Annotated in this window: 50 protein-coding genes and 1 tRNA gene; 31 read left to right on the top strand and 20 right to left on the bottom strand. The window is 73.2% G+C overall.

Features of this window, described 5'->3' with window-relative positions; translation table 11 throughout:
* The first annotated feature begins 69 nt into the window (after positions 1–69).
* A complete protein-coding gene (gene trpB, locus ACLQ20_RS15055) occupies positions 70–1308 on the top strand; it encodes a tryptophan synthase subunit beta (RefSeq protein ID WP_151454262.1) in 1239 nt (412 codons plus the stop codon).
* Positions 1309–1312: 4 nt separating this feature from the next.
* Complete coding sequence (gene trpA / locus ACLQ20_RS15050) at positions 1313–2116, top strand: tryptophan synthase subunit alpha (RefSeq protein WP_425856061.1); 804 nt, start codon at positions 1313–1315, stop codon at positions 2114–2116.
* Positions 2117–2268: 152 nt separating this feature from the next.
* Here trpA and ACLQ20_RS15045 read toward each other — a convergent pair whose 3' ends face one another.
* Positions 2269–2808, bottom strand: coding sequence for an NUDIX hydrolase (locus ACLQ20_RS15045; protein WP_425856060.1), 540 nt, complete (start codon positions 2806–2808; stop codon positions 2269–2271).
* Positions 2809–2909: 101 nt separating this feature from the next.
* Between ACLQ20_RS15045 and lgt the strand changes: the two genes are divergently transcribed.
* Together lgt and ACLQ20_RS15035 are read left to right on the top strand one after the other, a co-directional pair.
* Positions 2910–4097, top strand: a complete 1188-nt coding sequence (gene lgt, locus ACLQ20_RS15040; protein WP_425856058.1) for a prolipoprotein diacylglyceryl transferase — start codon at positions 2910–2912, stop codon at positions 4095–4097.
* 13 nt (positions 4098–4110) lie between these two features.
* Positions 4111–5298: an FAD-dependent oxidoreductase gene (locus ACLQ20_RS15035; protein ID WP_151456314.1), complete on the top strand. Its 1188-nt coding sequence runs from the start codon at positions 4111–4113 to the stop codon at positions 5296–5298.
* Positions 5299–5331: 33 nt separating this feature from the next.
* Here ACLQ20_RS15035 and ACLQ20_RS15030 read toward each other — a convergent pair whose 3' ends face one another.
* Positions 5332–6177 (bottom strand): GNAT family N-acetyltransferase, encoded by an 846-nt coding sequence (locus ACLQ20_RS15030; RefSeq protein WP_425856056.1) that lies wholly within the window; start codon positions 6175–6177, stop codon positions 5332–5334.
* A gap of 146 nt (positions 6178–6323) precedes the next feature.
* Here ACLQ20_RS15030 and gltB point away from each other — a divergent pair, with 146 nt between their 5' ends.
* Positions 6324–11045, top strand: coding sequence for a glutamate synthase large subunit (gene gltB, locus ACLQ20_RS15025; RefSeq protein WP_425856054.1), 4722 nt, complete (start codon positions 6324–6326; stop codon positions 11043–11045).
* The gene (locus ACLQ20_RS15020) at positions 11038–12546 is read left to right on the top strand and encodes a glutamate synthase subunit beta (protein ID WP_151456317.1); all 1509 of its coding nucleotides are present in this window, start codon (positions 11038–11040) and stop codon (positions 12544–12546) included. Before gltB ends, ACLQ20_RS15020 begins: the two co-directional genes overlap by 8 nt.
* 472 nt (positions 12547–13018) lie before the next feature.
* Here ACLQ20_RS15020 and ACLQ20_RS15015 read toward each other — a convergent pair whose 3' ends face one another.
* On the bottom strand, positions 13019–14551 hold the full coding sequence (locus ACLQ20_RS15015; protein WP_425856052.1) for a M1 family metallopeptidase: 1533 nt from the start codon (positions 14549–14551) through the stop codon (positions 13019–13021).
* A gap of 200 nt (positions 14552–14751) precedes the next feature.
* On the opposite strand from ACLQ20_RS15015, the gene ACLQ20_RS15010 reads away from it, so the two are divergent.
* From ACLQ20_RS15010 to ACLQ20_RS15000, 3 genes are all read left to right on the top strand, one after another.
* Positions 14752–15552 (top strand): SGNH/GDSL hydrolase family protein, encoded by an 801-nt coding sequence (locus tag ACLQ20_RS15010; protein ID WP_358116688.1) that lies wholly within the window; start codon positions 14752–14754, stop codon positions 15550–15552.
* A gap of 197 nt (positions 15553–15749) precedes the next feature.
* Positions 15750–18347: an FtsK/SpoIIIE domain-containing protein gene (locus tag ACLQ20_RS15005; RefSeq protein WP_327029095.1), complete on the top strand. Its 2598-nt coding sequence runs from the start codon at positions 15750–15752 to the stop codon at positions 18345–18347.
* A gap of 4 nt (positions 18348–18351) precedes the next feature.
* Positions 18352–19284: a hypothetical protein gene (locus ACLQ20_RS15000; protein WP_425856050.1), complete on the top strand. Its 933-nt coding sequence runs from the start codon at positions 18352–18354 to the stop codon at positions 19282–19284.
* Positions 19285–19334: 50 nt separating this feature from the next.
* Here ACLQ20_RS15000 and ACLQ20_RS14995 read toward each other — a convergent pair whose 3' ends face one another.
* The 3 genes from ACLQ20_RS14995 to ACLQ20_RS14985 form a co-directional block, all read right to left on the bottom strand.
* Entirely contained in the window at positions 19335–19931 is a 597-nt protein-coding gene (locus tag ACLQ20_RS14995) for a Panacea domain-containing protein (RefSeq protein WP_425856049.1), read from the bottom strand.
* A gap of 132 nt (positions 19932–20063) precedes the next feature.
* A complete protein-coding gene (locus ACLQ20_RS14990; protein ID WP_151457392.1) occupies positions 20064–20321 on the bottom strand; it encodes a flavin reductase in 258 nt (85 codons plus the stop codon).
* Complete coding sequence (locus ACLQ20_RS14985) at positions 20318–20695, bottom strand: hypothetical protein (protein ID WP_225852511.1); 378 nt, start codon at positions 20693–20695, stop codon at positions 20318–20320. Before ACLQ20_RS14985 ends, ACLQ20_RS14990 begins: the two co-directional genes overlap by 4 nt.
* A 222-nt stretch (positions 20696–20917) precedes the next feature.
* Between ACLQ20_RS14985 and ACLQ20_RS14980 the strand changes: the two genes are divergently transcribed.
* Positions 20918–21727 carry a helix-turn-helix domain-containing protein gene (locus ACLQ20_RS14980; protein ID WP_425856048.1) on the top strand — a complete coding sequence of 270 codons (810 nt, stop codon included), beginning with the start codon at positions 20918–20920 and terminating at the stop codon, positions 21725–21727.
* The gene (locus ACLQ20_RS14975) at positions 21715–21909 is read left to right on the top strand and encodes a DUF397 domain-containing protein (RefSeq protein ID WP_151457394.1); all 195 of its coding nucleotides are present in this window, start codon (positions 21715–21717) and stop codon (positions 21907–21909) included. Before ACLQ20_RS14980 ends, ACLQ20_RS14975 begins: the two co-directional genes overlap by 13 nt.
* Positions 21910–21980: 71 nt before the next feature.
* Here ACLQ20_RS14975 and ACLQ20_RS14970 read toward each other — a convergent pair whose 3' ends face one another.
* The 3 genes from ACLQ20_RS14970 to ACLQ20_RS14960 all read right to left on the bottom strand — a co-directional run bounded on the left by ACLQ20_RS14970 (position 21981) and on the right by ACLQ20_RS14960 (position 24396).
* Positions 21981–22472 (bottom strand): hypothetical protein, encoded by a 492-nt coding sequence (locus ACLQ20_RS14970; RefSeq protein WP_425856047.1) that lies wholly within the window; start codon positions 22470–22472, stop codon positions 21981–21983.
* Between the two features lie 90 nt (positions 22473–22562).
* Complete coding sequence (locus tag ACLQ20_RS14965; RefSeq protein WP_425856045.1) at positions 22563–22991, bottom strand: nitroreductase family deazaflavin-dependent oxidoreductase; 429 nt, start codon at positions 22989–22991, stop codon at positions 22563–22565.
* A 52-nt stretch (positions 22992–23043) separates the two neighbouring features.
* A complete protein-coding gene (locus ACLQ20_RS14960) occupies positions 23044–24396 on the bottom strand; it encodes a pentapeptide repeat-containing protein (RefSeq protein ID WP_425856043.1) in 1353 nt (450 codons plus the stop codon).
* A 230-nt stretch (positions 24397–24626) separates the two neighbouring features.
* Between ACLQ20_RS14960 and ACLQ20_RS14955 the strand changes: the two genes are divergently transcribed.
* Entirely contained in the window at positions 24627–25481 is an 855-nt protein-coding gene (locus ACLQ20_RS14955) for an alpha/beta fold hydrolase (protein WP_425856041.1), read from the top strand.
* Positions 25482–25524: 43 nt separating this feature from the next.
* On the opposite strand, the gene ACLQ20_RS14950 is transcribed toward ACLQ20_RS14955, so the two are convergent.
* Entirely contained in the window at positions 25525–26397 is an 873-nt protein-coding gene (locus ACLQ20_RS14950; RefSeq protein ID WP_425856039.1) for an aldo/keto reductase, read from the bottom strand.
* Positions 26398–26743: 346 nt separating this feature from the next.
* Between ACLQ20_RS14950 and ACLQ20_RS14945 the strand changes: the two genes are divergently transcribed.
* From ACLQ20_RS14945 to ACLQ20_RS14925, 5 genes are all read left to right on the top strand, one after another.
* On the top strand, positions 26744–27109 hold the full coding sequence (locus ACLQ20_RS14945) for a YciI family protein (protein WP_151456957.1): 366 nt from the start codon (positions 26744–26746) through the stop codon (positions 27107–27109).
* A gap of 358 nt (positions 27110–27467) precedes the next feature.
* Positions 27468–28916, top strand: coding sequence for a pyruvate kinase (pyk, locus tag ACLQ20_RS14940; protein WP_151456958.1), 1449 nt, complete (start codon positions 27468–27470; stop codon positions 28914–28916).
* Complete coding sequence (locus tag ACLQ20_RS14935; RefSeq protein WP_151456959.1) at positions 28913–29797, top strand: acyl-CoA thioesterase; 885 nt, start codon at positions 28913–28915, stop codon at positions 29795–29797. The genes pyk and ACLQ20_RS14935 overlap by 4 nt, the downstream gene beginning before the upstream one ends.
* A gap of 139 nt (positions 29798–29936) precedes the next feature.
* Positions 29937–30407 carry an RrF2 family transcriptional regulator gene (locus tag ACLQ20_RS14930; protein ID WP_311413602.1) on the top strand — a complete coding sequence of 157 codons (471 nt, stop codon included), beginning with the start codon at positions 29937–29939 and terminating at the stop codon, positions 30405–30407.
* Positions 30408–30562: 155 nt separating this feature from the next.
* A complete protein-coding gene (locus ACLQ20_RS14925; RefSeq protein ID WP_425856035.1) occupies positions 30563–31654 on the top strand; it encodes a sulfite exporter TauE/SafE family protein in 1092 nt (363 codons plus the stop codon).
* Between the two features lie 389 nt (positions 31655–32043).
* Here ACLQ20_RS14925 and ACLQ20_RS14920 read toward each other — a convergent pair whose 3' ends face one another.
* Complete coding sequence (locus ACLQ20_RS14920) at positions 32044–33477, bottom strand: pyridoxal-dependent decarboxylase (protein ID WP_425856033.1); 1434 nt, start codon at positions 33475–33477, stop codon at positions 32044–32046.
* Between the two features lie 351 nt (positions 33478–33828).
* Between ACLQ20_RS14920 and ACLQ20_RS14915 the strand changes: the two genes are divergently transcribed.
* Positions 33829–36105 (top strand): cellulose binding domain-containing protein, encoded by a 2277-nt coding sequence (locus ACLQ20_RS14915; RefSeq protein ID WP_425856031.1) that lies wholly within the window; start codon positions 33829–33831, stop codon positions 36103–36105.
* A 221-nt stretch (positions 36106–36326) separates the two neighbouring features.
* Here ACLQ20_RS14915 and ACLQ20_RS14910 read toward each other — a convergent pair whose 3' ends face one another.
* Both ACLQ20_RS14910 and ACLQ20_RS14905 read right to left on the bottom strand, forming a co-directional pair.
* Positions 36327–37337: an LLM class flavin-dependent oxidoreductase gene (locus ACLQ20_RS14910; RefSeq protein ID WP_192581569.1), complete on the bottom strand. Its 1011-nt coding sequence runs from the start codon at positions 37335–37337 to the stop codon at positions 36327–36329.
* A gap of 81 nt (positions 37338–37418) precedes the next feature.
* Positions 37419–37898, bottom strand: a complete 480-nt coding sequence (locus ACLQ20_RS14905; protein ID WP_132236429.1) for an Lrp/AsnC family transcriptional regulator — start codon at positions 37896–37898, stop codon at positions 37419–37421.
* Positions 37899–37981: 83 nt separating this feature from the next.
* On the opposite strand from ACLQ20_RS14905, the gene ACLQ20_RS14900 reads away from it, so the two are divergent.
* A complete protein-coding gene (locus tag ACLQ20_RS14900) occupies positions 37982–39160 on the top strand; it encodes a trans-sulfuration enzyme family protein (RefSeq protein WP_151457119.1) in 1179 nt (392 codons plus the stop codon).
* A 294-nt stretch (positions 39161–39454) separates the two neighbouring features.
* On the opposite strand, the gene ACLQ20_RS14895 is transcribed toward ACLQ20_RS14900, so the two are convergent.
* Together ACLQ20_RS14895 and ACLQ20_RS14890 are read right to left on the bottom strand one after the other, a co-directional pair.
* Positions 39455–39826, bottom strand: coding sequence for a hypothetical protein (locus ACLQ20_RS14895; RefSeq protein WP_225852475.1), 372 nt, complete (start codon positions 39824–39826; stop codon positions 39455–39457).
* 413 nt (positions 39827–40239) lie between these two features.
* Positions 40240–40312, bottom strand: a tRNA-Leu gene (locus tag ACLQ20_RS14890).
* 104 nt (positions 40313–40416) lie between these two features.
* Between ACLQ20_RS14890 and ACLQ20_RS14885 the strand changes: the two genes are divergently transcribed.
* The 11 genes from ACLQ20_RS14885 (at position 40417) to polA (ending at position 52927) form a co-directional block, all read left to right on the top strand.
* Entirely contained in the window at positions 40417–41037 is a 621-nt protein-coding gene (locus ACLQ20_RS14885) for an ANTAR domain-containing response regulator (RefSeq protein WP_151457121.1), read from the top strand.
* 81 nt (positions 41038–41118) lie between these two features.
* Positions 41119–42285 carry a hypothetical protein gene (locus tag ACLQ20_RS14880; protein ID WP_425856029.1) on the top strand — a complete coding sequence of 389 codons (1167 nt, stop codon included), beginning with the start codon at positions 41119–41121 and terminating at the stop codon, positions 42283–42285.
* A 259-nt stretch (positions 42286–42544) separates the two neighbouring features.
* Positions 42545–43702, top strand: coding sequence for a branched-chain amino acid ABC transporter substrate-binding protein (locus ACLQ20_RS14875; protein WP_151455513.1), 1158 nt, complete (start codon positions 42545–42547; stop codon positions 43700–43702).
* 108 nt (positions 43703–43810) lie between these two features.
* On the top strand, positions 43811–44761 hold the full coding sequence (locus ACLQ20_RS14870; protein WP_132236441.1) for a branched-chain amino acid ABC transporter permease: 951 nt from the start codon (positions 43811–43813) through the stop codon (positions 44759–44761).
* Positions 44758–45867 (top strand): branched-chain amino acid ABC transporter permease, encoded by a 1110-nt coding sequence (locus tag ACLQ20_RS14865; RefSeq protein ID WP_311413593.1) that lies wholly within the window; start codon positions 44758–44760, stop codon positions 45865–45867. The genes ACLQ20_RS14870 and ACLQ20_RS14865 overlap by 4 nt, the downstream gene beginning before the upstream one ends.
* The gene (locus ACLQ20_RS14860; RefSeq protein WP_132236445.1) at positions 45860–46705 is read left to right on the top strand and encodes an ABC transporter ATP-binding protein; all 846 of its coding nucleotides are present in this window, start codon (positions 45860–45862) and stop codon (positions 46703–46705) included. Before ACLQ20_RS14865 ends, ACLQ20_RS14860 begins: the two co-directional genes overlap by 8 nt.
* Complete coding sequence (locus tag ACLQ20_RS14855) at positions 46695–47405, top strand: ABC transporter ATP-binding protein (protein ID WP_088999313.1); 711 nt, start codon at positions 46695–46697, stop codon at positions 47403–47405. Before ACLQ20_RS14860 ends, ACLQ20_RS14855 begins: the two co-directional genes overlap by 11 nt.
* Positions 47406–47438: 33 nt before the next feature.
* Positions 47439–48350: an ABC transporter substrate-binding protein gene (locus ACLQ20_RS14850; protein WP_311413592.1), complete on the top strand. Its 912-nt coding sequence runs from the start codon at positions 47439–47441 to the stop codon at positions 48348–48350.
* 2 nt (positions 48351–48352) lie between these two features.
* Positions 48353–49333 (top strand): amino acid ABC transporter permease, encoded by a 981-nt coding sequence (locus ACLQ20_RS14845; RefSeq protein WP_151455510.1) that lies wholly within the window; start codon positions 48353–48355, stop codon positions 49331–49333.
* Positions 49330–50139: an amino acid ABC transporter ATP-binding protein gene (locus tag ACLQ20_RS14840; RefSeq protein ID WP_151455509.1), complete on the top strand. Its 810-nt coding sequence runs from the start codon at positions 49330–49332 to the stop codon at positions 50137–50139. The genes ACLQ20_RS14845 and ACLQ20_RS14840 overlap by 4 nt, the downstream gene beginning before the upstream one ends.
* 88 nt (positions 50140–50227) lie before the next feature.
* Positions 50228–52927, top strand: a complete 2700-nt coding sequence (polA, locus tag ACLQ20_RS14835; protein WP_425856025.1) for a DNA polymerase I — start codon at positions 50228–50230, stop codon at positions 52925–52927.
* Between the two features lie 122 nt (positions 52928–53049).
* On the opposite strand, the gene ACLQ20_RS14830 is transcribed toward polA, so the two are convergent.
* The 5 genes from ACLQ20_RS14830 to ACLQ20_RS14810 form a co-directional block, all read right to left on the bottom strand.
* Positions 53050–53415: a MerR family transcriptional regulator gene (locus ACLQ20_RS14830; protein WP_425856023.1), complete on the bottom strand. Its 366-nt coding sequence runs from the start codon at positions 53413–53415 to the stop codon at positions 53050–53052.
* Positions 53416–53462: 47 nt separating this feature from the next.
* Entirely contained in the window at positions 53463–54212 is a 750-nt protein-coding gene (locus tag ACLQ20_RS14825) for an SDR family NAD(P)-dependent oxidoreductase (RefSeq protein WP_425856021.1), read from the bottom strand.
* Positions 54213–54262: 50 nt separating this feature from the next.
* Positions 54263–54613 (bottom strand): DUF3140 domain-containing protein, encoded by a 351-nt coding sequence (locus ACLQ20_RS14820; RefSeq protein WP_311413587.1) that lies wholly within the window; start codon positions 54611–54613, stop codon positions 54263–54265.
* A complete protein-coding gene (locus ACLQ20_RS14815) occupies positions 54600–54821 on the bottom strand; it encodes a DUF2945 domain-containing protein (RefSeq protein ID WP_311413586.1) in 222 nt (73 codons plus the stop codon). Before ACLQ20_RS14815 ends, ACLQ20_RS14820 begins: the two co-directional genes overlap by 14 nt.
* Before the next feature lie 76 nt (positions 54822–54897).
* Complete coding sequence (locus ACLQ20_RS14810; RefSeq protein WP_327029076.1) at positions 54898–55704, bottom strand: class I SAM-dependent methyltransferase; 807 nt, start codon at positions 55702–55704, stop codon at positions 54898–54900.
* A 297-nt stretch (positions 55705–56001) separates the two neighbouring features.
* On the opposite strand from ACLQ20_RS14810, the gene rpsA reads away from it, so the two are divergent.
* Positions 56002–57597 (top strand): 30S ribosomal protein S1, encoded by a 1596-nt coding sequence (gene rpsA, locus ACLQ20_RS14805; RefSeq protein ID WP_151455503.1) that lies wholly within the window; start codon positions 56002–56004, stop codon positions 57595–57597.
* Positions 57598–57671: the final 74 nt, after the last annotated feature.

Raw genomic sequence — 57671 nt, 5'->3', positions numbered from 1 at the left:
GAGCGAGCGAATCTTCAGGCTCAGTGCGGAGTTGCCTCATGGCGGCACGGAGCGAAGCGGAGTGCCGGCATGAGCGCCGACGTGACGGCCGCCGCGGCCGGTCCGCTGCCTGACTCCGCCGGTCACTTCGGCCGGTTCGGCGGCCGGTTCGTACCGGAGGCGCTGGTCGCGGCGCTCGACGAGCTGGACGCGGCGCACCGCGCGGCGATGGCCGACGAGTCGTTCCGGGCCGAGTTCGGCGCCCTGCTGCGCGACTACGCCGGCACTCCCTCGCTGCTCTACGCGGCGGAGCGGTTCTCCGCCAAGCTGGGCGCGCGGGTGCTGCTCAAGCGGGAGGACCTCAACCACACGGGGGCGCACAAGGTGCGCAACGTGCTCGGCCAGGCCCTGCTGACCAGGCGGATGGGCAAGCGCCGGGTGATCGCGGAGACCGGGGCCGGCCAGCACGGCGTCGCCACCGCCACCGCCGCTGCCCTGTTCGATCTCGACTGCGTGGTCTACATGGGCGAGGTCGACACCGAGCGGCAGGCGCTCAACGTGGCCCGGATGCGGATGCTCGGTGCCACCGTCGTCCCCGTCACCAACGGCTCGCGCACCCTCAAGGACGCGATGAACGAGGCGATGCGCGACTGGGTCGCCAACGTCGACGACACCCACTACCTGATCGGCACCGCCGCCGGGCCGCACCCCTTCCCGGCGATGGTCCGCGACTTCGTCCGGGGCATCGGTGACGAGGCGCGCCAGCAGTGCCTGGACCTGACTGGCGCGCTGCCGGACGCGGTCACCGCCTGCGTCGGCGGCGGCTCCAACGCGCTGGGCATCTTCCACGCCTTCGTCGGCGACCCTGACGTGCGGCTCTACGGCTTCGAGGCCGGCGGCGACGGGGTGGAGACCGGCCGGCACGCGGCCAGCATCACCGGCGGGTCCGCCGGGGTGCTGCACGGCACCCGGACGTACGTGCTCCAGGACGCCGACGGGCAGACGTGCGAGTCGCACTCGATCTCCGCCGGGCTGGACTACCCGGGCGTCGGGCCGGAGCACGCCTGGCTGCACGACAGCGGCCGGGCGACGTACCTGCCGGTCACCGACGAGGAGGCGATGGCGGCGTTCGAGTTGCTCTGCCGCACCGAGGGCATCATCCCGGCGATCGAGAGCGCGCACGCGCTCGCCGGCACCCTCAAGATCGCGCCGAAGCTCACCGCCGAGCTGGGTCGGGAGCCGACGATCGTGGTCAACCTCTCCGGCCGGGGCGACAAGGACGTGCACACCGCCGGCGACTACTTCGGCATCCTCGACAAGGAGCAGTGAGAACGTGAGCCGGATCGGGGTGGCCTTCGACAAGGCCCGCGCCGACGGGCGGGCCGTGCTGGTCGGCTGCATGCCGGCCGGCTTCCCGACCGTCGAGGGCAGCATCGCCGCGATGACCGCGATGGTCGAGGCCGGCGTCGACGTCATCGAGGTGGAGATCCCGTACTCGGATCCGGTGATGGACGGCCCGGTGATCCAGAAGGCCAGCGACATCGCCCTCGCCGGCGGCGTACGCACCCGCGACACGCTGCGGGTCATCGAGGCCGTCGCGGCCACCGGGGCGCCCGTGGTCACCATGACCTACTGGAACCCGGTCGAGCGCTACGGCGTCGACGCCTTTGCCCGGGACCTCGCCTCGGCCGGGGGCACCGGGCTGGTCACCCCCGACCTGATCCCGGAGGAGGCCGGCGAGTGGCTCGCCGCCTCGGACGCGTACGGGCTGGACCGCACCTTCCTGGTCTCGCCGTCCTCGACCGACGCGCGGCTGGCGATGACCGTCGAGCACTGCCGGGGCTTCGTCTACGCCACCGCGATCATGGGTGTCACCGGCGCCCGGGCGAAGACCTCCGACGCGGCCCCGATCCTGGTTTCCCGCACGCGGGAGGTCACCGACCTGCCGGTCGGCGTCGGGTTGGGCGTCGGCACGGGCGCGCAGGCCGGCACGGTCGCCGGCTACGCCGACGGCGTCATCGTCGGCAGCGCGCTGATCCGCTGCCTGCTCGACGCGCCCGACGAGGCGTCCGGGCTGGCCGCCCTGCGCGCGCTGAGCGGGGAACTCGCCGAGGGCGTCCGCAACCCGACCCGCTGACCGGACCGCCCCCAGCCGCCCTCCCGCCCGCTCGCCCCGGGTCAGCCGTGCGGTGCCCGGCCTCCTGTCCCGCCCGGGTCGGTGGCGCGGTGCCCGGCTTCCCGTGCCGCCCGGGTCAGGGGTGCGGTGCCTGGCTTCCCGTGCCGCCCAGGTCAGGGGTGCGGTGCCCGGTCGGCCGGCGGGGTGCTCCGCTGCCCCGGTGGGTGGCCCGCCGTCGGCGCCGGGGCGCCCGGGACGGTGTCACGCAGCACGCCGGAGCGGCCCGCCAGGGCGTCGGTGAGCGCCGCCCGGGTGGTCGGGGTGAGCGCCTCGGGCAGCGCCGAGGGGTGGTGCCAGGACGGCCGGCAGCCGCCCACCGGTTCGCCGGCCGGCCCCGACCCCCGCGTACGCGCCCGGAAGACGTGCACCAGGACGTCGGGCAGCGGCCCGGCACGCCCGGCCGCCGGGGCCGGACCGGCGAGCACCGCCCCGTACCGCCCGGCGAGGTGGTAGAGGCCGACCAGGTCGACGACCTCGACGTCCCACCCCGTCTCGGCCCGGATGTCGCGCGTGACCGCGTGCACGGGGCTCTCGGCCGGGCGCAGCCGCCCACCGGGCAGGCCGTGGCGCTCACCCCGGCCCTGCCGGCACAGCAGCACCCGGCCGGCGTCGTCGGTGACGACCGCGGCGACCGCCCAGGTGAGCGCGCTCATGGACAAAGAGCCTACGGCGGCGCAAACCAGAAGTCACCGGGACCGGCGGACGGTGGACCGGGGTGCCACCGGAGGGGGCCACGGCGGTAGCGTGTGCATCCGTGACTCTCGCCTCGCTGACTCCCCAGGCGGCCCTGCCGAGCCCCAGCACCGCCGTCTGGCAGCTCGGACCGGTGCCGATCCGGGCGTACGCGCTGTGCATCATCGTCGGCATCGTGGTGGCCTGCTGGGTCACCGAGCGGCGGTTGCGCCAGCGCGGCGTCGCCCCCGGTGCGGTCCTCGACATCGCGGTCTGGGCGGTGCCGGCCGGCATCGTCGGCGCCCGCATCTACCACGTGATCACCTCTCCGGAGAAGTACTTCGGCACCGGCGGCGACCCGATGAAGGCGTTCGCCATCTGGGAGGGCGGTCTCGGCATCTGGGGCGCGGTGGCCGGCGGGGCCGTCGGCGCCTGGTTCGCGGCCCGGCAGCTCGGCATCCCGTTCGGGGTGGTCGCCGACGCGCTGGCCCCCGGCCTGCCGCTGGCCCAGGCGATCGGCCGGCTCGGCAACTGGTTCAACAACGAGCTCTACGGCGGCCGGACCACCCTGCCCTGGGGTCTGGAGATCCACCGGATGGACCCGGACAACCCGGGCCACGCGCTGCGCGACGACGCCGGCAAGCCGATCCTCGAACCGGGCCTCTACCACCCGACGTTCGCCTACGAGCTGCTGTGGAACGTCGGCGTGGCCGCGCTCGTCCTCGTCCTCGACCGCAAGCTGCGCCTCGGCCGGGGACGGGCGTTCGCGCTCTACGTCATGGGCTACACGGCCGGGCGGTTCTGGATCGAGCTGATGCGCACCGACGAGGCGAACACCATCCTCGGCGTACGCCTGAACGTGTGGACCGCCGGCCTGGTCTTCCTCGGCGCCCTCGCCTACTTCGTGCGGGTGCGCGGCCCCCGGGAGTACGTCGTTCCCATCGGCGCCGCCGCGACCGCGGAGCCGGCCGTCGGCTCCGACGTCTCGCAGGTCGACCTGTCCGCGCAGGAGGCCGGCGCGGGGCCGGCCGCCCCAGAGGGCTACCGCGTGGTGAGCGAGGAGCAGTACCGGCACTGGCAGGAGACCGGCGAGACGCCGGCCGAGCCGGACGGGGCGGCCACGCCCGGCTCGGTGGACGCGCCGTCGGACGGGACGGCCGGTGCGGAGGACACCCCGGGATCCGCCGGTGACGGTGCCGCGCCCGCCGGGGAGATCCCGCAGGACCGGGCCGGGGCCACGGGCACCCGGCCCGCCGAGCGCGACAGCTGAGGAGGAGCACCCGATGCGTAGCGCGGTCGTGGTCGGCGCCGGGATCGGCGGCCTCGCGGTCGCCGGCGCGCTGGCCCGCTCCGGCTGGCGGGTCACCCTGCTGGAGCGTGCCGACCGCGTCCGCCCCGAGCCGACCGCCGTGGCGCTCTGGCCCAACGGCGTACGCGCGCTGCGCGCCCTGGGCCTCGGCGCCGGCCTGGAGGCGATCGCCACAGGGCTGCCCGACGGCGGGGTGCGCCGCCCGGACGGGCACTGGCTGGTGCAGCCCCGCCCCACGCCGGCCGACCGGATGCCGGTGGTGGTGCACCGGGAGGACCTGCACGACGCGCTCATCGCCGGCCTGGGCGACGAGGTCGAGCTGCGCACCGGGGTGACCGTGCGGACGGTCCGCGCCGTTTCCGGGGAGCGCCCCTCGGTCGGCGACGGCCGGCACACCATCGAGGCCGACCTGGTCGTCGCCGCCGACGGCACCGACAGCGCGCTGCGCCGGCAACTCGCCCCCGAGTCCGGCGTGGTCAGCTCCGGCTGCGCCGCCTGGCGGGCGGTGATCCCCTGGTACCGGGCCCCGAAGCTGCCCGCCGACCGGCCTGTCGGCGGCGAGGTGCTCGGTGCCGGCTACCGCTTCGTGTCGGCCTCGCTCGGCGAGCGCGGCTCCTCCGGCGGCTCCAGCCGGGGCGGCATCTACTGGGTCGCCACCGCCGTCGGCGCGCCCCGCCCGGAGCCGCCGGAGACCCAGCTCGCCCTGCTCCGCCGCTGGTACGCGGGCTGGCCCGCGCCGATCGCCGACCTGCTCGACGCCACCGACCCGGCGGACCTGGTGCAGCAGGAGATCCGCGAGCTGCGGCCGCTGCCGAGGTCGTACGGCTTCCCGACCGGCCCGGGCGGGGTGGTGCTGCTCGGCGACGCCGCCCACGCCATGCCGCCGCACCTCGGCCAGGGCGCCTGCCTCGCCTTCGAGGACGCCGCCACCCTCGCCTCGCTGCTGCGCGAGTCCCGCCTGCCCGACGCGGTGGTCGCGTACGACCGGGTGCGCCGGCCCCGGGCGGCGACGGTGGTCCGGCAGACCCGCCGGATGTCGGCGGTGCTGAAGGCCCGGGGCCCGCTGGCGCTGCGCGCCCGCGACGTAGCCCTGGGCGCCCTCAGCCCTCGCCTCCTCTCCACGGCCGCCACCACGGCCGCCCAGTGGCGCCCCCCGACCTGACCCGCCGGGCCGATGTGCCGCCCGAGGGCTTGGTCAGGGGGTGACCGGGGTGGGTTCGGCGATGCAGGCGGTGCCGATGCGACGGAAGCCGACGCGCAGGTAGACCCGGGCGATGTCCTCGCTGCCCGCCGAGAGGAATACCAGGTCGGTGCCGGCGGCCAGCAGTTCGCGGGCGAGCGTGGCGGTGACCGCCGCGCCCAGGCCACGGCGGCGGGCGGCCGGCAGGGTGGCCACGCCGGCGATCTCGGCGACGTCGCCGACGCGCATCGCCATCCCGCTGGCCAGCGCGCCCTCGGCGGGCGTCTCCGCCAGCACGGACAGGCGCCGGCCGTCCGCGACGCGGGTCCGCTCCTCGTCGAGCGCGGCCTCGTCCAGCTCGGCCATCGCGGCGTCGCGCTGCGCGGTGCCGGCGTCGCCGGGTTCGGTGCCGGCCGCGGAGAACCCGACGGCGGCGACCGCCCGCCGCGCCGCCACGTCCGCCGCGAAGTCGGGCGTCGCCGCGTCGAGCATCCGCAGCGGTACGTCCGTGAGGGTGCCCGGGTCGGGCAGGGCGGCCGGGTCGAGCACCATCAGCGGCGCCTCCAGCACCGCCAGCCCCGCCGAGCGGGCCACGGCCAGCAGGTCGGGGGTGGTCTCGTGCACCCATTCGAGGGCCTCGGGCAGGCCGAGTTCGCGCTGCCGCTCGCGTACGGCCGTGATGTCGGCCAGCGACGGCGCACCGGTGGCGTCGAGCCGGGGCCGGGCGTAGAACGGCCAGCCGGCGCCTTCCCTGACGAACAGTACGAGCGGGCCGTACTCCTCCGTACGCGCCGCGTCCCGGGGCACCGCGTCGTAGAAGTGCTCCAACCGGCCGAACAGGTCCCTGTCAAGAAAATCCACCGCGCGAGACTACACGTCCCAGAGTCTGGAAGGTGTGATCAATCTGCACTGGCCTTGCGCTCCGGACCCTAACGTAGACTCAATAGACCCTTGAGGGCCGACGTCGTCCCGATCGAGATCCACCCTGAGCGACGACAGGAGGCCCGGTGGCCTTTCCGTACCCTCACAGCAGCCCGAAGCAGGCCCCGCACCTCGGCCCGGGAGCGCCTGCGGCCGGGCTCTACGACCCCGCGCAGGAGCACGACGCCTGCGGTGTGGCCTTCGTGGCGGACCTGCACGGGCGGCGCTCGCACGCGGTCGTGGTCAACGGCCTCGACGCGCTCTGCCGGCTGGACCACCGGGGAGCCCGAGGCGCGGAACCCAACACCGGCGACGGCGCGGGCATCATGATCCAGATTCCGGACGCGTTCCTGCGCGCGGTGGTGGACTTCCCGCTGCCGCCCGCCGGCGAGTACGCCACCGGCCTGGTCTTCCTTCCCGACGACGACGCCGCCGAGGCCCGCGCGCGCCGCGTGGTGGAGAAGTACGCGCTGGTCGAGGGGGCCGACGTGCTCGGCTGGCGGGACGTGCCGGTCGACCCGAGCGGCCTCGGCGAGACCGCCCTCGCGGCGATGCCCCGGGTGCGGCAGCTCTTCCTCGCCGCGCGCCGGCTCACGGGCTCGGCGGCCGGGCCGGCCGGGTCGCCGCTGGGCGGCGTCGAGCTGGAGCGGGTCGCGTTCTGCGTGCGCAAGCAGGCCGAGCGGGAGAGCGCCGAGCGGGGCGTGCCGGCCTACTTCCCGTCGCTGTCCGGGCGGACCATGGTGTTCAAGGGCATGCTCACTCCCGACCAGCTCCCGGCGTTCTATCCGGAGCTGGCCGACGCGCGGGTGGAGAGCGCGATCGCGCTGGTGCACTCCCGGTTCTCCACGAACACGTTCCCGTCCTGGCCGCTGGCGCACCCGTACCGGCTCATCGCGCACAACGGCGAGATCAACACGATCCGGGGCAACCGGAACTGGATGCAGGCCCGCGAGGCGCTGCTCCGCACCCCGAACTTTCCCGGCAACATCCGCCGGGTCTTTCCGGTCTGCACCCCCGCCGCCTCCGACTCGGCGAACTTCGACGAGGTCCTCGAGCTGCTGCACCTGGCCGGGCGGAGCCTGCCGCACGCCGTGCTGATGATGATCCCGGAGGCGTGGGAGAACGACCCCGACATGGCCGTCGACAAGCGCGCCTTCTACCGCTTCCACGCGAGCCTGATGGAGCCGTGGGACGGGCCGGCCTCGGTCGCCTTCACCGACGGCGAGGTCGTCGGCGCCGTGCTGGACCGCAACGGGCTGCGCCCGGGGCGCTGGTGGCGTACGGACGACGGGCTCGTGGTGCTCGGCAGCGAGGCGGGCGTGCTCGACCTCGACCCGGCCCGGGTGGTCGCCAAGGGCCGCCTCCAGCCGGGCAAGATGTTCCTGGTCGACACCGTCGCCGGCCGCATCGTGCACGACGAGGAGATCAAGGCGGAGCTGGCGGCCGAGCAGCCGTACGCCGACTGGCTGCACGCCGGCCTGATCGAGCTGACCGACCTGCCCCCGCGCCGGCACACCGTCTACACCCACGACTCGGTACGCCGCCGCCAGCAGACCTTCGGCTACAGCGAGGAGGAGCTGAAGATCCTGCTCGCGCCGATGGCGCGTACGGGCGCCGAGCCGCTCGGCTCGATGGGCACCGACACCCCGATCGCCCCGCTCTCCACCCGGCCGCGGCTGCTCTACGACTACTTCCACCAGCTCTTCGCGCAGGTCACCAACCCGCCGCTGGACGCCATCCGCGAGGAGTTGGTGACCAGCCTGGCGTCCACCATCGGGCCGGAGGGCAACCTGCTCGACCCGGGCCCGGCGAGCTGCCGGCAGATCGTGCTGCCGTACCCGGTGATCGACAACGACGAGTTGGCGAAGATCCTCTCCATCGACGAGGACGGCGACCTGCCCGGCTTCAAGGCGGTCCGGGTCTCCGGGCTCTACCGGGTCCGGGAGGGCGGCGCCGGCATCAAGGCCCGGCTGACGGAGATCTGCCGGCACGTCTCCGAGGCCATCGAGGACGGCGTACGCATCCTGGTGCTGTCGGACCGGGACTCCAACGCCGACCTCGCCCCCATCCCGTCGCTGCTGCTCACCGCCGCCGTGCACCAGCACCTCGTGCGCGAGCAGACCCGCACCCAGGTGGCGTTGATCGTCGAGTCCGGCGACTGCCGCGAGGTGCACCACGCGGCGGTGCTGATCGGCTACGGCGCGGCGGCGGTGAACCCGTACCTGGCGTTCGAGTCGGTGGAGGACATGATCTCCACCGGGGCGCTGGTCGGCACGGATCCGGCCAAGGCCGTGCGCAACTACGTCAAGGGCCTCGGCAAGGGCGTCCTGAAGATCATGTCCAAGATGGGCATCTCGACGGTGTCGTCGTACTGCGGGGCGCAGGTCTTCGAGGCCGTCGGGCTGGACGCGCGGCTGGTCCAGCGCTACTTCCGGGGCACCCCGAGCAAGATCGGCGGGATCGGGCTCGACGGCATCCACGCCGAGGTCGCCGCCCGGCACGCCGTGGCCTGGCCGCCGCCGGGCGCCGTGGCGTCGGACCGGCTGGAGGTCGGCGGCGAGTACCAGTGGCGCCGCGAGGGTGAGCTGCACCTGTTCAACCCGGAGACGGTCTTCCTGCTCCAGCACGCCACCCGCAGCCGCCAGTACGACGTCTTCCGCCAGTACACGGCCAAGGTCGACGAGCTGGCCGCGGCGGCCGGCTCGCTGCGCGGGCTGTTCACCCTGCGTACGGGCGTGCGGCCCCCGGTGCCGCTCGACGAGGTCGAACCGGCCACCGAGATCGTCAAGCGGTTCGCCACCGGCGCCATGTCGTACGGGTCGATCTCGGCGGAGGCGCACGAGACCCTCGCGATCGCGATGAACCGCCTCGGCGGCAAGTCCAACACCGGCGAGGGCGGCGAGGACGTCGAGCGGCTGCACGACCCGGCCCGCCGCTCCGCCGTGAAGCAGATCGCCAGCGGCCGGTTCGGGGTGACCAGCGAATACCTGGTCAACGCCGACGATCTCCAGATCAAGATGGCGCAGGGCGCCAAGCCCGGCGAGGGCGGGCAGCTGCCCGGCAACAAGGTCTGGCCGTGGATCGCCCGTACCCGGCACGCCACGCCGGGCGTCGGCCTGATCTCCCCGCCCCCGCACCACGACATCTACTCCATCGAGGACCTCGCGCAGCTCGTCCACGACCTGAAGTGCGTCAACCCGTCCGCCCGGGTGCACGTCAAGCTCGTCAGCGAGGTCGGCGTCGGCACCGTCGCGGCGGGCGTGGCCAAGCTCAAGGCCGACGTCATCCTGATCTCCGGCCACGACGGCGGCACCGGCGCGTCCCCGCTGAACTCGCTCAAGCACGCCGGCACCCCCTGGGAGCTGGGGCTGGCCGAGGCGCAGCAGACGCTGCTGCTCAACAAGCTGCGCGACCGGGTCACCGTGCAGGTCGACGGGCAGCTCAAGACCGGCCGCGACGTGCTGGTCGCGGCGCTGCTCGGCGCCGAGGAGTTCGGCTTCGCCACCGCGCCGCTGATCGTCGAGGGCTGCGTGATGATGCGCGTCTGCCACCTCGACACCTGCCCGGTCGGGATCGCCACCCAGAACCCGGTGCTGCGGGAACGCTTCACCGGCCGGCCGGAGTTCGTGGAGAACTTCTTCCTGTTCCTCGCCGAGGAGGTCCGCGGCTACCTGGCCGAGCTGGGCCTGCGGTCGATCGAGGAGGCCATCGGGCAGGCCGAGCTGCTCGACGTCGCCCCGGCGATCGCGCACTGGAAGGCCGGCGGGCTGGACCTGACCCCCGTGCTGCACCTGCCGGAGCTGCCGGCCGGGGCCGCGCGCCGGGGCGTACGGGCCCAGGACCACGGGCTGGAGCTGGCGCTGGACAACGAGCTGATCGCCCTGGCCGGGCCGGCGCTGGCCGACGGTACGCCGGTGCGGGTGGAGGTGGCGGTGCGCAACGAGCACCGCAGCGTCGGCGCGATGCTCGGCGGCGAGGTGACCCGCCGCTTCGGCGGGGCCGGCCTGCCCGCCGACACGATCGAGTTCACGCTGCGCGGCACCGCCGGCCAGTCGTTCGGCGCGTTCCTGCCGGGCGGGGTGACCCTCCGGCTGCACGGCGACGCCAACGACTACGTGGGCAAGGGCCTCTCCGGCGGTCGGCTCGTCGTGCGGCCGGACGCCGCCGCCCCCTTCCTCGACGGCGAGGCCGAGCCGGGGCAGCGGGCCGAGGACCAGACCATCGCCGGCAACACCATCCTCTACGGGGCCACCGCGGGCGAGCTGTTCCTGCGCGGCCGGGTGGGGGAGCGGTTCGCCGTACGCAACTCGGGCGCGGTGACCGTCGTCGAGGGCGTCGGTGACCACGGTTGCGAGTACATGACCGGTGGGACCGTGGTGGTGCTGGGCCCGACCGGCCGCAACTTCGCCGCCGGCATGTCCGGCGGCATGGCCTTCGTGCACCGGCTGGACCGCCGCCGGGTCAACGCGGAGCTGGTCGACCTGGCGCCGCTGTCCGGGGAGGAGCAGGCGGTGCTGCACGAGCTGGTGCAGCGGCACTTCGCCGAGACCGACTCGGCGGTCGCCGAGGGGCTGCTCAAGCGCTGGCCGGAAGCGGTGGCGGAGTTCACCGCCGTGGTGCCCCGGGACTACCGCCGGGTGCTGGAGATCATGCGGGCCGCCGAAGCCGCCGGCCGCGACGTCGACGACGCGGTGATGAGCGCACTCGCGGTGAATGCCGCCCCAGCTGCGCAGTCGGCGCCCTCCGCTTCGTCTGTTCCGACCCTGCCCGCCCCGCGGGTGACGGTCCAGGAGGTGGCTCGTGCCTGACCCGAACGGTTTCCTGCGCTACGACCGGCGGCTGCCCGCGCGCCGCCCGGTGCCGGTGCGGATCAGCGACTGGCGCGAGGTGTACCCGCCGGCAGGCGAGGAGCTCATCCGCGAGCAGGCCACCCGCTGCATGGACTGCGGCATCCCGTTCTGCCACGACGGCTGCCCGCTGGGCAACCGCATCCCGGACTGGAACGACCTGGTCCGCACGGGCAACTGGGACGCCGCGGTGGACTCGCTGCACGCCACCAACAACTTCCCCGAGTTCACCGGCCGGCTCTGCCCGGCGCCCTGCGAGGCGGCCTGCGTGCTCGGCATCGGTGGCGGGCAGCCGGTCACCATCAAGCAGGTCGAGGTGGAGATCGCCGACGCGGCCGTCGTCCGGGGCGGCCTGCTGCCGCGCCCGGCCCCGGCGCCGACGGGCCGCTCGGTCGCCGTGGTCGGCTCCGGGCCCGCCGGCCTCGCCGCCGCGCAGCAGCTCGCCCGCGCCGGTCACGCCGTCACGGTGTACGAGCGCGACGACGCGATCGGCGGCCTCCTGCGGTACGGCATCCCCGACTTCAAGCTGGAGAAGGTCCACATCGACCGGCGCCTGGCCCAGCTCTCCGCCGAGGGGGTGCGCTTCCGCACCGGGGTGAACGTCGGCGTGGACGTCACCGCCGAGCAGTTGCGCGCCGAGCACGACGCCGTGCTGCTCGCCTGCGGCGCGCTGCGGGGCCGGGACACCCCCGAGACGCCGGGGCGCGGGCTGCGTGGCGTACACCAGGCGATGGACCACCTCGTCGCGGCCAACCGGGTGGTCGCCGCGGCGGCGGGCGGCCGGCCCGACACGGCGGTGCTGCCCGACGGCAACCCGATCGACGCGGCCGGGAAGCACATCGTGATCATCGGTGGCGGCGACACGGCGGCGGACTGCCTGGGCGTGGCGCACCGCCAGGGCGCGGCCGGCGTACACCAGTTGGACCTCTACCCGCAGCCGCCGCAGGCGCGCGACGAGGCCCGGGACCCGTGGCCCACGTGGCCGTGGCTGCTGCGCAGCTACCCGGCGCACGAGGAGGGCGGCGAGCGGGTCTTCGCCGTCGCGGTCCAGGAGTTCGTCGACGACGGCACCGGCCAGGTGCGGGCGGTACGGATCGCCGAGGTGACCGTGGAGAAGCGCGACGGGCGGCGCATCGTCACCCCGGTGCCCGGCTCGGAGCGGGAGTTGCCGGCCGACCTGGTGCTGCTGGCGATCGGCTTCGAGGGCACCGAGGAGCAGCCGCTGCTCGACCAGCTCGGGGTCGGCCGCAACGCCCGTGGCGCGATCGACGCCCGGTCCGACTGGCAGACCGGCACCGACGGCGTCTTCGTCGCCGGCGACATGCACCGGGGCGCCTCGCTGATCGTCTGGGCGATCGCCGAGGGCCGGGCCGCGGCCGCCGCCATCCACGCCCACCTGGGCGGGACGGGCACCCTGCCCGCCCCGGTGGATCCGGCCCGCCAACCCCTGGCCGCGCGCTGACCGGTGATCCCGGCTTGTCCCGGGCGGGCCTGTCCCGAAGAGACCTGTTCCAGCGGCCTGTCTCGGGCGGGCCTGTCTTGGGCGGGCCTGTCTTGGGCGGGCCCGTCTCGGACGGGCTTGTCGCCGGCCTTGCCGGCGCTCGGCGCCCTGCCGGTTGTCCGGTGTCCGCGCTGTCGAGCTGATGTCGTAGACGGATCAGGGCTTCGGCAACGCCGTGCACACCCTGGGTGGGCGCCGCTCGGGGTTGGTCGGCGTCCGTCGCGTGGACGGCGGGTGGCGTCCGTCCCGTGGACGGCGGGTGAATCGTCTACGACATCACCTCGACAGCGTCGACCGACCTGTCCGTGGACCGCATCGTGCGCGCCGCCATCGACGTGGCCGACGGAGGCATCCCGCCCGGCGCGTGCACGGTCCGCCTCTGGCGCACCGGGCGCGGGTACCCGCCCGTGAGTCGGCGGGCACCCGCACCCGCTCAGCGGGTCAGGAGCTGGTGCGACTCGCGGAGCTTGGTCCAGGACTTCGGTTCGGCCGGCGGGCCGGCCTTGCGGGCGGCGCCGGGCACGTCCGGCCGACCGGGGGTGAGCAGCCAGGTGGTGAAGAAGTCGTCCAGGTCCAGACCGGAGATCCGTTCGGCCAGGGCCTGGAACTGGGCGGTGGTGGCGTTGCCGTGTCGGTGCGCGGCCGTCCAGGCCGGCAGGAGTGCGAAGAACGCCTCGTCGCCGATGGCCAGCCGCAGCTGGTGCACCGTCATCGCGCCCCGGTCGTAGACGGCGGCGTCGAAGATCCTGCCCGGCCCGGGTGCGCCCGGCGGCACCTGCCAGAACCCGTCGTCGGCCGGGTAGCTGGCGTACGTGAAGTCGAACAGCTCCTGGGCGGTGCCCTCGCCCTGCTCCTCCGACCAGAGCCACTCCGCGTACGAGGCGAAGCCCTCGTTCAGCCAGATGTCGCTCCAGTCCGTCAGCGAGACCGAGTTGCCGAACCACTGGTGGGCCTGCTCGTGCACCACCACGTAGGTGTTGGCGCCCCGGCGCCAGAAGCCCGGCCCGTACACCGGGCGGGTCTGCGTCTCCAGGGCGAAGCCGATGCCGTCGACGGGCCCGGCCACGCCGCCCTGCGCCTCGAACGGGTACGGCCCGAAGATCCCGCTGCACCACTCGACGACCTCGGCCGTGCGCCCGATGCTGGCCCGCGCGGCCGGCCCCAGCTCGCCGAGGCCGGCGCTGTACGCGTTGACCACCGGCTGCCCGTTCGGCGCGGTGTCGGTGACGATGTCGTACTGGCCGATGGCGAGGAAGGACAGGTAGGTGGCGGTGGGTGAGGTGGTCCGCCAGCTCCACCGGGTGCGGTTGCCCGCCTCGGCCAGCGGCGGGCGGGGCTGGACGCCGTTGCTGATCACCTCGACGCCGGTCGGCACCGAGACGGAGACGTCGAAGGTGGCCTTGTCCTGCGGGTGGTCGTTGCTGGGGAACCACCACCAGGCCGACTCCGGCTCGTTGACCACCATCGCCCCGTCGGCGGTGCGGGTCCAGCCGGTGTAGCCGCCGACCAGTGTCTCCGACGGCACGCCCGAGTAGCGCACCACGATGGTGAGCTGCTTGCCGGCCGTGATCGCGCGGCGCGGGGTGACCGCCAGCTCGTGCACGCCCTCGCGGGTGGCCGTGGCCTGCCAGCCGTCGACCCGTACCGACTCGACGTCGAGCAGGAAGTCCAGGTTGAACCGGGACAGGTCCTCGGTGGCCCGGGCCAGGATCGTGGTGGTGCCGGTGAGCAGGTCGGTCGCCGGGTCGTAGCGCAGCCGGACGTCGTAGTGCTGGACGTCGTAGCCGCCGTTGCCGTAGTCGGGGAAGTAGCTGTCGCCCAGTCCCGGGCCGCCGGGTTGCGGTGCGGCGGCGGGGACGGGCCGGCCCAGGGCCGGTGGGGCGGCCTGGCCGGGGGTGCCGGCGACCAGGCCGCCGGCGGTGGTGACGGTCAGGGCGGCGATGGCCGCCGTGAGAGCGCGTCGCACGGGGTGGACTCCCTCCGTCGGGGTGTACGCACCGGCCAACCTAATCGACGATCGTGAACATGTTGGTCCCGTCGCCCGATCCGACCCATTCCATTGATCTGAATGTTTCGATAGCATTACCGCCTGGTAACAAGCCCCCGTCCCTGGCCACGCGCGCGGTCACCGGGCCCACCACCCCCTGTCCCGTGGAGGTCCCCCTCATGCCCCACCGCCCGCTGGCCCGTGCCCTCGCCACGCTGGTCGCCCTGTCCACCGCCGCCCTCGGCGCGCTGCTCGCCCCCGGCACCGCCCAGGCCGCCGCAGCCGTCAACTACGTGGCCCTCGGCGACTCCTACTCCTCCGGCGTCGGCGCCGGCCCGTACGAACCGTCCACCTGCCTGCGCAGCCAGAAGTCGTACGCCCCGCTGTGGGCCGCCGCCAACGCGGTCACCAGCTTCACGTTCCCCGCCTGTGGCGGCGCCGTCACCTCCGACGTCATCAACAACCAGGTCGGCTCGCTGAGCGCCAGCACCACCCTGGTCACCATCACCATCGGCGGCAACGACGCCGGCTTCGCCGACGTGATCACCAGCTGCCGCTTCGGCAGCACGTCGAGCTGCACCAACGCCGTCAACGAGTCGAAGGCGTTCGCCACCACCACCCTGCCGGGCCGGCTGGACGCCACCTACGCGGCCATCCGGAACCGGGCGCCCAACGCGCGGCTGATCGTGCTCGGCTACCCGCGGCTGTTCGAGACCGGCTCCTGCGGGCTGCTGGCGATGAGCACCTACAAGCGGACCATCCTCAACGAGGCCGCCGACGTGCTCGCCACCGTCATCTCCGGCCGGGCCGCCGCGGCCGGCGCCACGTTCGCCGACACCCGCCCCTACTTCGCCGGGCACGGGGTCTGCGCGGCCGACCCGTGGATCCGCGACGTCAGCGGCGTCATCGAGGCGTACCACCCCGACGCCGACGGCTACCGGTACGGCTACCTCCCGGCCCTCAACGCCGTCACCGGCTGACGGCCCTGTTCACGTGGTAAGGAAGGGCACCTTCCTGTCGTTTTTCGTATCGGAAGGTGCCTTCCTTACCCGTGCGTCAGAGGGAGTGCCGGCGGCGGTGTGTTCGTCCGACGCGCCCGCCTCGCCACTGTCCGGGTGTCGCCGGTGTCCGTTAGGGTCCTTGGGGACCAGGCGGGCGACGGCGACGGGAGCGGGAAGTGGGCAGGCTCGCGTCGGCGTACGGGCAGGCGGTCGCGGCGCACCGGGCGGCCCGGGCGCACCTCGACACCGCCCGCCGGGCGCTCGCCGGGCAGGCGCCCCAGGCCGCCCCGGCCGGCGCACCCGAACTGGTCACCCGGCTCGCGGCACTCGGCGGCGCGCTCGCCACCCCGACCCCCGGGGCCACCCCCGTGACCGCGGTCCCCGTACCCGTCCGCGTCGGCGAGGCGTCCACCCCGGACGGTGCCTTCCCCGTCCTCGTACCGCTGGGTGGCGGCCACCACCTCGCCGTCGACGCGGACGCCCGCGACCCCCGGGTGGCCGGCCTGCTGCGGGCGCTCGTGCTGCGGCTGCTCGCCACCGCGCCGACCGGCGGCGTGCGGGTCGCCGGCATCGACACCGCCGCGCTCGGCGCCACCTTCGGGCCGCTGCGCCCGCTCATCGACGCCGGCGTGCTCGATCCGCCGGCCACCGGCGAGGCCGAGGTGGCCGCCCTGCTCGACGCCGCCGAGCGGCACGCCCGCGCCGCCCGGCACGCCGACCGCCCCGACCAGGAGCTGCTGCTGGTCGTCGCCGCGTCGGCGCCGCCGCCGCGCGAGGCGGCCCGGCTCGCCGCGCTCACCCACGCCGGCCCGGCCGCCGCGGTCTGCGTGCTGGTCGCCGGCCGGCCCACCGCCGCGTCGGCGGAGCCGGCACCGCAGCTCGGCGCCACCACCACGATCCGGCTGACCGAGCGGTACGCCCACGTCGGCGACCCGCCGGGGGCCCCGTTCAGCCACGACGGCAGTGGACTGGCCGCCCCCGTGCTGCTCGACGGCGACCCGCCGGCGGCGTCGGTGGCCGCCCTCGCCGCGCACCTCGGCGCCGCCGCCCGACGCAGCGACACTGTGGATTTCGCCGAGCTGCTGCCCGAGCGGCGGTGGGCCGAGTCGGCGGGCAACGGGCTGCGCACCGTGGTCGGCCGCGCGGGCCGCGACCCGGTCACCGTCGCCTTCGACGACGCCACCCCGCACTGGCTCGTGGGCGGGCGCACCGGCGCCGGCAAGACCGTCTTCCTGCTCGACGTCCTCTATGGGCTGGCCGCCCGCTACTCGCCGGCCGAGCTCCGGCTCTACCTGCTCGACTTCAAGGAGGGGGTGAGCTTCACCGAGTTCGTCCCCACCCCCCGCGACCCGTCCTGGCTGCCGCACGCCCGTGCGGTCGGCATCGAGTCCGACCGGGAGTACGGCGTCGCCGTGCTGCGCGAGCTGCGCCGCGAGCTGTCCCGGCGGGCCACCGTCCTCAAGCGGCACGGCGTCACCAAGCTCGCCGACCTGCCCCGCGACACCCCGGTGCCCCGGATCGTGGCGGTGATCGACGAGTTCCACGTGCTTCTCACCGGCAACGACGCGCTGGCCCGCGAGTCGGTCGACCTGCTGGAGGAGCTGGCCCGCAAGGGTCGCTCGTACGGCGTGCACCTGGTGCTGGCCAGCCAGAGCATGACCGGCGTCGAGGCGCTCTACGGCCGGGCCGAGGCGATCTTCGGCCAGTTCGCGCTCCGGGTGGCGCTGCCCGGTGGCGGCGGGGTGCTCGACCCGCTGAACGAGTCCGCCCTGACCCTGCCGGTCGGCTCGGCCGTGCTCAACACCGCGGCCGGCGCGGTCGGTGCCGACACGATCGTCCGCTTCCCGGACGCGCACGCCGCCGCCGGGGAGTTGGCCGGGCTGCGCCACGAGCTGTGGCAGGCCCGAGCGGCAGGCGCGCGCGCCCCGTCGGTCTTCAAGGGCTACGAGGCCGCCCACGTCGAGGACGACCCGACCTTCGCCGGGCTGCGTCCGGGCGGGCGCCGCCCGCTGGCCCTGGTCGGGCGTACGGTCGACGTGGAGGGCACCTCCGCGCTGTTCATGATGGACGCGACCCCGGGCCGGCACCTGGCCGTGGTCGGCACCTCGGCCACCGGCGCGGAGGTGCTGCGCGCGGCCACCCTGAGTCTCGCCCGGCAGCACGCTCCGGGCGACGCCCGGTTCCTGCTCGCCTCGCTGGTCACCGCCGCCGAGTCAGCCGCCGACGACACCGCCGCGACCCTGGCCGCCGCCGGCCACCCGGTCGACCGCCTCGACGCGACCGACCTGCGCCGCCACCTCGGCACCCTCGCCGCCGCGCTGTCGACGCCAGGCGCAACGGCCGGCCCCGCCACGACGGCGCAAGGGGTGGGGGAGGCCGGGCCGGGCGCGAGCCGCACCTATCTCGTCGTCTTCGGCGTCGACGCCGCCAGCGGGCTGCTCGCCGCCACCGACCCGGACACGTTCCGCTCCGGCCACGACGACCTGCGGGCCGTGCTGCGTCAGGGGCCGGGGCAGGGGACGCACCTGCTCGGCTGGTGGCGGGGGCTGCGCCGCCTCGCCGACGACCTTGGCGGCGCCCACAACCGCGACGACGTCGCCTGCCTGGTCGCGCTGAACGTGCCCGGCGCCGAGCTGGGCCTGCACCTCGGCGTGCACGACCTCGCGTACGCGCCCCGGCCCGACCGGGCGCTCCTGGTCGACCGGCACGACCAGCGCACCCGGCTCATCGTGCCGTTCGCCCGCGAGGGGCACGGCCCGGACGGGGAGGACTGAGGCGGTGTCCACCTTCGAGGAGTACGCGGCGCTCGCCCGGCAACTCGCCGAGCGGCGACAGGCCGGCGAGCGCGGTGCCGCCGCCGACGCCGACCGGCGCCGCAACCTGCACGCCGCCGCGGACTACCTCCAGCACCGGCTCACCGCCCAGGGGCAGCGCCTCGACCAGCTCGGCCAGGCCATCGGCATCCCGGCGTCCAGCGTGCCCACCGGCGCCGCACCCACGCCCTCCACCGTCCCCGGCGCAGGGCCGCCCGCCGGCGTCCCCGATTCCGCACCCACGTTCCCTGCCGTTCCCGGCGCCGGTGCGCCCGGCACCTCGGCCGGCGACGGTGGTCGAGGTGGCGCCCCGTTCGCCGGCGTCGGGCCGGGGGAGGGGGAGCCCGCCGGCGCAGCCGGCGCGCCGGGGCGGCCGGGCGTCGGGGCGTACCCCCAGGTCGGGGTGGGGGAGACGAGGCTGGCGCTGCCGACGGCCGCGAGCCCGGCGGCGGGCGGGGTGCCGGCCCCGCGCCCGGCGGAGGTCGACCCGACCGTCGAGCTGGAGCTGGCCCGACGCTACGCGGACGAGTCCGACCGGCACGGGCAGCAGACCGAGCTGCTCGCGCAGCGACCGGCGCTGCTGCCCGGCTGGTCGCCGGTGGCCCGGTCGGTCACCGTCTACGCGGGCTGCGCGGCCGTGGGCGCGATCCTCATGATGATCATGGTGCTCGCCTCCGGCGTCGGCCTGGTCGACGGTTTCACCCTCGGCGCGTGGATCTGCGCGGGTCTGCCCGCGCTCTCCTTCTTCGCCGGCTACCTGGTGCTCGGCCGATGGGGGCGACCGGCCATGGTCGCCGGCACGCCGCCCCGCTACGTGCACCTGGGCTTCCTGATCTGCTTCGCGGCCGTGCCGGTCGCCTACGTGGCCTTCCTGCTGCTGTTCCGCGTGATGCGCTGACCGCGAGCACGGCGGGACCGGTTCAGCAGCTCTGAGTTGGCAGCAGTGGATCAGCGCTGCTCACTGCTGATCCGGGCGATCTCCTGAGCGATCAGATCGTCGGCACTGATGACGCCGGACGCGACATCTCGAAGCCTGTCCTGCCAGTCCTCGTCGAACTCCGCTCCTTCGAGGGCGGCGTTGGCGGAGGCGAGGACCACGGCCGTTTCGACGCTCGCCACCTGCCGGGCGTAGTACGCCCTCATGAGGTCGACGTCGACCTGCTCGGTGGAGGGGGCGGACTCGGGCAACGCGCCACGCGCGACACGCCACGGAAGCTCGTTGTGCGTCATCGTCGACAGCTCAGCGGCGGAGAATCGGCCGTACGCCTCGGTCACCCATTGAACCGTGTCGACCTGGGCGGGTGCCAGGCGGGATGCTTCGCCGAGCGGCCACTCGGTGACGGTCAGTTGACCGCGATGATGGCGGTAGAGGTGCGGGACCACCGGGCCTTCGCGCCATGCCTCGATCGGCTCCTGGAAAAGCGGGTGGCCCGTCCGCGCCAGGTGCCATCCCTGGCAGTAGTAGACGAGCTTCTCCAGCTTCATCGCCGTCATGGCCCCGAGGTCGCCCAGCACCGCCGCTGCGACGTCATGCGCCGTTGCCACCGATGGCACCCTCTCTGCAGGTTCTGCCTGAGAGCCTAACGAGTCGGACCGACAGTGCGGGTCCGACGGCGTCGGATAGGCAGAACCAGCAGATCCCGGAAGCTGTCGCGCCGCGTAGGTGACCCGCGGCGGTCAGCGGGAGCGGGCCGGCACCCAGTCCGTGAAGCGCCCGTGCAGGTCCGCCGACTGCGCGCCGGGGTAGTGCTGCGCGAGCTGGTCGGCGGCGGCTTCTTCGCGCAGCGTCACGAGGTGGACCATGAGCCCCGGCATGTCGCCCCGGTACTTCGCGAGGAGAAGCAGCTTCGCCGGGGAACAGGGCCAGGCGATCCCGCAGGCCCGGCAGCGCCACGTCGGGCGGGACGGGACGTGGTCGCGGACGGGCGTGTTCACCGGCTGGTCCCCGCGCTCCGCCGGGCCGGAGCGCGCCGCTGCGCCGAGGGTGAACGCGCGGCCGAGGGCGCCTGCGTGGGACGCATCCCGTCGGGTCGCACGTACAACTCGCGGCGGTCAATCGCCTGGCCGCGCGCGTCGAGCTGGTACACCTCGACCCACGCCCAGCCGTGGTAGGTGACGAGGTCGGTTCGCTCGCGGATCACCCGTACCGTGATCGGCTTCGCGAACTGCGGCGACGCCTCGCGCGTCAGCAGGTACACGCCAGGGCTGACCCGAGGCGTCCCGTCCTCGCGGGTGCTGGCCGTCGCGGCGGCGGGGCGCGTCGCCCAGCGCGACGCCGGTACGGCATTCGCGGGCCTCGGCACGGGCACGGGGCCTCCCTCCATCGGTGTCGGAATCGGGACGCGCGCTCGGCAGGGCCCCTGCGACGTGTGCGCCCGCCGAGTCCTGAGGGGGCCGATTCCGCCGGGCGCGCCGTCCTCCTTCCACCCTGGACGAACGCCCCCTAGGCTCGGAACAGTCACCGCGTGATCGCGGAACGTAGCGTGCGGTTTCGGGCCGGGGGAGAACGGTGTGGAGATTCGTGGAAGGGTGTGGAAGCCGTGGGAATCTCGCCGTCGGAGTACCTGCTTCGTGAGCTGAGGCGACGCCGGTCGGCCGCCGGGTTGACCCAGGCGCAGCTCGGTGAGCTGGTCTTCTGCTCGGACTCCCAGGTGAGCGCGATCGAGACCGGGACGAAGCCACCCACCCTGCCCTACCTGACCGCCGTCGACGGGGCGCTGGACACCGGCGGATACTTCGCGACGCTCTGGAACGAGCTGGTCAAGGGCGACGGCGCGCCGGTCTGGCTGCGCGAGTGGATACAGATCGAGCGGGAGGCGACCGCCCTACGCTGGTACGAGCACGCGTTCGTGCCGGGACTTCTCCAGACCGAGGCGTACGCGCGAGCGACCTTCCGAGCGGCACGGACGCCGGTTGCCGAGTTGGGCCAGCGGGTCGCGGCGCGGATGGAACGGCAGGCTGTGCTCGCCCGCCTGCCGAGCCCACAGCTCTTCGTGGTGCTCGACGAGATGGTCGTCCGGCGGGAGTTCGGCGGTCCCGACGTGATGGCCGAGCAGCTCGAGCACCTGCTGACCTGCGCCGAGCAGCCGCATGTCCAGTTGCAGGTCGTGCCGCTGTCCGCTGGCGTCTATACAGGACTGGCCGGAACGTTCATCCTGGCCGACCTGCCCGACGGCTCGCGTGCGGGCTGCGTAGACCATCAGTTGGAGTCACAGACCACCGGGCAGCCTGACGCGATTGCTCGGTTGGGGCTGGCGTGGGACGCTGTCCACGGCGAAGCCCTCCCGCTGAGGCAATCGATCGACGTGCTCAAGGAAGCGGCGAAGACATGGACAGTCTGACCGGCGCGCGGTGGCGCAAGTCGTCTCGCTCGTCCACCAATGGCGGCGTGTGCGTCGAGGTTGCCGACAATCTGCCCGGCGTCGTCGGCGTACGGGATTCGAAGGACCCGGCTGGTCCCGCGCTGGTCTTCACCCCGACCGCCTGGCGGGTTTTCGTCGCCCAGCTCACCGACCGCGCCTGACAACCCGCCGGGAGTTCGTCGCCCTCACTGGCGATCCCGGCCGCTGCAATCCCGATGCGAACTGAGGTTCCTCAGAGCGGGGAAGCGGGGGAGGCGTCCTCGGCGACATTCAACAGGTGGCATCGGACGATCGCCCGGCAGGAGGTGGCCAGGAGCAGCCCGAGGCCGATGGCCAGGACCGTCAGCCCGATGTCGAACGGCAGTTGCGCCATCAGGTCCAGCGAGCTCTGTTCGCCGATCACCGCGAAGCTCGCCGCCACCACCGACAGAGCGGTGACCAGGGTGCCCACGGCAGCGACCATCCCGGTCATCGCCGCCACCACGCTGCGCCGTGCCCACAGCGCGGCCATGGCGGCCAGCAGCAGCCAACCGAAGGTGAGCAGGGTCCAGCCACCCCCGTCGCTGAGTGACGCGTAGGCCCAGCCGGAGAAGGACCAGATGGCGCGGCTGCTCGGCCGGAACCAGGGCATCAGATATCCGGCGAGGGTGAGCAGGGTGGCCACGAGCATGCCAACGTCGATCGCGAACAGCGGGAGCCTGGAGTTCTGCTCAGCCGTGGACATGGCGCCCTCCCCGTCCGTGCGGTACGGGCAGCATTATAGGCCGTGGATCACCTGGGCCTCCGCCGTAGCTGCGCGCCGGGCCGGTGCCGATTAGGCGCGTTCGACGACAATGACCGGAATCTCCCGCTCGGTCTCCTTCTGGTAGCGGGCGTACGTCGGGAAGACCTCGGTCATGACCTGCCACAGCCGGGGCCGCTCCTCGGCGGTGGCGGTGCGCGCCGTGCCGCGGAACTTCTCGGCCCCGACCTGCACCTCCACCTTCGGGTCGGCGCACAGGTTGAGGTACCAGTACGGGTGCCGCGCCGCGCCGCCGTTCGACGCCACCAGCAGGTAGCGGTCGCCGTCGCGGCCGTAGATGAGCGCGGTGCGCCGCAGCGTGCCGGACCGGCGCCCCCGGGTGGTGAGCAGCAGGCTGTCGTAGCCGTGGAATTTTCCGCCGTCGGCGCCGTCGGTCTCCAGGTAGCGCTGCACGTGGCTGGCCACCCACTCCACCGGACTGTCCTGAATGGTTTCCCCCATCGGCCCAGCCTAGCGGTCGCGCCGCGACGGCGAGGGCCCCGCGCCGGGACGGTCAGGAGTCCGTGAGCAGCAGCCAGTCATCGTCCAGCGGGGCGACGGTCGTGCCCTCGGGCCAGACGTGCGAGCCGGCGGCCGTCGCCCGCGCCTGGTTCACCAGGGGACGGCGGGCGAACGTCGCCCCGTCGAAGGTCACCGGGCCGTGGAAGCGGGCCCGACCGAAGTTCGCCGCTCCCTCGAAGCGGGTCCGCTCGAACCAGGTCTGGTCACCGAACTCGGTCCACCGGAACAGGGCCAGGTCCGCGAAGCGGGTCTGCCGGAACCCGGCGTAGCCGGTGAAGGTGGCGTGGTCCATCGAGACCCCGCTCAGGAAGACCGCCTCGCGGAAGGTCGCGCTGTCCGTGAATCGGGACGCGTCGAAGCTTGCCGTCCGGTGGAAGGTGACGCCCCGGAAGGAGGCCCGGGCGACGGTGGCGTGCCGGCACGACAGCCCGCCGGCGAGGTCGGCGCCGTCGAAGCTGACCCGGCCGGCGATCCGGGCGCGGTCGAGGACGATCTCGGCGTCGCCGCGCAGGTCGTCGCAGGCCAGGTCCGCGAAGGTCGCGCCGAGGGAGAGCCGCCCGCGTACGGTCGCGCCGACCAGGCTGGTGGTGCCGGCGCAGACCGCGCCGGTGAGGTCCGCGTCGTCCAGGGTGCAGCCGGTCGCGTCGAACCCGTCGAGCCGGGCGCCGGTCAGGTCCAGCCTGACCCCGGGCCAGTAGGCGTCGTCGTCCGCGCGCAGGTGCCGGGTCAGGACCCGCTGGGCGGTGCGGCGCACCTCCGCCTCGCGCGCGTCGTCCTCCGGCGCCGGCATCCGCAGGTACGCGCAGAGCACCGCCACGATCGTCTCCCGCTGGGCGGGATTGTCCTGCCCGAGCCGCTCCAGGGCGTGCAGGCCGCCCAGGCGTACGGCTGCGTTGTCGTTGCCGAGCAGCGCGACGGCGCTCGTGTACAGCTCGGTCAGCCGGCGCTCGGCGGCGTCGTGCTCGGCCGCCTCGGCATGCCGCTCCTGGTGGTGCTGCCCGGCCTCGGCGACCGCCTCCGCGTGCGCCTGCACCCGTTCCCGGTGCGCCTGGTCCTGCGCGGCGACGGTCTCCTGGTGCCGCTGGGCGCGTTCGCCGATCCACTGTCGCCGGGCGGCCAGCAGCAGGGCGAGCCCGCCGCCGGTGCCGGCGACCACGGTCAGCCCGGTGCGGATGGCGTCGATGCGCAGCGTCGCGCGGGTGTCCGGCTGGGCGGCGCGGTCGGCCTCGCCGAGCAGCCAGTCGAGCACCAGCCAGCCGAGCAGCGCGGCGAGGAGCAGCCCGACGAGCACCAGCCACCACGGCATCACCCGCAGCGGCTCTTCGCGGGGCGGTGTCGGGCGCACGGGTCACAGCATGCCACCGCGCTCGGCCCGACGTGGGGCACCGTCCGCCGTGGACGGTGACTGCCTGGATTGCCGGTTTGTGCTCCCGGCGCGACAAGGGGTTACCGGGCCGTAACTTGTTATTGACGATGGTGGATTACGGCCATCATCATCGTCTCCACGATCGATCGGAACCACCCCCACCCCCGTCCCGCCCGGTTGCACCGGGTTCCTCCATGGGAGGTGCAGCTTTGCTGCTCCGAAAGATCGTCCCCGCCCTCGCCGTCATGATCGCCGCCGTGCTCGCCGCCCCCGCCACGGCCGCTGTCGCGGCCCCCGACCGGCCCGCGGCCAGCACCGACCGGAGCGCCGCCGACCCGGCCGCCTCCGCCTCCGCCGTCGGGGACGGCGTCACCAGCACCGCCGCCGAGATCGCCGCCGCCGCGGCAGGTAACCCCGTCATCGTCGTCGGTGGCCTCAGCGGCATCGCCTCCGCCTACGGGCCGCTGGCCTCCCGGCTGCGCGTCGACGGGTACCGGGTCTGGGTCTACCAGCTGCCCAACCTCGGGCTCGGCGACATCCCCGCCTCGGCCCGCGCGTTCAGCAGCTTCGTCGGGCAGGTCCGCGCGTCGACCGGCGCGGCCAAGGTCGACGTCGTCGCCCACTCCGAGGGCGGCCTGGTGTCCCGGTACTTCATCAAGAGCCTGGGCGGGGCCAGCAGCGTCGACCGCTACGTCAGCCTCGGCACCCCGCAGTACGGCACGTACGTGGCCAACATCGTGAAGTTCCTCGGCCTGGGCAGCTGCGCCGGCATCGTCGCCTGCCAGCAGATGTCGATCGGCTCGTCGTTCCTCGCCGGCCTCAATGCGGGCGACGACACCCCCGGCGCGGTCCGCTGGACGGCGGTGCGCACCCTCCAGGACGAGCTGGTGCGCCCCGTCGACAACGCCACACTGGCCGACGGAGCGACCAACGTGCTGATCCAGTCGGCGTGCCCCCTGCGGGTCGTCGGGCACCTCGGCCTGGTGCTCGACGGCACCACGTACACGGTGATCCGGCAGGCGCTGCGCGGGGAGGCGATCCGCCCCAACTGCCTCGCCCTGTAGCGGGCGGGGGCGGGCGGCCGTGCGCCGCCCGCCCCGCCCCGCGTCAGGCGGCCTTGGCGAGGGCCTCGTACTCGTCGTCGGTCAGCCGCACCTCGGCGGCGGCCACGTTCTCCTCCAGGTGCGCCACCGACGACGTGCCCGGGATCGGCAGCATCACCGGCGACCGGCGCAGCAGCCAGGCGAGCGCGAGCTGGGCGGGCGTCGCGCCGTGCCCGGTGCTGATCGCGTCCAGCGGACCGCCCGGCCGCGCCAGGTTGCCGGTGGCGATCGGGAACCAGGGGATGAACGCGAGGTCGTTGCGCTCGCAGTGCTCCAGGACGGCCTCCGCGCTGCGGTCCGCCAGGTTGTAGAGGTTCTGCACCGAGACGATCGGGGTGACGGCGCGGGCCGCCTCGATCTGCTCGACGGTCACCTCGGACAGGCCGATGTGCCGGATCTTGCCCTCCTGCTTGAGCAGCGCCAGCTCCCCGAGCTGGTCGGCGAGCGGCACCTGCGGGTCGATCCGGTGCAGCTGGTAGAGCCCGATGGCCTCCAGGCCGAGGTGCCGCAGGCTCAGCTCGCACTGCTGGCGCAGGTACTCCGGGCGCCCCACCGGACGCCAGTCGCCCGGGCCGGAGCGGGTCAGGCCGGCCTTGGTCGCGATGACCAGGTCGTCGGCGTACGGGTGCAGGGCCTCGCGGATCAGCAGCTCGCTGACGAACGGCCCGTAGGAGTCGGCCGTGTCGATGAACGTCACGCCCAGCTCGTACGCCCGGCGCAGCACCCGTACGGCCTCGGCCGGGTCCTTCGGGTCGCCCCACACGCCGGGGCCGGTGAGCTGCATCGCGCCGTAGCCGAGCCGGTCGACCTGGAGGTCGCCCCCGATCCGGTACGTCCCCGAGGCCTTCGCGGGCTGCTTGCCGGCGTCATTCGTCATGCGTGGATTCCCATCCTGTCGTCCGTCTCCGGCGGTCGATCCCACCACCGAGAGGCTTTCCCGACGATCGTCGCCCACACCACCACCGGGGCGGATCGAGACCGGGATCACCCGCCGTAGGGCCGGACGTGGCCGGCGCATCCCGGGTGCCCCCGGGCCCGCCACGACACGGCGCGACGTTGCCACAACCGGGCCGGGCGGGGGACGAAGTTGCCCGGAGCGCCCGTGCCGGCCGGCTGCCCGTGCGACGCTGGGCCGTGCCGGCTCGACGTCGACCACGGGCGTACGCCCCGCCGGTCGACCGAGCGCACGTCGCCGCGTGCGGCGCGACGCGGGAGGGAACGCCATGACGGGAGTGCCGCAGGTCGACTTCGCGCTCGACACGTACGAATGCATCGTGCTGTATCCCGGCGCGGCCGGGCGGGCGCTGCCGGCGGAGACGGTGCAGCGGTTGCAGGCCGAGCACCTCGCGCACATGCAGGCCCTGCAACGGCGGGGGATCATCCTGGTTGCCGGCTCGGTGGACGGCCCGGCCCGCGAACCGGACCCGCCGATCGGCTTCGGCCTGGCACGCACCGGCTCCGTGGACGACGTACGCAGCGTGATGGAGGCCGACCCGGCCGTCCAGGCGGGGCTCTACCGGGTGGACGTGCTGACCTTCCTCTGCCCGGAGGGCTCGCTGGAGTTCCCGCTGGTCAAGACGCAGAGCTGAGCCCCCGGTACGGGAGACCGCCGGCCTGCCGCGCCGCCGCGGCCCGAGCACGGCCCCCAACGGAGCGCCCCGCCGTCGACCTGCGGGCCGGGGCGGAGCCGACCGGGACGGCCGGCGGATCCGGCGCGGGCGCGCGGGGGAGGCCGTGGCGGCGTCGGGCGGGACGGCGGGGAGCACCCGGCTGCCCGGTAGCGCCGGGGGCGTACGATTCCCCGCGCGCGGTCGCCGATGCCCGCCGCCTCAACGTTCCGGCGTGGGTTCCGCCCGCCGGCTGCGCGCGTGACGCGCGTCGTTGGACAATGTTCCGCAGTCCGCAAGGGGTCGGCCCACAGCCAGACCCGGAGGAGAGACTAGCCTGATGGGCGTGACACGCCGCGCGAAGATCGTCTGCACTCTTGGTCCTGCCACCTCGTCGCCGGAGCGCATCCGGGGCCTCGTCGAGGCCGGCATGAACGTGGCGAGACTCAACTTCAGCCACGGGAGCCACGAGGATCACGAGGCGGTGTACCGGCTGGTCCGCGAGGCCGCGGAAGCCGCCGGACGGCCGGTGGCTGTGCTCGCCGACCTCCAGGGCCCGAAGATCCGGCTCGGCCGGTTCGCCGACGGCCCGCACGAGTGGCGCACCGGCGACTCGGTCGTCATCACCGGTGACGACATCCTCGGCACCAAGGAGCGGGTCTCCTGCACCTACCGCAAGCTTCCGCAGGAGGTCAAGCCCGGTGACCGGCTGCTGATCGACGACGGCCGGGTCGCCGTCGAGGTCACCGACGTCACCGGAAACGACATCCGCTGCCTGGTCACCGAGGGCGGCCCGGTCTCCAACAACAAGGGCGTCTCGCTGCCGAACGTGGCCGTCAGCGTGCCGGCGATGTCCGAGAAGGACGCCGAGGACCTGCGTTTCGCCCTCGGCCTGGGCGTCGACCTGATCGCGCTCTCCTTCGTCCGCTCGGCGGACGACATCAAGCTGGTGCACGGCATCATGGCCGAGGAGGGCGTACACCGGCCGGTGCTGGCCAAGGTGGAGAAGCCCGAGGCGGTCGACTGCCTGGAGCAGATCGTGCTGGCCTTCGACGGCGTCATGGTCGCCCGCGGCGACCTCGGCGTGGAGCTGCCGCTGGACCAGGTGCCGCTGGTGCAGAAGCGTGCCGTGCAGCTCTGCCGGGAGAACGCCAAGCCGGTCATCGTGGCCACCCAGATGCTCGACTCCATGATCGAGAACTCCCGGCCGACCCGCGCCGAGGCCTCCGACGTCGCCAACGCCGTGCTCGACGGCGCGGACGCGGTGATGCTCTCCGGCGAGACCAGCGTCGGCAAGTACCCGGTGCTCACCGTCAGCACCATGGCGAAGATCGTCACCACCACCGAGTCCGGCTCGATCGGCGTGCCGCGCCTCCAGCACGACCCCCGTACGCACGGTGGCGCGCTGACCGTCGCCGCCTCCTCGATCTCCCGGGCCATCGGCGCGAAGGCACTGGTCGCCTTCTCGCAGACCGGCGACACCGTGCGGCGGCTGTCCCGGCTGCACTGCGACCTGCCGCTGCTCGCCTTCACCCCGGTGCCCGAGGTGCGCAACCAGCTCGCCCTCTCCTGGGGCGTGGAGACGTTCCTGATGCCGTTCGTCGAGCACACCGACGACATGTTCCGCCAGGTCGACCAGGCGCTGCTCGGGCTCGACCGGGCCAACCCCGGCGACTACGTGGTGATCGTCGCCGGCAGCCCGCCCGGCACCCCCGGCTCGACCAACACGCTGCGCGTACACCAGCTCGGATCGCTGGTCGACGCGGCGTCGGCGCGGGCCTTGCAGTGAGCGACGCGGACGTCGCGGTCGGGCAGGCCGCGGTCGACCAGCTCCTGGAGGTGCTCGACCTGGAGCACACCGGCGGGATGACCTTCCGGGGGATGAGCCCCCCGGTCGGTCCCCAGCGGGTGTACGGCGGCCAGGTCGCCGGCCAGGCGCTGGTCGCCGCCGGACGCACCGTCGACCCGGCCCGCTTCGTGCACTCCCTGCACGGCTACTTCGTCCGCCCGGGCGACCCGGCCGAGCCGATCGTGTACGAGGTGGAGAACGTCCGCGACGGCCGCTCCTTCTCGGTGCGCCGCTCGGTGGCGCTCCAGCACGACAAGCCGATCTTCTTCATGTCGGCGTCGTTCCAGCGGACGGAGGAGGGCCTGGACCACCAGGCCCCCACCCCGCCCGACGTGCCGGCGCCGGACGAGGTCCCGACGATGGCCGACCGGCTCGCCCGCTACCCGGAGCGGCTCGGCATCTGGGCGCAGATTCCGCGCCCGATCGACGTCCGCTACGTCGGCGAGCCCGGCTGGGTACGCCCCGGCGACCGCCCCGCCGACCCCCACCAGCGGGTCTGGATGCGCATCGACGGCAAGCTGCCCGAGGATCCGCTGCTGCACGCCTGCGCGCTCACGTACGCCTCCGACCTGACGCTGCTCGACTCGGTGCTTTCCGTGCACGGCGAGGTCTGGGGCCCGGGCGGCGTGGTCGGGGCCAGCCTCGACCACGCGCTCTGGTTCCACCGGCCGTTCCGCGCCGACGAGTGGTTCCTCTACGACTGCTGGAGCCCGTCGGCCTCCGGCGCCCGAGGGCTCGCCACCGGCCGCATGTTCACCACCGACGGGCACCACATCGCCAGCGCCGTGCAGGAGGGTCTGCTGCGCCGCGTCGGCGACTGACCGTCCGACCGTCGTGGCGCGGCCCGACCCGTCGGGCTCGCCACCAGCGTCGTCTCCGAGGCCGCCCGCGCATCGCCACCGGCCGATCGGTCGAGGGGTGATCGTCCGGGCGGGTCGGTCAGGCGACTAACCTTGCCGCATGCGCCTCTCCGCCCGGGTCGACTACGCCCTCCGCGCGGTCGCCGAGCTCGCCTCGGTGACCGCCGACGCCGGGCCCGGGCGAAGCCGGCCCGTGACCGCCGACCAGATCGCCCGCGCCCAGGAGATCCCGCCGAAGTTCCTGGAGAGCATCCTGCTGCAACTGCGCCGGGGCGGCATCGTGCAGGCCCAGCGCGGCCCGGAGGGCGGCTACTGGCTGGCCCGACCGGCCGGGGAGATCTCGCTGGCCGAGGTGATCCGGGTGATCGACGGCCCGCTCGCGCACGTACGCGGGCAGCGGCCCGAGGAACTTGGCTACCACGGGGCGGCGCGGGCCCTCCAGGAGGTCTGGATCGCCCTGCGGGCCAGCGAGCGCGAAATCCTGGAACTGGTCACCGTCGCCGACGTGGCCGGCGGCACCCTGCCGGGCCGGGTCGTCGAGCTGGCCGCCGACCCCCGCGCCTGGACCTGACCCGCCCCGCTTCCGGATCGCGCTCGTCGCCGCCCCGGCCGGTTGGCGGGCGGCGTCTGTCGTCTCACTGACCGGTTGGAGGCTTGACCGGGGCACGCCCCGTGCCGCATTGTCGACCAAGTCGATAGGAGATACCGAAAAGTCAGGGGGCGCTCGTGCGCAAGCTGCTGGTCCTCGCGCTGGTCGGGCTCGCCGCGCAACTCGTCGACGGCGCCCTCGGCATGGCGTACGGGCTGACCTCCTCCACGTTGCTGCTGCTCGTCGGGGTGGCGCCGGCCGCCGCGTCGGCGTCCGTGCACCTGGCCGAGATCGGCACCACGCTCGCCGCCGGGGTGTCGCACTGGCGGTTCGGCAACGTCGACTGGCGGGTGGTCGGCCGGATCGCCTTCCCCGGAGCCGTGGGCGCGTTCGCTGGCGCGACCTTCCTCAGCTCGATCTCCACCGAGTCGGCCGCCCCGTGGATGGCCGGCATCCTGTTCACCCTCGGCGCGTACCTGCTGGTGCGCTTCTCCCGGCCGCTGCGCACCGACCGGCGCGGCGGCCAGCTGCGCAGCCGCTTCCTCGGCCCGCTCGGCCTGGTCGCCGGCTTCGTCGACGCCACCGGCGGCGGCGGGTGGGGCCCGGTCGCCACACCGGCCCTGCTGGTCAGCGGGCGGATGGAGCCGCGCAAGGTGATCGGCTCGGTGGACACGTCCGAGTTCGTGGTCGCCGGCGCCGCCAGCCTCGGCTTCCTGATCGGCCTCGGCTCCGAGGGCTTCCTGCTGCCCATGGTCGCCGCGCTGCTCGTCGGCGGCCTGATCGCCGCGCCCATCGCGGCCTGGCTGGTGCGCATCGTCCCCGCCCAACTGCTCGGCGCGGCGATCGGCGGCGTGATCGTGCTGACCAACGCCCGTACGCTGATGCGCTCGGCCGACCTCGGCGGCCCGGCCCGGCCGGCCGTCTACGCGCTGCTGGCCGTCGCCTGGGCTGCCGCCCTGGCCCTGGCCGTCCGGGCGCTGCTGCGCACCCGCCGCCAGCGCGCCGTCGCCGCGACCGCCTTGGCGGCCGACGCCCTGAGCCCGGCGACCGTCCCTCCGGCGACCGCTTCCCCGGCGGACGTCCCCCCGGCAGACGTCCCCTCGGCGGCCGTCGCCTCGGCGGCTGCCCTGGCCGGGGACCGTCTCCCGACGGCTGTCCCCGCGACGGCTGCCCCGGGCGAGGACCGTCTCCCGACTCCGGCGGCGGTCCCCTCGCTCAACAACCGCTGACCCCCGCCCCGGCGCCGCCCGCCCTGCCCCGCATCGCGTCGCGTCGCATCGTGTAGATCTTGGTAGGAACGTGCCCCTCCAGGGGCCGATTCCTACCAAGATCTCCACCGGCACCGGCACCGGCACCGCAGCCGCAGCGGCAGCCGCACCCGCAGCACGGCCGGCGCAGCCGTGCCGTCAGCGCGACCGGCCAGCGCGTATCCGCGCCGTCAGCGCGACCGGCCAGCGCGCATCCGCGCCGTCAGCGCGACTGGCCAGCGCGTATCCGCGCCGCCAGCGCGATCGACCCGCGCAGCCGTGTCACAGCGCGATCGGCCAGCGCCGCCAACCGGCCGCCACCGGCCGTAACCGGGCCAGCCGGTGCAGGTGGCGCGGCGGCGGGGCGGCGGTCAGTGGGGGAGGAGGGCGGTCGCGGCGTCGGTGAGGAGGGTCCACGCCTCGTCGACGTGGACCTCGGTGCTCTGCGGGGAGCCGACGGCCAGGCGCAGCGTGTAGCGGCCGTTCACCCGGGTGTGCGTCAGGTGCACCCGGCCCGTGGCGTTGACCCGGGCCAGCAGCTCCGCGTTGACCTCGTCGTCCGCCGCCAGCCGGAAGCACACCAGCGAGTACGGGTGGGCCCCCACCAGCGCGAACCGGTCGTCGGCGCGGACCCGGTCGGCGAACCGGGCGGCGAGCGACACGCCGGAGCGGATGTGCGCGCGCAGCCCTTCGGCGCCGTACCAGCGCAGCACGAACCAGAGCTTCAGCGCCCGGAACCGGCGGCCCAGCGGCACCTGCCAGTCCCGGTAGTCGATCACCGCGCCGGACTCGGTGGCGGCGTTGCGCAGGTACTCCGGCAGCACGCTCAGCGCCTCGATCAGCTCCGCCGTGTCGGCCACCCAGAACGCGTCGCAGTCGAAGCCGGTGAGCAGCCACTTGTGCGGGTCGAAGCAGTACGAGTCGGCGTACTCCAGGCCGGCGTGCCCGAACCGCAGCTCCGGGCAGACCGCCGCCGCTCCCGCGTACGCGGCGTCGACGTGCAGGAAGACCCCGTACTCGGCGCAGATCGCGCCGATCTCCGGCAGCGGGTCGATCGCGGTCGTGGAGGTGGTGCCGACGGTCGCGACCACGATCGCCGGGACCACGCCGGCCGCCAGGTCCGCCTCGATCGCCGCGCGCAGCGCCGCCGGGGACATCGCCTGCGTCTCTGGGTCGACCTCGACCGGCCGTACGCCGTCGGCGCCCAGCCCGGCGATCCGGGCGGCCTTCTCGATGGACGAGTGGCCCTGGGTGGAGGCGTAGGCGCGGTAGCGGCGGTCGACGCCGACCTCACGCCACCGGCCGCCGCCGGCGCGGTGCAGCGCGACCAGGGTCGCCACCAGCGTCGCCGAGGACGCCGAGTCCTGGATCACCCCGCCGCCGCCGGAGCCGGAGCGGAACCGCTTCGGCAGGTCCAGCAGTTCGGCGAGCCAGTCCAGCAGCACCGTCTCCAGTTCGGTGCACGCCGGCCCGGTCGCCCAGAGCATCCCCTGCACGCCCAGCCCGGCGCTGACCATGTCGCCGAGCACGCTGGGCCCCGAGGTGTTGGCCGGGAAGTAGCCGAAGAACCCGGGGTGCTGCCAGTGCGTCAGCCCCGGCGTGATCAGGGTGTCCAGGTCGGCCAGGACGGCCTCCACCGGCTCGCCGTGCTCCGGCGGGCCGGCGGGCAGCCGGGCGGCCACCGTCCCGGGCGGGTCCTGCGAGGTCACCGGACGCCGCTCCAGCGTCGCCCAGTAGTCGGCGATCCAGTCCACCACGGCGTGCCCGGCGCGTCGGAACTCGTCCGGGGTCATGTGCTCAGCCACGCCCTGAGTCGATCAAGAATCCGGGCCGGGGGCAAGGGAAGTGGCTGGTGCCCCCCGCCACGGGGACGCCCGAAGCAGGGCGGCCAGAAGGGCGGGGGAAGACGGATTGTCCGCTGAAAGCGCTTGCCCTAGCATCGCAGGTGCGCGGAGCCACCCCTCGACGCCGCCCGCCGGAGCACCGACGCCGCAGTGCCGGCGCCGGGACGCCCGACACCGGAGCGGCGGCGTCGACACCGACGCCGTACCGACGGCGTCGGACCACCGCCGCAAGCGCGGCGTCTCCTCCCGCCGGCCCGGGCAGGCCGACGGCGACGGTTGCCGCGCGCCCAACCTCCCCGGAGGCCACTCCCCATGCCCATCACCCATCGCCGCGTCGCGTTGCTCGCCGCGGCCGCCGCGGCCGCTCTCGCCGCCGGTACGCTTCCGACCCTCACCGCCTCGGCTGCCGCCGCAGGCTGCCGCGTCGAGCACCGGATCACCAACCAGTGGCCCGGCGGCTTCGGCGCCGACGTCACCGTCACCAACCTGGGCGACCCGGTGAACGGCTGGACCCTCACCTGGTCGCACACCGCCGGCCAGCGGGTCACCCAGGCGTGGAACGCCGTCGTCGACCAGTCCGGCGCGCAGGTGACCGCCCGTAACGTCGAGCACAACGCGGTGCTCGCCACCGGTGCCAGCGCCACCTTCGGCTTCAACGGCTCGTGGGAGGGGAGCAACCCGCCACCGACCGGCTTCGCCCTCAACGGCACCGCATGCACCGGCGCCGCGCCCACCGGCGGCCCGACCACCCCGCCGCCGCCGAGCACGCCGCCGCCCACGACCCCGCCACCCACCACGCCGCCGCCGACCACCCCGCCGCCGGCCGGGGCGGTGCAGATGGAGGACCTCGACCGGGGATTGGTCAGCGTCCGCTCCGGCAGCGGCAACCTGGTCTCCTGGCGGCTGCTCGGCACCGAGACGACCGGGGTCGCCTTCAACCTCTACCGGGGCACGACCAGGGTCAACGGCAGCCCGATCACCGGGGCGACCAACTACCTCGACAGCGGCGCGGCGGCCGACGCGACCTACACCGTGCGCGCCGTCGTCGGCGGCACCGAACAGGCCGCCTCCGCAGCCGCGCTCCGGTTCCCCGCCGGCTACCTCGACGTGCCGTTGCAGGTGCCGGCGGGCGCGAGCACGCCGAGCGGCGAGAGCTACACGTACTCCGCCAGCGACGCCTCCGTCGGCGACCTCGACGGCGACGGGGACTACGAGTTCGTGGTCAAGTGGGAGCCGTCCAACGCCAAGGACAACTCCCAGTCCGGCTACACCGGCAACGTGTACGTCGACGCGTACACCCTCACCGGCACCCGGCTGTGGCGCGTCGACCTGGGCCGCAACATCCGCGCCGGGGCCCACTACACCCAGTTCCAGGTGTACGACTACGACGGCGACGGTCGCGCCGAGGTGGCCATGAAGACCGCCGACGGCACCCGCTCCGGCACCGGCCAGGTGATCGGCTCCGCCACCGCCGACCACCGCAACTCCAGCGGGTACGTCCTCGCCGGCCCCGAGTACCTGACCATGTTCGACGGCCGCACCGGCGCGGTCCTCTCCACCGTCAACTACGACCCGCCGCGAGGCACGGTCTCCTCCTGGGGCGACAACTACGGCAACCGGGTCGACCGCTTCCTCGCCGCCACCGCCTACCTCGACGGGCAGCGCCCCTCCCTGGTGATGGCCCGCGGCTACTACACGCGGGCGGTCGTGGCGGCCTGGGACTTCCGCGACGGCACCCTGCGCAAGCGGTGGACCTTCGACTCCAACGCCTCGGGCAACGGCGCTGCCTTCGGCCAGGGCAACCACAACCTCTCCGTCGCCGACGTCGACGCCGACGGCCGCCAGGAGATCGTGTACGGGTCGGCCACCATCAACGACGACGGCCGCCTGATGTACGCCACCGGCTTCGGCCACGGCGACGCCCTGCACGTCGGCGACCTCCTGCCCGCCCGCGCCGGCCTGGAGGTCTTCACGATCCACGAGTCCGGCAACCAGCCGGCGGCCGACCTGCACGACGCCCGTACCGGTCAGGTCGTCTGGCAGCGGCCGAACAACGGGGGAGTCGAGGGCCCCGGCCGGGGCGTCGCCGCCGACATCCACGCCGGCAGCCCCGGCGCCGAGTTCTGGGGCGCCGGCACCCACATGGGCGACCTCTACAGCGCCACCGGGGCCGTCGTCGGGCGCCGGCCGTCCTCGGCGAACTTCCTCGCCTGGTGGGACGGCGACCCCGTCCGGGAACTGCTCGACGGCACCCGGATCGACAAGTACGGCACCGGTGGCGACACCCGCCTGCTGACCGCCAGCGGCGTGGCGGCGAACAACGGCACCAAGTCCACCCCGGCGCTCTCCGCCGACCTGTTCGGCGACTGGCGGGAGGAGGTCGTCTGGCGCACCACCGACAGCCGGGCCCTGCGCATCTACAGCACGCCCACGCCCACCAACACCCGGATCCACACGCTCATGCACGACCCGCAGTACCGGGTGGCGGTCGCCTGGCAGAACACCGCCTACAACCAGCCCCCGCACCCGGGCTTCTTCCTCGGCGACGGCATGGCCGCCCCGCCCACGCCCAACGTCTACCTGCGGTGACCCGACGACCGGTCGGCGGCGGCGCCCCCGGGGCGCACAATCGGCCGGTCGCAGAACGGAAAAGGCACCGGGCCGCAGCCGCGGAATCCGCACAGCTCCGGCCCGGTGCCCCACACCGCGGCATCCCCGACCCGTCCCGACCGGGAATGCCGTACCACCACCGAGGTCAAAACTAGGCGGGCCACGCGTCGCCCCGGTGACGCCGACGTGAAGATCGTGTTTCAGCCCTCGCGGCGCAGGCCACCGGCCACGTGCTCGGCGATCAGCTCGTACGAGCGCACCCGGTCGGCCACGTCGTACACCAGCGTGGTCAGCATCAGCTCGTCCGCGCCGGTGCGCGCCAGCAGCTCCCCGAGCTGCCGCCGTACCGTCTCGGGGGAGCCCGTCGCCTGCCCGTCGCGGCGCTGCCGCACGAACTCGCGCTCGGCCTCCGTGTACGGGTACGCCGCCGCCTCGTCCGGCGTCGACAGGGGCTCGGGCCGCCCCGAGCGCAGCCGCAGGAACGACAGCGCCGCCGGCCCCGCCAGCCACTCCGCCCGCTCGTCGGTGTCCGCGCAGACCGCGTTGACGGCCACCATCGCGTACGGCTTCTCCAGCCACTTCGACGGCCGGAAGTGCTGCCGGTACAGCGCCAGCGCGGGCACCGTGTTCTGCGCGCTGAAGTGGTGCGCGAAGGAGAACGGCAGGCCCAGCAGCCCGGCCAGCTGGGCGCTGAACCCGCTGGAGCCGAGCAGCCAGACCGCCGGCTGCTCGCCGAGGCCCGGGGTGGCGGTGATCGGTCCCGGCCGCTCCCCGCTGAAGTAGTTCATCAGGTCCGACAGCTCCCGGGGGAAGCCCTCCGCCGACAGCCCCTCCATCGTCCGGCGCAGCGCCAGCGCGGTCACCTGGTCGGTGCCGGGGGCACGGCCGATGCCCAAATCGATGCGGCCCGGGTGCAGCGCTTCGAGGGTGCCGAACTGCTCGGCCACCACCAGCGGCGCGTGGTTGGGCAGCATCACCCCGCCGGAGCCGAGCCGGATCGTCGACGTGTGCGCCGCCAGGTGCGCGAGCAGCACCGCCGGCGCGGAACTCGCGATCGCCGGCATGTTGTGGTGCTCGGCCACCCAGAACCGGCGGTACCCGAGTTCCTCCGTGCGCCGGGCCAGCTCGGTGGTATGCCGCAGCGCCGCGCCGGCAGTGGCGCCGGCCGCGACCGGGGCAAGATCGAGAACAGACAGCGGTACGTTGATCACAAGGGTGGCCAACCCGTCCCACCTCGGGTTTGTTCCCCGGGGCGATCCGGCTCACGCGCCCGTCGCGGGCCCGCAGCGCGCTCAGCCCATGCCGCGGGCCTGCTCGAAGATCAGGCTCGTCTGGGTGTGCTGCACCGCCGGGTCCACGGCCAGGTGGTCCAGCACGAAGTCCCGCAGGGCGTCCGCCGAGGCCGCCCGCACGTGCAGCACGTAGTCCTCCGCGCCCGCCACGTGGAACACGGCCACCACCCCCGGCAGCCGCACCGACCGGGCCCGGAACGCGTCCACCGCCGCCCGCTCGTGCGCGGTCAGCCGTACCGACACCAGCGCCTGCAACGGCAGCCCCACCGCCGCCGGATCGACCTCCGCGTGGAACCCGCGGATCGCCCCGCGCTCCCGCAGGGCGCGGGTGCGGGTCAGGCACGTCGAGGGGGCCACCCCGACCCGCTCGGCGAGGGCGTTGTTCGGCAGGCGGCCGTCGGCGGCCAGCTCCGACAGGATCGCCCGGTCGGTGTCGTCCAGGTCGGCGAACCGCCGCACATCATTCGTAGCAAGGGGCATGGAGGCATCATCCATCGAACCAGCCCGGGCCTCCAAGGGCAATTACCGAATCATGTTCGGAACTATTGCCGCCCGTTGGCGCTATGTTCGATCCTTCCAGCATGACGACCGTGGACACCAGAGCCGTGCACGCCGGCCGCGACGACCTCGCCGCACTCGGCGTCCACGTGCCGCCGATCGACTTCTCCACCACCAACCCGCTGCCGTCCGTCGACGCCGGCGGCGACGCCTACGAGGCCCTCGCCACCGGAGGCACCCTCCCCGCCGGCGGCAGCGCCGTCTACCAGCGCCTGTGGAACCCCACCGTGGCCCGCTTCGAGACCGCCCTCGCCGACCTCGAGGACACCACCGACGCCGTCGCCTTCGCCAGCGGCATGGCCGCCCTCACCGCCACCCTGCTCGCCGCCACCCGGGACGGCAGGCGGCACCTCGTCGCCGTCCGCCCCCTCTACGGCGGCACCGACCACGTGCTCGCCACCGGCCTGCTCGGCACCACCGTCACCTGGGCCCGCCCCGACGAGGTCGCCGCCGCCGTCCGCCCCGACACCGCCCTGGTGATCGCCGAGACCCCGGCCAACCCCACCCTCGACCTGGTCGACATCGCCGCCCTCGCCCGCGCCGCCGGCGACGTGCCGCTGCTCGTCGACAACACCGTCGCCACCCCCGTGCTCCAGCAACCCACCCGGCACGGTGCCGCGCTCGTGCTGCACAGCGCCACCAAGAGCATCGGCGGGCACGGCGACGTCCTCGCCGGCGTGGTCGCCTGCGACGCCGACTGGGCCGCCCGGCTGCGCCAGGTCCGCGCGCTCACCGGCGCGATCCTGCACCCCCTCGGCGCGTACCTGCTGCACCGCGGCCTGCAGACCCTGCCGGTGCGGGTGCGTGCCCAGCAGGCCGGCGCCGAGAAACTCGCCGCCTGGCTCGCCGCCCACCCCGCCGTCGCGCAGGTGCACCACCCGTCGCTGCACGACCCCGCCGGGCTCGTCGGACGGCAGATGAGCGGCCCCGGCAGCCTCCTCGCCTTCGAGGTACGCGGCGGCGCCCCCGCCGCGGCCGCCGTCGCGAACGCCTGCCGGCTGATCACCCACGCGGTCTCGCTGGGCGGCGTCGACACCCTCATCCAGCACCCGGCCTCGCTGACCCACCGCCCCGTCGAGGGGGAGGCCAAGCCGTGCGGGGGCCTGCTGCGCGTCTCGGTGGGCCTGGAGGACGCGGAGGACCTGCGCGCCGACCTGGCCCAGGCCCTCGCCGAACTCGGCTGACCCGAACCGACGTCGTCGCCCGCCCTCGCTGAATTCGGCTGACCAGACCGACGCCGTCGGCCGGCCTCCGCTGTACTCGGCTGACCGAACCGACGTCGTCGGCCGGCCCTCGCTGAATTCGGCTGGCCGGACCAACGCCGTCGCCCGCCCTCACTGCCGCGAGTCGGTCGCCCCGTTGCCGCGAGTCGCCCCGCCGCGGGCGTCGTGGCGCACGGGAGTGGAACGCCACGGGTGCCAACGGGCCCAGGTGACACCCGTGGCGTTCCACCCGTGGGAGCCGACCGGGCGGCACGGTCAGGACTTCGGGCCGACGTGGCGATCGAGGGCGGCGACGGCGTCCCGGCGCGCCACGGAGAGGGAGTTGCGGCGGTTCATCCGCCAGGCGATGCCGAGCAGGTCCAGTGCCCACTGGCAGAGCCCCATGATGTCGGCCGACTCGTTGACGAACATGTAGCGCGGGTAGACGTAGCTCCTGCCGCGCGTCGTCACCCGGTTGCTGAACCGGCAGCCGTCGGAGTGGAACAAACCCCGCAGGAAAGGCCCGGGATGGGCGGTGACGATCCTCTTCTGCCAGTCGGCGAGGGTGATCTGACGCTCGTGCTTCTTGCCGGGACCGTGCTGCGGGAACAGGCACGGCCAGTGCTTGCCGTAACTCTGCACGCTCACGCAGCCCTGTTGTGGAACCCGCTGGACCTTGTTGGCCAGCACCGCCCGCATAGCGGAGTCGCAGGCGTCGATCAACCCGGGCCACGCGTCGCCGCAGGAAATCCTCAAGACCGGCACCCGCGAGCTAGTGACCAGGTGCCCGTCACCCAGGTAGAGGCCCAGCAGGTAGCTGTAGGCCGATGGGTTTGTCGGATATCCGTCGTCGCGACGGCAGCGGAAACAGCGCTCTGCCGTGCTTCGAACCAGCGGTTGCGGCCGCTCGCGGCACCACTCCCAGACAGTCCGGTAGGAAAGACCGACGGCCCAGGCAGCCTCGGCGATGGTTGCGCCGCCCAGGTGGACTCTGAGGGCTCGGGCGCGTATCTCCGGTGCGTGCACAGGACGAGTCTCGTACGCCCGTACGACAGTTCCGGTGTCCCCGGTGGGATTCGAACCCACACTGTCGGAGGTTTGAGCTCCGCTTCTCTGCCATTGGAATACGGGGACGTCGTCGCCCAACGCTGTGGCGGCGCCACATAGGTTACCCACTACGCTAAGGGCGGCGACACCCGGCATCGCGGGTGTCGAGCACAGACTGGTGGGAGTGGCTCGTGGCCGAGATGCAGACGGACGTCGAGCGCAGGCGCGTTCTGATCGCCGAGGACGAGGCGCTGATCCGGCTGGACCTGGCCGAGATGCTCGTCGAGGAGGGCTACGAGGTCGTCGGGGAGGCCGGTGACGGCGAGACGGCCGTCCGGCTCGCCGAGGAGCTCAAGCCGGATCTGGTCATCCTCGACATCAAGATGCCGATCATGGACGGGCTGGCCGCCGCCGAGCGGATCGCGGGCGCCCGGATCGCCCCGGTGATCATCCTGACCGCGTTCAGCCAGCGTGACCTGGTGGAGCGGGCGCGGGCGGCCGGCGCGATGGCGTACCTCGTGAAGCCCTTCCAGAAGAGCGACCTGGTGCCGGCGGTGGAGATCGCGCTGTCGCGCTACTCGGAGATCGCCGCCCTGGAGGCGGAGGTCGCGGGGCTGACCGACCGGCTGGAGATCCGCAAGACGGTCGAGCGCGCCAAGGGCGCGCTGATGACGACGTACGGGATGACCGAGCCGCAGGCGTTCAAGTGGATCCAGCGCACGGCGATGGACCACCGGATGACCATGAAGGAGGTCGCCGAGCGGATCCTCGCCGAGACCGCCGGCGGCGAGGTCGCCCAGCCCGCGTCCTGAGGCGCCGCCGGGGCGACGCGACACGCCGGGGAGCACTCCGGGGGCTCCTCGCGGGGCCGGTTGATCGATAGCATCTGATCCATGCGGACCCGGCGGCTGGTGGCGGTGCTCGGTGTCCTCGCGCTGCTGCCGGCCGGCTGCGGCCAGGCCCCGACGGAGCCCGCCGAAGAGCCGCTGCGCCCGCGGTGGCAGCCGCTGACCCTGCCGGCGCCGCCGGGCGCCCCCGGCCGGCCGCTGCTGCGCGACGCCGTGGCCTGCGCCGGCACGTGGTACGTGGTCGGCGGGCTGGCCGACGCGGCGGGGGAGACCCGGCCGGCGGCCTGGCGCAGCACCGACGGCGTGTCGTGGACGGCGCTGCCGATGTCGCCGTCGAGCCACTACGGCCGTCAGCACGTGCTCTACGCGGCCGCGTGCCGCGGCGGCCGGCTGGCGGCGCTCGGGGCGAAGAACGGCGGCGCGCACGGCAACCCGCGCACGGGCACCTGGTCGCAGTCGCCGGGCGGGCAGCTCCGGGAGGCGTCGGCGCCCTTCGAGCTGTACGCCGGCCCGCGCGCGGTGAGCGTGGCGCGGCTGGCGGCGGGCCCGGCCGGGTGGCTGATCGCGGGGGCGCGGGTCGACGGGGCGGCGGTCTGGACGTCGTCGGACGGCGAGCGGTTCGCGATCCGGGAGGGCGTCGCGGAACTCGCCGGTGACGGGCGGGGCCGGACGGTCGCGTACGACGCGGTGGCCGTGCCGGCGGGCTGGTGGGTGGTGGGCGCGGTGCTGCCGCCCGGCGCGACGGCGCTGACGCCCCTGGCCTGGAGCTCGGCCGACGGGCGGTCCTGGCGGCGGATGGCGCTGCCGGTGCCGGACGGGCGGGGCCAGGCGCAGCGGGTGGCCTCGGTCGACGGTGCGGTGGTGGCCGTCGGCCCGGTGCGCGACGGGTTCGCGACCTGGCGGCTGGTGGGCGACGAGTGGCGGCGGGCCGGCGGGTTCGGCGCGGCCGGTCCGGGGGTGTCCTCGGTCGACGCCCTGGTGCCGGCCGGGCGGGAGTTGGTCGCGGTGACGGGGGACGGCGGTGGTCACGGACTGTGGCTTTCCGCCGATGCGGGGGATTCGTGGCGACTGATGACCATGCCGGCCCCGGTGCCGGATGGTGGGAACACGGCCGTGGCGGTCGCGTCGCAGGGTGATCGACTGGTGTTGGTGTCTGACGACGGGGAGGCGTCCCGTGCCTGGTCAGTCGGGTTACCGGCCATCGATCGGTAAAGGGTGGACGAAGTTCGACCCGTTACCGATGAAACGAAGGCGAAGGCCTTTTGCCGCCGACGGTTCTTACAGCGATCGTTTCGAACCCGCCACGCCGTGTAACGGTTCGGTCAACCCGCTCCCCTGGGGCTTTCGTCACAGCTCAAAGGTGGGATAGCGTCCGGCCCCAGACCGGCGACGACGGTCTGGTTCGTCCGCCCCCGCAAGGGCCAATCGGCAGCGGGTGGTTCGGACCATTGGACGGAGGAGGGTTCGGGCCTTGAGGCAGAAGCTCGCGCGCGTTATCGGTGGGGTCGCCATGCTGGCGCTCGTCGCCGGCGGCACGGCATGCTCCAGTAGCGACGACGCGGCGTCCGGTGGCGACGCCTGCGGCAACAAGATCGCGTTCTTCGGCGCGCTGACCGGCCCGTCGGCGGCGCTCGGCATCAACGAGAACAACGGCGTCAAGCTGGCGGTCGACAAGTACAACAAGGAGAACGCCGACTGCAAGGTCGAGCTGGTTCCCCTGGACTCGCAGGGCAGCCCGGACCAGGCCCCGCAGCTGGCCCAGAAGGCCATCGACGACACCAAGATCCTCGGCATCGTCGGCCCGGCCTACTCGGGTGAGTCGGAGGCCGCCGGTCCGCTCTTCAACGAGGCCGGTCTGGTGACCATCACCCCGTCGGCCACCAACCCGACGCTCGCGAAGCAGAACTGGAAGACCTTCTTCCGCGCGGTCGGCAACGACCTGAGCCAGGGCCCGGGTGCCGGCAACTACATCAAGAACGTGCTGAAGGCCGACAAGGTCTACGTCATCGACGACCAGTCCGCGTACGGCGCCGGCCTGGCCGACGAGGTCAAGAAGCTGCTCGGCCCCGCGGTCGTCGGCTCGGACAAGGTCCAGGGCGACGGCAAGCAGGTCGAGTTCTCGGCCGTGGTCACCAAGGTCAAGGCCGCCAACGTCAAGGCGGTCTTCTACGGCGGCTACTACCAGGAGGCCGGCCTGATCCGCAAGCAGCTCACCGCTGCCGGGGTCACCGCTCCGCTGATCGCCGGCGACGGCGTGAACGACGCCGCGTACATCACCTCCGCGGGTGCGGCGGCGGCCGAGGGCACCATCCTCACCTGCCCGTGCCAGCCGGCCGCTGAGGCGCGTGGCACCTTCATCGAGGAGTACAAGGCGCTCAACGGCACCGACCCGGGCACCTACAGCGACACGGCCTACGACGCGGCGAACATCCTGCTGGCCGGCATCAAGGCGGGCAAGACCAGCCGTGAGGGCCTGCTGGAGTTCGTGAAGGGCTACAGCGGCGAGGGCGTCGCGGCGAGCTACAAGTTCGTCGAGGGCGGCGAGCTCGACCCGGCGCAGGTCAAGGTCTGGGCCTTCAAGGTCAAGGACGGCAAGGTCGTTCCGGACCAGGAGATCCCCAAGTCCTGACGTCGGTCGCTGCAACGGCGATTGAGTGGTGATCGCGGGCGCGGCCGGGAGCTGTGCTCCCGGCCGCGCCCCACTTTTCTCTCCAGACCCTGATGGAGTGTCCCTTCATTGAACTTCGACGACCTGTTCTCCAACTTCGGGACATACACGACGACCGGCCTGACGCAGGGTGCGATCTACGCCCTGGTCGCGCTCGGCTACACGCTGGTCTACGGCGTGTTGAGACTCATCAACTTCGCCCACTCCGAGGTCTTCATCGCCGGCGCGTTCGCGGCGATCTGGACCTGGAACGGCTTCGGGCTCGACCAGAACTCGCAGGTCAGCGGCATCGGGTCGATCATGTTCTACCTGCTGGTGGCGATGATCGTCGCGGCGATCGCCTCCGCCGGCACGGCCACCGTGATCGAGCGGGTGGCGTACCGGCCGCTGCGTAAGCGCAACGCGCCGCCGCTGGCCTTCCTGATCACCGCCATCGGCGCGTCCATCGCCATCTCCGAGGCGTTCGGCATCTGGACCCGCCGCCGCCCCGAGGGCGCCCCGATCCTGGTCAGCCAGGAACCGCTGTTCCACGTCTTCGGCGTGCCGATCGACGGGGTGCAGCTGCTCACCCTCGGCGCCGCGCTGGTGATGATGATCGCGCTGGACCTGTTCATCAACCGCAGCCGGGTCGGTCGCGGCATCCGGGCGGTCGCCCAGGACGCCAACACCGCCGCGCTGATGGGCGTGAACAAGGACCGGATCATCCTGATCGTCTTCATCGCCGGCGGCAGCATGGCCGGCGTCGCCGGCCTGCTCTACGACGTACGGATCCAGACCCTCACCTACAGCGTCGGCTTCCTGCTCGGCCTGAAGGCCTTCACCGCCGCGGTGCTCGGCGGCATCGGCAACCTGCGCGGCGCGCTGCTCGGCGGCCTGCTGTTGGGCTTGATCGAGAACTACGCCTCCGGTCTGTTCGGCAGCGAGTGGAAGGACTTCGCCGCGTTCGCGCTGCTGGTGGTGCTGCTGATGTTCCGGCCGACCGGTCTGCTGGGTGAGTCGCTGGGGAGGGCACGGGCATGACGACCGTTCTGGACAAGGTGCGCTCCGGCCGCGAGGCGGCCGGGGAACGGTGGCGCGGCGCGCCGCGCTGGGTACGTTGGGCGCTGCTGGCCGCGGTGATCGTGTTCTTCTACGCGCTGCCGAACAAGGAGTTCTACCAGTACCTCGGGCCGATCCCGACCCCCGGTGCGAACTTCACCCAGGTGATGTTCACCGTCTCGATCTACGTGCTGCTGGCCGTCGGTCTGAACATCGTGGTCGGCTTCGCCGGCCTGCTCGACCTCGGCTACTTCGGCTTCTTCGCCGTGGGCGCGTACACCGTGGCGGTGCTGACCTCGCCGAGCAGCAACCTCAAGACGCTCTGGCCGTGGCTGCTGGCGGTGCCGGTGGCGATCGCCCTGACGATGGTCTCCGGCGTGATGCTCGGTACGCCGACCCTGCGGCTGCGCGGCGACTACCTGGCGCTGGTGACGCTCGGCTTCGCCGAGATGATCCGCATCGGCGCGGTCAGCTCGGAGTTCCTCCGGGGGCAGCGGGGCTTCAACCAGATCCCGCACCCGCCGGGCGAGTTCGCCGACGGCAAGCCGGTCTTCGGCGTGCTCGACGCCCGGCCGTACTACTGGCTGGTGCTCACGCTGATCATCCTGGTGGTCATCGGGGTCCGGAACCTGACCCACAGCCGGGTCGGGCGCGCCTGGATCTCGATCCGGGAGGACGAGGACGCGGCGCAGCTCATGGGCGTGCCGACGTTCAAGTTCAAGCTGTGGGCGTTCGCCGCGGGCGCCGCGATCGCGGGCCTCGCCGGCGCGCTCTTCGCGGGCAAGCAGAACTTCGTCAACTCGCAGAACTTCGAGCTGCTGAACTCGATCATCATCCTGGCCGCGGTCATCTTCGGCGGCTCGGGCAACATCGTCGGCGCGATCGTCGGCGGTGGCCTGGTGGCGTACATGATCGAGCGGTTCCGTGGCATCGAGCTGCTGGGCGTCGAGCTGTACGAGTACCGGTTCCTGTTCTTCGGCCTGGTGCTGGTGGTCATGATGATCTTCCGGCCGGAGGGTCTGATCCCCAACCGACGACGTGCGGCGGAGTTCAAGGATCGTCGCAAGGAGGTGACCGTCGGTGAGTGACACCGAGCAGACGCCGGTCGTTCCGGCGCAGGCCGGCGCGCCGGCCGTGGAGGCGGTGCCCACCCGGGAGCCGCTGCTGGAGGTCGACAAGGTCACGCTGCGCTTCGGCGGCGTGGTCGCCCTCAACGAGGTGGACTTCACCCTCTACAAGGGCGAGATCCTCGGTCTGATCGGCCCGAACGGCGCCGGCAAGACCACCTGCTTCAACGCCATGACCGGCATCTACCAGCCCACCGAGGGGCAGATCCGGTTCCGTGGCCAGAAGGTCAGCGGCAAGAAGCGGCACCAGATCACCAAGATGGGCATGGCGCGGACGTTCCAGAACATCCGCCTCTTCCCGGAGATGACGGCGCTGGAGAACGTCCTGGTGGGCGCGGACGCGCACAACAAGACGAGCGTCATCTCCGCGCTGTTCCGCCTGCCGCGGTACTGGAAGGAGGAGCGCGCGAGTCGGGAGAAGGCCGAGCGCCTGCTGGAGTTCGTCGGCATCCGCAAGCGGATGCACGAGTTCGCCCGCAACCTCTCCTACGGCGAGCAGCGGCGGCTGGAGATCGCCCGCGCGCTGGCCACCGACCCGGTGCTGCTCTGCCTGGACGAGCCGGCCGCCGGCTTCAACCCGGCGGAGAAGGAGGAACTGCTCCAGCTCATCCGGCAGATCCGGGACACCGGCGTGACCGTGCTGCTCATCGAGCACGACATGCGCCTGGTCATGGGGGTCACCGACCGGATCGTGGTGCTGGAGTTCGGAAAGAAGATCGCCGAGGGGCTGCCCGCCGAGGTGCGGGAGAACCCGAAGGTGATCGCGGCGTACCTGGGGGTGCCGGACGATGCTGCTTGAGATCGACGATGTGAGCCTGCTCTACGGGCGGATCCAGGCGCTGCACGGCATCAGCCTGACGGTGGACGAGGGCGAGATCGTCGCCCTGATCGGCGCCAACGGCGCCGGCAAGTCGACCACGATGCGGGCGATCTCCGGGATCCGGCCGGTCGCCAGCGGCAGCATCCGGTTCAACGGTGAGGACATCACCAAGCTCCGGGCGGACCTGCGGGTCCGGCGGGGGCTGTGCCAGGCACCCGAGGGCCGCGGGATCTTCCCGGGCATGACGGTGCTGGAGAACCTCGACATGGGTGCGTACACCCGGCGCGACCGGGCCGGCATCGCCCAGGACCTCGACCGGGTGCTGGGCCTCTTCCCGCGCCTGGCCGAGCGGCGCAGGCAGCAGGGCGGCACCCTCTCCGGCGGCGAGCAGCAGATGCTGGCCGTCGGGCGGGCGCTGATGAGCCGGCCGAAGCTGCTGCTGCTCGACGAGCCCTCGATGGGTCTGGCCCCGATGCTGATCCAGCAGATCTTCGACATCATCGTCGAGATCAACCAACAGGGCACCACCGTCCTGCTGGTCGAGCAGAACGCCCAGCAGGCGCTGGCCCGGGCCCACCGGGCGTACGTGCTGGAGACCGGCCGGATCGTCAAGAGCGGCACCGGTGCCGAGCTGCTGCACGACCCGGCGGTCAAAGAGGCCTACCTCGGCGTGGCCTGACCGGCCGTCACCCCTCATCGCAAGGAGTACCCCATGTTCCGCATCAGTGGTGGCCGCCGGGCCGCCCTCGGCGTCACCGGCGCCGCCCTGCTCGCCCTCTCGCTGGCCGGCTGCGGCGAGAAGGAGAGCACCGAGCAGCCCGGCGCCGGCCCCAGCGTCACCGCCGCCGCCGACTCGGCGCTGGCCGCGAAGGTGCCCGACGCCATCAAGGCCGACGGCGTGATCAAGGTCGGCACCGACTCGACGTACGCCCCGGCGGAGTTCCTCGACGCCGACGGCAAGACAGTGGTCGGCTTCGACATCGAGCTGTTCAACGCGGTCGCGCAGAAGCTCGGCCTGAAGGCCGAGTACGAGTCGGCGCCGTTCGACGCGATCCTGCCCGGCGTCGACTCCGGCAAGTACGAGGTCGGCGTCTCCTCGTTCACCATCAACGCCGAGCGGATGAAGACCGTCAACATGGTCAGCTACTTCTCCGCCGGCACCCAGTGGGCGACCAAGGCCGGCAACCCGGCCAAGGTCGACACCGAGAACGCCTGCGGCAAGAAGATCGCCGTGCAGGTCGGCACCGTGCAGCTCGACGACATCACCGCCCGGTCGAAGAAGTGCACCGACGCCGGCAAGCCGGCCATCACCATCGACCAGTACCAGGCGCAGAGCGACGCCACGGCCGCCGTGGTCAGCGGCAAGAACGACGCCATGCTGGCCGACTCCCCGGTCGGTGCGTACGCGGTGAAGCAGAGCAGCGGTCAGCTGGAGCTGCTCGGCGACATCTACGAGTCCGCCCCGTACGGCTACGCGGTGAAGAAGGACCAGGCCGCGTTCGCCGAGGTGCTCAAGGAGGCCGTCACGGCGGTCATCGCCGACGGCACGTACCAGGGCGCGCTGAAGAAGTGGGGCGTCGAGGGCGGCGCCATCACGACCCCGGCGCTGAACCCGACCAGCTGACGATGTCTGTCGAGACTGACACACCCGAACGGGCACGGCCGGAACCCATCCGCGCCGTGCCCGTGCGGCATCCCGGGCGGTGGGTCGCCGTCGCCGTGATCGGGGTGCTGGTGGCCATGTTCGTGCACCTGCTGGTGACGAACAAGGCGTTCAACTGGTCGTTCATGATCGACGAGATGTTCCGCCCGCCGATCGTCGAGGGGCTGCGCGGCACGATCGCGCTGCTCCTGACCGCCATGCTGATCGGTGTCGGGCTGGGCGTCGTCATCGCCATCATGCGGCTGTCGGAGAACCCGATCCTGCGCGGCGTCGCCTTCGCGTACACCTGGTTCTTCCGGGCGGTGCCCCGGCTGGTGCTGGCGATCCTCTTCGGCAACCTGGGCATCCTCTGGGCGCGCGTCGAGTTCGGGCTGCCCTTCGACCGGCAGATCGGCGCCCTGTTCGGGGTCGACGACTTCGAGGCGCGGCTGTTCGGCTTCTCCGCCGTGGAGATCCTGACCGGCTTCGTCGCCGGCATGCTGGCGCTGGGCCTCTCCGAGGCCGCCTACATGGCGGAGATCGTCCGGGCCGGCATCCAGTCGGTCGACGAGGGGCAGACCGAGGCCGCCCAGGCGCTCGGCCTGCGCCGGGGGCAGATCCTGCGTCGGATCGTGCTGCCGCAGGCCATGCGGGTGATCGTCCCGCCGACCGGCAACGAGACCATCGCCATGCTCAAGGACACCTCGCTGGTGGCCTTCGTGCCGGTCTCCACCGAGCTGTTCTTCCAGCTCAGGGCCGTGGGCAGCCGGACCTTCCAGGTCTTCCCGATGCTGGTCGCGGCGACCATCTGGTACCTGCTGCTGACCAGCGTGCTGCTGGTCGGGCAGTACTACCTGGAGCGGCACTTCTCCAAGGGCGTCGGGCGCAGCGGACGGGCGAAGACCAGGCTGCGGGCGATCGCGGCGGAGAACGGCGGCACGACCGGGAAGGCGGACGGCGCATGACCGAGCTGACGGTGCCGGCAGCGGCCGGCGGGGCGGCGGTGGAGTCCGCGCCGATGGTCCGGGCCGAGCAGGTGCACAAGTCGTTCGGGGCGATCGAGGTGCTCAAGGGCATCGACCTGGAGGTCCGCAGCGGCGAGGTGTGCTGCCTGCTGGGTCCCTCCGGCTCCGGCAAGTCGACGTTCCTGCGCTGCATCAACCACCTGGAGAAGATCAACGCCGGCCGGATCTGGGTGGACGGCGACCTGATCGGCTACCGCGAGCGCGGCGGCAAGCTGCACGAGATGCGGGAAAAGGACGTCGCCGCCCAGCGCCGGGCGATCGGCATGGTGTTCCAGCGGTTCAACCTCTTCCCGCACATGACCGCCCTGGAGAACGTCGCCGAGGCACCGGTGCAGGTGGGCGGGGAGAAGAAGGCCACCGCCCGGGACCGGGCCGCCGCGCTGCTGGAGCGGGTGGGGCTGGGCGACAAGCTCGGCAACTACCCGAGCCAGCTCTCCGGCGGGCAGCAGCAGCGGGTGGCGATCGCCCGGGCGTTGGCGATGCAGCCGAAGCTGATGCTCTTCGACGAGCCCACCAGCGCGCTCGACCCGGAGCTGGTCGGCGAGGTGCTCGACGTGATGAAGGACCTCGCCCGCGACGGCATGACGATGATCGTGGTCACCCACGAGATCGGCTTCGCCCGCGAGGTCGGCGACTCGCTGGTCTTCATGGACGGCGGCGTCGTCGTCGAGTCCGGCGTGCCCCGCGAGGTGATCGCCAACCCCCGGCACGACCGGACGAAGGCGTTCCTGGCCAAGGTGCTCTGAGCGGTACGCCGGCGCGGCCCACCCCGGGCCGCGCCGGCGTCCGTGCCGGTGTCCCGGAGTGTCGGAGCGGGCGGCTAGAGTCGCTGCCGTGACAGCTACGACGCCGCGCCTGCTTCTCGTCGACGGACATTCCATGGCATACCGGGCGTTCTTCGCCCTGCCGGTGGAGAACTTCTCCACCACGACGGGGCAGCCGACCAACGCGGTCTACGGCTTCACGTCCATGCTGATCAACGTGCTGCGCGACGAGCAGCCGACGCACATCGTGGTCGCCTTCGACGTCTCCCGCCGCTCTTTCCGCACCGAGAAGTACGCGGAGTACAAGGCCGGCCGCAGCGAGACCCCGACCGACTTCAAGGGCCAGGTGAGCCTGGTCAAGGAGGTCCTCGCGGCGCTGCGCATCCCGGTGGTGGAGAAGGAGGGCTTCGAGGCCGACGACATCATCGCCACCCTCGCCTGCCAGGCCCGCGACCAGGGCATGTCGGTCCTGATCAGCAGCGGCGACCGGGACGCGTTCCAGCTCGTCGGCGACCAGATCACGGTGCTCTACCCGCGCAAGGGCGTCTCGGACCTGGCCCGGATGGACCCGGCGGCGATCGAGGCGAAGTATGGCGTCCCCCCGGAGCGCTACCGCGACCTGGCCGCCCTGGTCGGCGAGACCAGCGACAACCTGCCCGGCGTGCCCGGCGTCGGGCCGAAGACCGCCGCGAAGTGGATCAACACGTACGGCGGGGTCGACGGGGTCGTCGCGCGGGCCGACGAGATCAAGGGCAAGGCCGGCGACAGCCTGCGCGAGCGGCTCGCCGACGTGATCCGCAACTACGAGATCAACTGTCTCGTCTCCGACCTGGAGCTGCCGCTGCGCCCCGAGGACACGCGGTGGGAGGGGTGGGACCGCGAGGCCGTCCACCAGGTCTTCGACACTCTCGAGTTCCGCATCCTGCGCGACCGGCTCTACCAGTACCTGGAGGCGGTGGAGCCGGAGGCCGAGTCCGGGTTCGACCTGACCGGCGAGGTGCTCACCGAGCCCGGGGCGCTCGCCGGGTGGCTGGAGACGCACGCGCCGGCCGACACCCCGGTGGGCGTGGCGGCGAAGCTCGACACGGGCCCCAACCGCCGGCACACCGCCTCGGTGACCGGGCTGGCGCTGGCCACCGCCGGCGGTGCGGCGGCCTGGTGCGATCCCGCCACCCTGGAGCCGACCGACGAGGCGGCCCTGGCGGCCTGGCTGGCCGACGCCGGGCGGCCCAAGGTGCTGCACGACAGCAAGCCGGCGGTGCTGGCGTTCGCCGCGCACGGCTGGCACCTGGAGGGCATCCTCCGCGACACGCAGATCGCGGCCTACCTGGCCCGCCCCGACCAGCGCTCCTACGACCTGACCGACCTGGCCCTGCGCTACCTGCACCGCGAGCTGCGGGTCGACGCCCCGGAGACCGGCCAGCTCACCCTGGAGGGGCTCGGCAACGACGGCGAGGCGGAGCAGAACCTCATGCTCCAGGCCCGCGCCACCCTCGACCTGGCCGACGCGATCGACGCCGAGCTGTCCCGCGACGGCGAGCAGTCGGCGCGGCTGATGGCCGGGGTGGAGCTGCCGCTGATGCGGGTGCTCGCCGACATGGAACGCACCGGCATCGCCGCCGACACGCACTATCTCTCCGAGTTGGAGGCGCACTTCGCCGCCGAGGTGAAGGCCGCCGCCCAGGGGGCCTACGAGTCGGTCGGCCGGGAGTTCAACCTCGGCTCGCCGAAGCAGTTGCAGGAGATCCTCTTCGGCGAGCTGGGCCTGCCCAAGACCAAGAAGATCAAGACCGGCTACACCACCGACGCCGACGCCCTCCAGTGGCTGCACGCGCAGAACCCGCACCCGGTGCTGGCCCACCTGCTGCGCCACCGGGACGTGGCGAAGCTCAAGACGACCGTCGACGGGCTGCTCAAGTCGGTCTCCGACGACGGCCGCATCCACACCACGTTCAACCAGACGGTGGCGGCCACGGGGCGGCTCTCCTCGACCGAGCCCAACCTGCAGAACATCCCGATCCGCACCGAGGAGGGCCGCCGCATCCGGCGCGCCTTCGTGGTGGGGGAGGGCTACGACTGCCTGCTCACCGCCGACTACAGCCAGATCGAGATGCGGATCATGGCGCACCTGTCGTCGGACGACGCGCTCATCGAGGCGTTCAACTCCGGTGCCGACTTCCACGCCGCCACCGCCTCGTCGGTCTTCGAGGTGCCGGTCGACGAGGTCACCGCCGACCAGCGGCGCAAGATCAAGGCAATGAACTACGGCCTGGCGTACGGGCTGAGCGCGTTCGGCCTCTCCCAGCAGCTCGGGATCACCGCCGAGGAGGCGCGCGGGCTGATGGAGAACTACTTCGCCGGGTTCGGGGGCGTGCGCGACTACCTCCAGGAGGTCGTCGCCCGCGCCCGGCACGACGGTTACACCTCCACCATCCTGGGCCGCCGCCGCTACCTGCCCGACCTGGTCAGCGACAACCGGCAGCGCCGGGAGATGGCGGAGCGGATGGCGCTCAACGCTCCCATCCAGGGTTCGGCGGCCGACATCATCAAGGTCGCCATGCTGCACGTCGACACGGCGCTGCGCGAGGCGGGCCTGCGCTCGCGGATGCTGCTCCAGGTGCACGACGAGCTGGTCTTCGAGGTCGCCCCGGGCGAACGGGAGACCCTGGAGGCGCTGGTGCGGCGGGAGATGGGCGGGGCGCACCCGCTGTCGGTGCCGCTGGAGGTCTCCGTCGGCGAGGGCCGGGACTGGAACAGCGCCGACCACTGACGGGCGCCGTCCCGCCGCGCGCCGGCACGGGCCCTGCCCGGGGAGGGCGGCAGGACCCGCGCCGCCGTCGAACGGTGTGGGACGGCCGTGGTCGGGACAGGGCCGGCGGGTCCGCGTCGTCGTCAGACTTCTGGGACGGCCGTGCCCGCCGCGCGCAGGGCCGCTGCCAGCCGGTCGCGTACCGCCGTCTGCGCCGCGATGCGGGCGTCGAGCACCGCGAGGCGGTCCAGGGCGACCCGGACGCCGGCCGGCGCGGGCGGGGCGGCGGCCACGTCCCCGTCCAGGCAGGGCAGGAACGTCCGCACGTCGTCCAGCGTCAGGCCGGCGGCCAGCAGGTGACGGATGTTGCGCACGCGGCCCACCGACCGCTCGTCGTAGATCCGGTAGCCGTTGTGGGCCCGCCGGGAGTCGAGCAGCCCGTGCCGCTCGTAGTGCCGCAGCGCGCGTGGGGTGGTGCCGGTGGCCTCCGCCAGCTCGCCGATCAGCATGGTCCGTACCTCCGGGCACCGTTCTACCAGTGCGGCGGGCGACGTCGTCACGCGATCACGGCGCCACCGTCGACCGGCAGTACGACGCCGGTGACGAAGCCGGCCGCCGGGTCGGCGAGGCGCAGGATCGCCCACGCCACCTCCTCGGGACGCCCGATGCGTCCCAGCGGCGTCCGCTCCACCTGCCAGCGGCGGACGTCGGCCTGCTGCCGCGGCGTCAGCCCCTGGTGCGCGCCGATCGGGGTGTCGACGGCGCCGGGCGCCACCGCCACCACCCTGATCCCGGACGGCGCGAGCTCCACCGCCCAGCTGCGGGTCAGCGAGTCCAGGGCGGACTTCCCGGCCGCGTACAGCGAGCTGCCCGGCCAGGCCCGCGACCCGACCGACGTGGTGACGTTGACGACGACGCCCCGGCTGTCGGTCAGCGCCGGCACCGCCGCCTGGGTGAGCAGGAGCGGCGCCACCAGGTTCGTCGCCAGGTGTCGCTCGACGGTCTCGGGGGCGAGCGAACCGAGCGGACCGCCGCCGGCCACGCCCGCGTTGTTGACCAGCACGTCGAGGCGGCCGTGCCGCTGCGTGGCGGTGCCGACGATCAGCTCCGCGGCGCCGGGAGCGGTGACGTCGGCGACCAGCGGTTCGATGCCGGGGTGGCCGGCGGCGGTCTCCGCCAGTGGCGCGGCCCGTCGTCCCACCGCGACGACGTACGCCCCCTGGGCGCTGAACTCACGGGCCGTGGCCCGCCCGATCCCGGTGCCCGCACCGGTGACGACGACGATCCTGCGTTGCGCTCGACTCATGGTGCGGATCGTCGGACCCTGCCGTCAGTGGCAGGGTCAAGCGGACGGGCTCAGCGCTTCAGCGGGTCGTGGCCCCAGTTCATCAGGGACCAGCGCCACTTCGTGTCGCGGACGTCGCCGGAGGGGCGCTGCGCCATGTGCCGGCGGACGTAGCCGACGACCTTGCGCATGTGCCGGTAGTCGCCCTCGGAGAGCTCGGCACGCTTGCGCCGCAGCAGCTCGATGATCTTGCGGCCCGACTCGTGCCCGACCGACTCGCCGCCGCCGGAGCGCCCACCCTTGTGCCAGCCGACCTGCTTCGACTCGTCGGTCTCCAGCCACGTCGACAGCTCGGCCGGCTTCATGTTCACCGCCTCGGTGAACTCCCGGTAGGTGTCCCGGCCCTCGTCAGCCCTGCTCATGGCGCAGCACCTCCGGTCGGTGTGCGACGTCCCGCCCCGAGTCGTCGTTGCGGATCCGGTACTGCGGGTCGTCCGGCGACGCGTTCACGGCGTGCCCGCGTACGTGCGTCCGTTCGGTGATCTTCTCCTTGACCACGCCGTACGCCCGGCCGCTGTGGCTGGCCCAGGAGACGTGGTCACCGCTGCGGAACTCGCTCTGCTCGGCCATGCGACGCGGGTACCCGGCGTCGATGCCCCGAAACGACGGCCCCGGCCGGGCGCGCTCCGGGCGGGGCGCGTGCCGGTCAGCCGGCGGGCTTCTGCGCGACGAAGATGGCGGTGCCGGGGAAGAGGCGGCCGCGCAGCGGGCTCCACTGCCCCCAGATCCCCTCGTGCCCCTCGGGCCACTCCGGTTCCACGAGGTCGAGCAGGCGGAACCCGGCGCCCACGAGCTCGCGGATCCGGTCGCCGAGCGTGCGGTGCTGCTCGACGTAGGTGGCGTCACCGGCCTCGTCCTGCTCCACGTAGGGGGAGCGGTCGAAGTACGAGTGCACGGCGGTCAGCCCGCCCTCGCCGGGGTCGTCGAGGAAGATCCACCGCATCGGGTGGGTCACCGAGAACACCCACCGGCCGCCGGGGCGCAGCACCCGGAACACCTCGCGCATGACCGCCGCCGAGTCGGCCACGAACGGGACCGCCCCGAACGCCGTGCAGGCGGTGTCGAACGCGGCGTCGGCGAAGGGCAGCGCCAGCGCGTCGGCCTGCACCAGCGGCACGCGTACGCCGGTGCGTCCGGCCGCCAGCGCGGCGTGCCGCAGCATGCCGGCGGAGAGGTCCAGGGCGACCGGCCGGGCCCCCTGGGTGGCGAGCCACCGCGCGGCGGCGGCGGCCCCGCTGCCGAGTTCCAGCACCCGCCGGCCGGCCAGGTCGCCCAGCAGCCGTACGTCGGCCTCCCGCACGCCCTCCGGACACCAGACGAAGTCCAGGTCACCGAGGAAACGGCCGTGCTCGGCCTGGTAGTCGTCGGCGTCGGCGTCCCACCAGCGGCGGTTCGCCCGGCGGGCCTCGGCGTTGCCGACCCGGCGCCGGGTCACCCGGCTGTCGTCATCCACCCGCCCACGCTAGCCCCGCGCGCGCCGTGCGCCGGGCGACCCCCGGAGTGCGGGGTACGGCGCCCGGCGCTACCGTTCACCGGTGATGCCCCTGTGACGGACGCGACACCTGCGGCGCCTTCCTGCCGATATCTCCGCTTTCGCAGCTGACGAGGCGGCGAGAGGATGGGAGGGCTTGCACGCTGTGGTAATGCAGCGGGTAGGCTAGATGATGCGCTCGCGGATCGTGTGCCTCGGCAGGGAGCAGGTGCGCGGTCTCCGGGACCACTGGCGGAGCCACATCCATGATCTCACGCGATGATCTTTCGGTGTGCCCGGCGACGGATCCGCTGGCGCGAACAGGTCACCGCGACACACCAGCCTGCTGTGACACACCATCCGACCGGAGCAACCGCCCACATGACGAGCAGCATCGAGGCCCCCTCGAGCGCCACCCGGGTCACCCACGACGATCTCGGTTCCGAGGAGGCTTTCCTCGCCGCGATCGACGAGACCATCAAGTACTTCAACGACGGCGACATTGTCGAAGGCACCGTCGTCAAGGTCGATCGGGACGAGGTCCTGCTCGACATCGGCTACAAGACCGAGGGTGTCATCCCCTCTCGGGAGTTGTCGATCAAGCACGACGTGGACCCGGCCGAGGTCGTTTCGGTTGGTGACCACATCGAGGCCCTGGTCCTCCAGAAGGAGGACAAGGAGGGTCGTCTGATCCTCTCCAAGAAGCGGGCGCAGTACGAGCGGGCCTGGGGCACCATCGAGAAGATCAAGGACGAGGACGGGGTCGTCCGCGGCTCGGTCATCGAGGTGGTCAAGGGCGGCCTCATCCTCGACATCGGGCTGCGGGGCTTCCTGCCCGCCTCCCTGGTCGAGATGCGTCGGGTGCGCGACCTGCAGCCGTACGTCGGGCGCGAGCTCGAAGCCAAGATCATCGAGCTGGACAAGAACCGCAACAACGTGGTCCTGTCCCGCCGGGCCTGGCTGGAGCAGACGCAGTCCGAGGTGCGCACCGAGTTCCTCAACAAGCTGCAGAAGGGCCAGGTCCGCAAGGGCGTCGTGTCCTCGATCGTCAACTTCGGCGCGTTCGTCGACCTGGGCGGCGTGGACGGCCTCGTGCACGTCTCCGAGCTGTCCTGGAAGCACATCGACCACCCGTCCGAGGTCGTCGAGGTGGGCCAGGAGGTCGAGGTCGAGGTCCTGGACGTCGACCTGGACCGCGAGCGGGTCTCGCTGTCGCTGAAGGCGACGCAGGAGGACCCGTGGCGTCAGTTCGCCCGCACCCACGCGATCCAGCAGATCGTGCCGGGTAAGGTCACCAAGCTGGTGCCGTTCGGCGCCTTCGTCCGGGTGGACGACGGCATCGAGGGCCTGGTCCACATCTCCGAGCTGGCCGAGCGCCACGTGGAGATCCCGGAGCAGGTCGTCCAGGTCGGCTCCGAGGTCATGGTCAAGGTCATCGACATCGACCTGGAGCGCCGCCGGATCTCGCTGTCGCTCAAGCAGGCCAACGAGGGCTTCGTCGAGGGCGAGGAGCACTTCGACCCGACCCTCTACGGCATGGCCGCGACGTACGACACCGAGGGCAACTACATCTACCCGGAGGGCTTCGACCCGGAGACGGGCGAGTGGCTCGAGGGGTACGACAAGCAGCGCGAGACCTGGGAGAACCAGTACGCCGAGGCGCGTCAGCGCTGGGAGGCCCACACCAAGCAGGTGCAGACCTCCCGGGCCGCCGACGCCGAGGCGGCTGCCAACCCGGCCCCGCCCGTCACCGGTGGTGGCACCACCACCTCGACCAGCGCGGCCCCGAGCCGTCAGGCCGAGGAGCCGGCCGGCACCCTGGCCACCGACGAGGCGCTCGCCGCTCTGCGGGAGAAGCTCGCCGGCGGCAAGTGACCCGCTGAACGACGACGGGCCCCGTCCCCGCGATCGCGAGATCGCCGGGGGCGGGGCTCCCGTCTTTCCGCAGC

This window comes from Micromonospora sp. DT46 (genome assembly GCF_049841735.1).
GTDB lineage: Bacteria > Actinomycetota > Actinomycetes > Mycobacteriales > Micromonosporaceae > Micromonospora > Micromonospora reichwaldensis.
This window is presented reverse-complemented; position numbering and strand designations above follow the sequence as displayed.

Excerpts from the sequence above, each read along its gene's own strand:
- trpB (WP_151454262.1), top strand. The coding sequence starts at position 70 with ATGAGCGCCGACGTGACGGCCGCCGCGGCCGGTCCGCTGCCTGACTCC.
- ACLQ20_RS15045 (WP_425856060.1), bottom strand. The coding sequence starts at position 2,808 with ATGAGCGCGCTCACCTGGGCGGTCGCCGCGGTCGTCACCGACGACGCC.
- ACLQ20_RS15035 (WP_151456314.1), top strand. The coding sequence starts at position 4,111 with ATGCGTAGCGCGGTCGTGGTCGGCGCCGGGATCGGCGGCCTCGCGGTC.
- ACLQ20_RS15010 (WP_358116688.1), top strand. The coding sequence starts at position 14,752 with ATGCCCCACCGCCCGCTGGCCCGTGCCCTCGCCACGCTGGTCGCCCTG.
- ACLQ20_RS14975 (WP_151457394.1), top strand. The coding sequence starts at position 21,715 with ATGGACAGTCTGACCGGCGCGCGGTGGCGCAAGTCGTCTCGCTCGTCC.
- ACLQ20_RS14970 (WP_425856047.1), bottom strand. The coding sequence starts at position 22,472 with ATGTCCACGGCTGAGCAGAACTCCAGGCTCCCGCTGTTCGCGATCGAC.
- ACLQ20_RS14965 (WP_425856045.1), bottom strand. The coding sequence starts at position 22,991 with ATGGGGGAAACCATTCAGGACAGTCCGGTGGAGTGGGTGGCCAGCCAC.
- ACLQ20_RS14950 (WP_425856039.1), bottom strand. The coding sequence starts at position 26,397 with ATGACGAATGACGCCGGCAAGCAGCCCGCGAAGGCCTCGGGGACGTAC.
- ACLQ20_RS14945 (WP_151456957.1), top strand. The coding sequence starts at position 26,744 with ATGACGGGAGTGCCGCAGGTCGACTTCGCGCTCGACACGTACGAATGC.
- pyk (WP_151456958.1), top strand. The coding sequence starts at position 27,468 with ATGGGCGTGACACGCCGCGCGAAGATCGTCTGCACTCTTGGTCCTGCC.
- ACLQ20_RS14930 (WP_311413602.1), top strand. The coding sequence starts at position 29,937 with ATGCGCCTCTCCGCCCGGGTCGACTACGCCCTCCGCGCGGTCGCCGAG.
- ACLQ20_RS14915 (WP_425856031.1), top strand. The coding sequence starts at position 33,829 with ATGCCCATCACCCATCGCCGCGTCGCGTTGCTCGCCGCGGCCGCCGCG.
- ACLQ20_RS14905 (WP_132236429.1), bottom strand. The coding sequence starts at position 37,898 with ATGCCCCTTGCTACGAATGATGTGCGGCGGTTCGCCGACCTGGACGAC.
- ACLQ20_RS14900 (WP_151457119.1), top strand. The coding sequence starts at position 37,982 with ATGTTCGATCCTTCCAGCATGACGACCGTGGACACCAGAGCCGTGCAC.
- ACLQ20_RS14880 (WP_425856029.1), top strand. The coding sequence starts at position 41,119 with ATGCGGACCCGGCGGCTGGTGGCGGTGCTCGGTGTCCTCGCGCTGCTG.
- ACLQ20_RS14865 (WP_311413593.1), top strand. The coding sequence starts at position 44,758 with ATGACGACCGTTCTGGACAAGGTGCGCTCCGGCCGCGAGGCGGCCGGG.
- ACLQ20_RS14855 (WP_088999313.1), top strand. The coding sequence starts at position 46,695 with ATGCTGCTTGAGATCGACGATGTGAGCCTGCTCTACGGGCGGATCCAG.
- ACLQ20_RS14850 (WP_311413592.1), top strand. The coding sequence starts at position 47,439 with ATGTTCCGCATCAGTGGTGGCCGCCGGGCCGCCCTCGGCGTCACCGGC.
- ACLQ20_RS14845 (WP_151455510.1), top strand. The coding sequence starts at position 48,353 with ATGTCTGTCGAGACTGACACACCCGAACGGGCACGGCCGGAACCCATC.
- ACLQ20_RS14840 (WP_151455509.1), top strand. The coding sequence starts at position 49,330 with ATGACCGAGCTGACGGTGCCGGCAGCGGCCGGCGGGGCGGCGGTGGAG.
- ACLQ20_RS14830 (WP_425856023.1), bottom strand. The coding sequence starts at position 53,415 with ATGCTGATCGGCGAGCTGGCGGAGGCCACCGGCACCACCCCACGCGCG.
- ACLQ20_RS14825 (WP_425856021.1), bottom strand. The coding sequence starts at position 54,212 with ATGAGTCGAGCGCAACGCAGGATCGTCGTCGTCACCGGTGCGGGCACC.
- ACLQ20_RS14820 (WP_311413587.1), bottom strand. The coding sequence starts at position 54,613 with ATGAGCAGGGCTGACGAGGGCCGGGACACCTACCGGGAGTTCACCGAG.
- ACLQ20_RS14815 (WP_311413586.1), bottom strand. The coding sequence starts at position 54,821 with ATGGCCGAGCAGAGCGAGTTCCGCAGCGGTGACCACGTCTCCTGGGCC.
- rpsA (WP_151455503.1), top strand. The coding sequence starts at position 56,002 with ATGATCTTTCGGTGTGCCCGGCGACGGATCCGCTGGCGCGAACAGGTC.